Raw genomic sequence first — 57,671 nt, forward strand, 5'->3', positions numbered from 1 at the left:
AAGCAAAGATGACGCGGACGAGGAAGGCAGCCGCGATGATACGGATGAAAAAGGAAAGCAAAGATGACGCGGACGAGAAGAGAGTAGAAAGGATACACATGCTTTTAGATCTGCATGTCAAAAATCTGGCCCTGATCGAGGAGGAGGAAATTCACTTCGGAAGGGGACTGAATATCCTGACCGGGGAGACCGGGGCCGGGAAATCCATCATCCTGGGAGCCCTGGGGATCGCTCTGGGTAAGAAGGCATCCAGGGAGATCCTTCGCAGACCCGAAGAGGACGGGCTTGCAGAGGCTGTCTTTGCCGTGACCAGTCCGGCGCAGAGGCAGGTCCTTGCTGAACTTGAGATTCCTGTCTACGACGACCAGGTCATCTTTTCAAGACGCATTTCATCGGGCAGAACCATCTCTAAGATCAATGGGGAGACCCTGCCCGCCCAGACCTTAAAGAGGGCCGGAGAGGCCTTCCTGGATGTCTATGGTCAGAATGAGCAGCAGACGCTCCTGAAGAAGAGCAGACACCTGGCTCTTTTGGACGCCTTTGCCGGAGAGGAGATCGACGGCCTGAAAGGGGATCTGTCTCTGGCTTACCGGGCCTATGTCGATCTGAAGAAGGAGGCAGATTCGGCCTCCCTGGATTTGTCCGCCCGCCTGCGTGAGATCTCCTTTTTAGAGCATGAGGTGGAGGAAATCAAGGAAGCCGAGCTTGCGATTGGAGAGGACCTGAATCTGGAGGCGGAGTATCGAAAGATGAAATACGCCTCTAAGATCACAGAGGAATTGGATCGGGTCCGCCATCTCTTGTCGGATGAGTCCGCATGCGGGGATCTGATCGCTAAGGCGATTCATTCCCTGCGCCAGGCGGAGGATTATGACAGCAAGATCGGGGACTATCTGTCAGCCCTGATGGATATCGAGTCTCTGATTTCGGACGTCTCAGGAGAAATCGATTCCCATCTGGAGGATGCGGCGTTCGATGAGGAGAGATTCTATGCGCTTGAGCAGAGGCTTGATCTGATTAATGACCTCAAGGCCAAGTACGGAAGAAGCATCGAGGAGATTCTGGCCGCTTTAGAAGACAAGCAAAAAGAGCTTTTTAAGCTGCAGGATTATGACCGCTATCAGGAGGAACTGAAGAAGAGGCTAACGAGGGCAGAGGAGGCCTATCTGGATCTGGCCAGACAGGTTTCGGCCCGGAGGAAGCAGGCGGCAAAAAAACTCTGCGCCAGAGTATCAGAAGCTCTTTTGTCCCTCAATTTTCTCTCCGCCAATTTTCAGATGCGCTTTACAGAGACATCCTCCTATACGGCGGGAGGAATTGACGAGGCGGAGTTCTATATCTCCACCAACCCGGGAGAGGAGGCACGTCCACTGAGCCAGGTGGCCTCGGGCGGAGAATTAAGCCGTATTATGCTTGTTATCAAGACGGAACTGGCAGCCAGAGAAGACCTGGTGGACAGCCTGATTTTTGATGAGGTGGACGCCGGTATCTCAGGGAAAACGGCCCAGGCGGTCGCCCGTAAGCTGCGCCGCCTGGGAAGAGAGGTGCAGGTGATCTGTATCACACACCTGCCGCTGATAGCCGCCGAGGCGGACCGGCATTTTCTGATTGAAAAGTCCCTGCAGGCCGGGCGGACAGTATCCGGAATCCGCCAGCTGGATGAGGAAGAGACGGTAAGGGAGCTTGCCCGCATGATTTCCGGGGATGTGATCAGCGAAAGCGTTCTGGAAAATGCCCGTCAGATGCGGGACGCAGCCGCAAAAGAGAAGAGGGATCAATAGCATGGGCAAGTCACTTTTTATCGCGGAGAAGCCCTCTGTCGCCCGGGAGTTCGCCAGCGCGCTGGGGGAGAATACCAGCCGAAGAGACGGATATCTGGAGGGGGAACATCTGATTGTAACCTGGTGCCTGGGACATCTGATCACCATGTCCTACCCGGAGGCCTATGACCCTGGCCTGAAAAAATGGTGCATGGATACCCTGCCCTTTATCCCCGAGACCTTCCGGTATGAGGTCCTGCCCAATTCCGCCAGGCAGTATCAGATCGTAGCTTCCCTGCTCAACCGGTCAGATATCGATACCATCTATGTCTGCACAGACTCGGGGCGGGAGGGGGAGTATATTTACCGCCTGGTGGCCCAGGAGGCCGGCGTCCAGGACAAGGTGCAGAAGCGGGTCTGGATCGACTCTCAGACCCGAGAGGAGATCCTGCGGGGAATCAAAGAGGCCAGGGACGAGTCCGACTACGATCATCTGGCCGCTTCCGCCTATCTGCGGGCTAAAGAGGATTATCTGATGGGAATCAACTTCTCAAGGATCCTCTCCTTAAAGTACGGGAGCGCTGTCGCCAATATGCTCAAGGAAGGATACAGCTCGATTTCTGTGGGACGGGTAATGAGCTGCGTGCTGGGAATGGTGGTTCGAAGAGAGAGGGAGATCCGCGACTTTGTGAAGACCCCCTTCTATCGGGTCCTGGGCGATGTAAATCTTTTGCCGGAATCCCCGGGACAGAGCTCCATCAGCCTTGGGGCAGATCAAATGGGACAGGGATCTGACGGCCTTGGGGCAGATCAGACGGGACAGGAGCTTGGAAGCCCTGGTGTAGATCAGACGGGACAGGGCAGAGGGAACTTGAGGCAGGCCATTCTCAAGGGCCTGGAGTGGCGGGCTGTTCCAGGAAGCCGCTATGAGAATTCTCCCCTCCTCTATAAGGAGAACGGGTTCAAGGAGAGGACGGACGCCCTGGGCCTGATCGAGGAGCTGAATCAGCTGCCGAAGAAGTCGCTCTCTCCGGAGAAAGAGGAGGATTATCCCTGCAGCCTCAAGGGAAAGATACAAAAGATCGGCAGGAAGAAGGAGAAGAAGAATCCTCCTCTGCTCTATAATCTGGCTGAGATCCAGAACGACTGCTCCAGACTCTTCAAGATTTCGCCCGATGAGACGCTGGCCATCATACAGGAGCTCTATGAGAAGAAGCTTGTGACCTATCCCAGGACAGACGCGCGCGTTCTGTCAACAGCGGTCGCCAAGGAGATAGACAAAAATATCCGGGGCCTTGCGGGAATTCCGGGAGTGCGGACCTTTGTCAAGGAGATCCTGGATCAGGGACTCTATAAGGGAATTGCCAAAACCCGCTATACAGACGACAAGAAGATTACAGATCACTACGCTCTGATTCCGACAGGACAGGGACTGGGAGCCCTGGGACGGATGCCGAGAAGAGCGGCCATGGTCTATGAGGTCATTGTGAGGCGTTTCCTGGCGATTTTCTATGATCCGGCAGTCTATGAGAAGCTCAACCTGACGGTTTGCGCTTCGGGGGAGTCCTTCTTTGCTTCGGATAAGTACCTGGTGGAAGAGGGCTATCTGAAGGTGATGCATTACTCCTTTCAAAAAAAGGAGGGGGGATCCGGTCGAAAAGAGGAGAAAGAGCAGGAGGGGAGTGCCATAGGCCAGGATGAGACGAAAAAAGGCGACGCGGAGGAGGACAGCAAGGAGAATCAGGCGCTTCTCGCAAGGCTTCTGCCAAAGCTGAAAAAGGGCGATCCGGTCTGCTTTCTTGCTTTTTGCGTAAAGGAAGGGGAGACCTCCCCTCCGAAGCGCTATAACTCAGGCTCTCTGATCCTGGCCATGGAGAATGCGGGTCAGCTGATTGAGGATGAGGAGCTGCGCGCGCAGATCAGGAGTCAGGGAATCGGTACTTCCGCGACCCGAGCGGAAATCTTAAATAAACTGATCCGCATTTCCTACCTGTCGCTCAACAAGAAGACGCAGATCATCAGCCCCACCCTGCGCGGGGAGCTAGTCTTTGATGTGATTGCCGCGTCTATGCCGCAGATGCTAAACGCGGAGCTGACGGCCAGCTGGGAGAAGGGACTAACCTATGTGGCGGAGGGGACCATTTCAGAGGACGAGTACATGAAGAAGCTGGACGCTTTTATCCGATTGCGCGTCGACCGGGTGAAAGCCATGAGAAATCAAAGCTTGCTTGGAAGTCAGTTTGCCGCGGTCGCCGCCAGTTATCCAAAACCGGGAGGAAACGTAAAGACCAGGGCTGTCAAAAAGAAGACCGTCAGAAAGTCAGGAAAGGAAGGATGAGAAGATGCAGGCTTGCAAAATCAGTCAGATGTACGACTTAAAAGAGACGATTGCCGGAGAGATTTTTGCCGGCAGGGAGTATCCGTGGGAGATTCTGGATGATATCGGAGACTTCATCATGAAGCTGGGCGCGACTTTGGATCCTGACCGCTACGAAAAGCGTGGGGAGAATATCTGGATCGCCAGATCCGCCTCAGTAGATCCAAGTGCCCACATCACCGGGCCCTGTATCATTGATGAGAGGACGGAGGTGCGACCCGGCGCCTTCATTCGAGGCAAGGCCATTGTCGGGAAAAACTGCGTGGTAGGGAACTCGACCGAGCTGAAAAATGTCATCCTCTTCAATGTGGTTCAGGTGCCCCACTACAACTATGTGGGAGATTCTGTCCTTGGCTTTCACTCCCATATGGGAGCCGGGTCTATTACATCCAATGTCAAATCGGATAAGAGTCTGGTTCTGGTGAAAGACGGGATGGAGACGATTGAGACGGGCCGAAAGAAGCTCGGAGCCATGCTGGGGGACTATGTCGAGGTCGGCTGTAATTCTGTCCTCAATCCGGGAACCGTCATCTGTCCCCACTCCAATATCTATCCCCTCTCCAGCGTCAGGGGAGTCGTACCGGCCCGGTCCATTTTCAAGTCCGGCAAGGGGACACAGATCGTCGCCAAGGATTGATCTTTTGGAAACTTTTTAGCAATTTAAAAGTCAAATTGATTTCGAAATCAATTTCGAATCAAAAAAATGCACAAAGAATCCGTGAGACAGAGACAAATATTCGTCTCAGAAAAACAAATTTAGACTTGCCATCGGAGATATCCACTAGGATAATGAAAGGCGTTACAGGAAACAGACGCAGGAAAAGAAAGAAATCATAAAAGGAAATACGGAAAAGGCCGGCGGCGGATCCCGTGAGTTAGGAGATTAGAGTGAAGTCATATCTTGAAATGTCAAAAGAGGAGCTGGAGCAACTGCGGGCAGAATTAAAAGCCGCTTACCGAAAGTATCAGGACATGGAACTCTCCCTGAACATGAGCCGTGGGAAGCCCTGCAAGGAACAGCTTGATTTGTCCATGGAACTCATGGACATCTTAAATTCCGATTCCGACCTGACCTGTGAGGATGGGACCGATTGCCGCAACTACGGTGTTCTGGACGGGCTGCCGGAGGCCAAGGAACTGATCGGGGCCATGATGGAGAACAAGCCGGATAATATCATTATCTACGGAAACAGCTCTCTCAATGTCATGTACGACTGCATCAGCCGCTCTTATACGCACGGGGTCATGGGAAATACCCCCTGGTGCAAGCTGGACAAGATCAAATGGCTCTGCCCGGTTCCCGGATATGACCGCCACTTTGGGATTACAGAATACTTTGGCATAGAGATGATCAATATTCCCATGACGGAGCAGGGACCGGACATGGATCTGGTTGAGAAACTCGTATCGGAGGATGAGGCGATCAAGGGGATCTGGTGTGTCCCCAAGTATTCCAATCCCCAGGGATATTCCTATTCCGATGAGACGGTGCGGCGTTTCGCAAGGCTTGCGCCTGCGGCCAAGGATTTCAGGATCTACTGGGACAATGCCTACGGAGTGCACCATCTCTATGACGACAGGCAGGATCAGCTGATTGAAATCCTGCACGAGTGCAAGAAGGCGGGCAACCCGGATATGGTCTACAAATTCGCCTCCACATCCAAGATCACCTTCCCGGGGTCAGGGGTGGCGGCTCTGGCAACCTCTCTGAATAATCTGGAGGATATCAAGAACCAGATGAAGAATCAGACCATCGGTCACGACAAGGTCAATCAGCTGCGCCATGTCCGCTATTTCAAGGATTTAGACGGGATCAGGGCCCATATGAGAAGGCACGCGGATGTCATCCGTCCCAAGTTCGAAATAGTGGAAAGGACCTTCGATGAGCAGCTGGAGGGCCTGGGAATCGGCTCCTGGACTGTACCAAACGGCGGCTATTTCATCAGCTTCGAGACCCTGGAGGGCTGTGCCAAAAAGGTGGTCAGCCGCTGCAAGAAGGCGGGAGTGACACTGACCGGTGCCGGTGCGACCTATCCCTACCACAGGGATCCCGCTGACAGCAATATCCGCATTGCGCCCACCTATCCCTCTGTGGAGGATTTGGCTAAGGCAGCAGATCTCTTTGCCCTCTGTGTCAAGCTGGTCTCTGTTGAGAAACTGCTTGAGGATTCAGAAAAAAAATGAAAGCAGGGGTTTGTACCCGGATCAAAATCCCGTGAGCAGTCTTTTTCCCTTTCTATTGGGAGATGAGATGAAAGAGAACAGCAGTGGCCTGGGTTTGGAAAGATCATGTATCTGAGATGATTTCATGGTTATAGACCCTATAATAGATTGGAATATCGCGATCGCCGGTATTTCGTTGACAGGGTAGGGCGAAGTGCTATGATTTCAATAACGTGTTGAGGCGAAAGGCTGACCCTTATGAGAAAACAGGTATTATCCATTTTAGTAGAGAACACCTCAGGTGTCTTGAGTCACATCTCCGGCCTCTTCTCCAGAAGAGGATTCAACATCGACAGTTTCTCAGCCGGCGTCACCGCGGATGAGCGCTTCACACGACTTACCATTGTTGCACATGGGGATCGCCTGATCCTGGATCAGATCCGAAAACAACTGGCTAAGCTGGAGGATGTGATCAGCATCAAAAAGTTGGAGACCGGTGCGTCCGTTCAGAGAGAACTGATGCTGGTCAAGATCAGTGCCAAGGATTCCGATCGCCAGAATGTGCTCAGTATCACGGAAATCTTCAAGGGAAGAGTTGTGGATGTGACTCACGATTCCATGGTGATCGAAATTACCGGAGGGCAGGATAAGCTGGCAGCTTTTTTGGATATGCTTGACGGATACGAGATACTTGAACTGGCCAGAACCGGTCTGACGGGCCTGTCCCGCGGGTCGGATGATGTTACGATCATCGAGTAATCGAGGTTTGGCAATAAATACTAATTTTAATCAGGAGGAATGACAAATGGCAGAAGCAAGAATGTTCTACAATGAGGATTGTAATATCGATCTCTTAAAGGGCAAGCACATTGCGGTCATCGGCTATGGCTCTCAGGGACATGCGCATGCTCTGAATCTGAGAGATTCCGGCTGTGATGTTGTTGTAGGTCTCTACGAGGGATCCAAGAGCAAGGCCAAGGCAGAGGCGCAGGGACTCAAGGTGCTTCCCACGGCCCAGGCAGCCAGGTGGGCCGACATTATTATGATCCTCATCAATGATGAGCTTCAGGCCGATATGTATAAGAAGGATATTGAGCCCAATCTCGAGGCCGGCAACATGCTGATGTTCGCTCATGGCTTCAACATCAATTACAAGTGCATTGTTCCTCCCGCCGATGTCGATGTGACCATGATCGCTCCCAAGGCCCCCGGTCATACCGTTCGGTCTGAGTACCTTGAGGGCAAGGGAACTCCCTGTCTGGTAGCGGTAGAGCAGGACGCAACCGGTCATGCTCTTGAACTGGCGCTGGCATACGGGGCCGGTATCGGCGGTGCCCGCGCGGGTCTTCTTGAGACTACCTACAGAACGGAGACCGAGACAGACCTCTTCGGTGAGCAGGCTGTCCTCTGCGGTGGTGTCTGCGCCCTGATGCAGAACGGTTTCGAGGTTCTCTGCGAGGCCGGTTACGATCCCCGCAACGCGTACTTCGAGTGCATCCACGAGATGAAGCTGATTGTAGACCTGATCTATCAGTCAGGCTTCGCCGGTATGAGATACTCCATCTCTAATACGGCTGAGTTCGGAGATTATAAGGCAGGCCCCCGGATCATTACGCCTGACGTCAAGGAGAATATGAAGGCTGTTCTGGCTGACATCCAGTCCGGTAAATTCGCCTCTGAGTTCATGCAGGATATGTCCGCCGGCCGTCAGATCAACTTCCAGGCCATGCGGCGCAAGGCTGCTGAGCATCCCTGCGAGGAAGTCGGCAAGGAGATTCGCAAGCTCTACAGCTGGAACGACGAGAGCGATAAGCTCATTAACAACTGATCTCTATCAGACCATATGTCTTGAATGCCGGGGCGGGTTCCTTTGGGAACCCGCTCTTTTTGAGCGCCGCCATGTGCATAAAGAAAGACTGACATGCGCAGTTTTTTATGAAAAGCATCGTAAGATCAGTTTAATCCTTTTTGTCCTGTGGATGTGTGCGATGGCGGCTTATATCATCTACCATTTTCTTCATTACTAATGAATGGAGAAGAATAAATGGATCAAATGAATGAACTTCTGATTTGACTCTTGCAGGCGGAATCACTGCAGTTCCTTCTTCAGTGCAAGGAACTTAACAAGAGCAGGGTTCTGCAGGTGATTTTTCTTATAGGCAAAGCCGATCTCTCTGGAGGGGATGGTCCTGCCTCCGGGCAGGGGAAGCTCCACAAGAATATGATTTGCCAGGTCCTCTTCGACGAAGTTGCGGATGACGGCGGCGACGCCAATGCCAAGCTTCGCGAAGGAGATGAGCAGATCCATATCTGAGATATCCAGGGTCTCCCTGATCCGGATCTGTCTGCGGCGGAGAAAGTCGTCGATGTAGAGACGGGTCATGTTTTCTTCGTTTAACATCATGACAGTGGCCCGGGAGAGAATCTGATCCTTCCCGATCCTGTCCTGATCCAGGCGCTTTAAGTAGTCCGGCGCTGCCACGAAGCAGTCCTGAATGCAAGTCTCCGGCTCAAAGGTAATGTCATCCATGCGCTCGGGCTTGCCGACAAGACCCACATCTACCTTGTCTTCCTCGATCAGGGATAAGGTCTCTCTGGATGAGCCGGTTGTGATGGAGAGACTGACGTTGGGTTCCCTGCGTGTAAATTCCGTCAGATAGGGGAGGAGGGTATGCTTGCAGAGGGTAGAGGAGACGCCGATACGAAGAGAACCCATGCCCATGGATACTCGCTGGCGCAGGCGCTCAATCCCGGAATCCAGGGATGAGAAGGCTTCCTGAACAGTCTCATAGAGCATTTGTCCCTCGGGGGTCAGGAGGACTCCCTTGGAGGAGCGGATAAAGAGCTTGGCTCCCAGCTGCTCCTCCAGTTTTTGTATGGACTTGGAGATGGCGGGCTGGCTGATATAGAGCTGAGACGCCGCCCTTGAAATGTTTTTGCAATTGGCAACTTCATAGAAGATGCGATATCCGGATAAAGACTCAGCCATGACGACACTTTCCTCCCAGCGCAATGAATCAATCCTGTATCATCCCTGTCAGAGGCTATTGTCACACAGCTTTTCCATAACTTCAAGTTATAAAATACAGGCAAAGCTGCTATTTTTCTTCTTTCCCCTCTGATGTTAACATGAGAAAAGCAATATGATTTATAGCAGTGTTTTTATGGGAAACAAGGAGATGGACGCATGGGAATGACAATGACGCAGAAGATCCTGGCCGCGCATGCCGGTCTGGATCATGTCGAGGCGGGACAGCTGATTATGGCTCAGTTGGACCTGGTATTGGGCAATGATATCACCTCTCCGGTTGCGATCGATGTCATGAAGGACATGGATACGAAGGGGGTCTTTGACAGGGAGAGGATCGCTCTGGTCATGGACCATTTTGTCCCCAACAAGGACATCAAGTCCGCCGAGCACTGCAAGTGTGTCCGTGAATTTGCCTGTCAGCACAAGATCAGTCATTTCTATGATGTGGGGCAGATGGGGATTGAGCACGCCCTCCTTCCCGAGAAGGGGCTTGTTGTGGCCGGAGATGTCGTGATTGGAGCGGATTCCCATACCTGTACCTATGGCGCTCTGGGGGCTTTCTCCACAGGGGTCGGATCCACCGATATGGCGGCTGGAATGGCGACCGGTCAGGCCTGGTTCAAGGTTCCTGAGGCCATCCGGTTCAAGCTGGTCGGCAAGCCTGGCCCCTATATCTCCGGCAAGGATATTATCCTCAATATCATTGGACTGATCGGAGTCGACGGCGCCAGATACCAGTCCATGGAATTTGACGGAGAGGGGATACAGTATTTGTCCATGGATGATCGCTTCACCATCGCCAATATGGCGATTGAGGGCGGAGCCAAGAACGGTATTTTCCCGGTCGATGACCAGACCCTCGCCTATATCAAAGAGCACGCGGACCGCAAGCCCCTGGTCTATGAGGCTGACGCGGACGCTGACTACGCCGCTGAATACACCATTGATCTGTCTTCGCTCAAGCCGACGGTCTCCTTTCCCCATCTGCCGGAGAATACCCGCACCATTGATCAGATAGAAGACATAGCGATTGATCAGGTGGTCATCGGTTCCTGCACCAACGGCCGCCTCTCGGATCTGAAGGCGGCGGCGGAAATCCTAAAGGGGCGCAAGGTGGCGGATCGGGTTCGCGCCATTATCATTCCGGCCACGCAGCAGATTTATCTGGACGCCATGCGGGCGGGTTATTTAAAGACCTTTATTGAAGCCGGAGCCGTCGTGTCCACTCCGACCTGCGGCCCCTGCCTGGGCGGCTATATGGGAATCTTAGCTGCCGGTGAGCGATGCGTATCCACGACCAATCGCAATTTTGTCGGCCGCATGGGCGATGTCACATCCGAGGTGTATCTTGCCAGTCCCGCAGTTGCCGCGGCGAGTGCGGTTACCGGCAGGATTTCAGGACCCGCGGATCTGATCTGAGACAGGAGAAGAAGATGAAAGCAGCACACGGTAAGGTATTTAAGTATGGGGATAATGTCGATACAGATGTCATTATCCCGGCAAGGTATTTGAACTCATCTGATCCGGCAGATCTGGCCAGGCATTGCATGGAAGATATCGACAGGGACTTTGTCTCCCGGGTCGATACCGGAGACATTATTGTCGCGGAAAAGAATTTTGGCTGCGGCTCCTCCAGAGAGCACGCCCCGATCGCAATTAAGGCGGCAGGCGTCTCCTGTGTCATCGCGGAGACCTTCGCCCGGATTTTCTATCGAAATGCCATCAACATCGGTCTGCCCATTGTGGAGTGCAAAGAGGCGGCCGCTGATATTGAGGCGGGAGACGAGGTTGAGGTTGACTTCGATTCCGGTCTCATCACCAATCACACAAGAAAAAAGACCTATCAGGGACAGGCCTTTCCGCCCTTCATGCAGAAGATCATCGACGCGGAGGGACTGGTCAACTATATCAATACCAATCGATAGGTTGACTTTCGATTCCCCTGATAGAAGCTCTTTTTGATTTTATCCGTGTCTTGCTTTCAGCCCGCCTTCGGTTCCGTTTTTGATCGCCTTGATCCTGCCCGGCCGTTGACGTATGCGGCCTGTCACCCCTATAATTCTTTGTAAAACGGATATTGTACGAGTATAGATGAGGTACAGCATGGATCTGCATTACGTGAGCACCAGAGATCATTTGAATCGGGTAACGGCCTCCCAGGCCATCTTACAGGGCCTGGCTTCTGACGGCGGACTCTATGTCCCGGATCAATTGCCCCAATTTGACTTCAGTCCAGAGGATCTGATCGGAAAGACCTATCAGGAGATCGCCTATGAGGTGATGCGTCATTTTCTGACGGACTTTACGGAGGAAGAATTAAAATCCTGCATTACCCTGGCTTATGACAGCAAGTTTGACACAGAGGAGATCGCCCCCATGACTTATGCCCAGGGGGCATACTACCTGGAACTCTTTCACGGCAAAACCATCGCTTTTAAGGATATGGCCCTGTCCATCCTTCCTCATTTGATGCTTACTTCGGCCAGAAAGAATGGCGTTGACAGGGAGATTGTCATCTTAACCGCCACATCCGGCGATACCGGAAAAGCCGCCATGGCTGGATTTGAGGACGTCAAGGGGACCAGGATCATTGTCTTTTATCCCAAGGATGGGGTCTCTGCCATTCAGGAGCGGCAGATGCTGACCCAGACGGGAGATAATACGCATGTGGTCGGTATTCACGGCAACTTCGATCAGGCTCAGTCCGGGGTCAAGCGCATGTTCAATGATCCCGTCTTAAATGAGAAGATCCGGGAGAGGGGCTTTCAGTTCTCCTCTGCCAATTCCATCAACATCGGCCGTCTGGTTCCCCAGATCGTCTATTATGTCTACGCCTATGTGAAGCTTTTGGAGAATGGGAAGATCGGGGCGAAGGAGAAGATCAATGTCGTTGTCCCAACCGGCAATTTCGGCAATATTCTGGCGGCATATTACGCCAAGAGGGCGGGACTTCCCATCGCGAAGCTGATCTGCGCCTCCAATGAGAACCGGGTTCTCTATGATTTCTTCTCGACGGGTACCTACAATAAGAACCGTCCCTTTCAGGTGACGAACTCGCCCTCTATGGATATTCTGATCTCCTCCAACCTGGAGCGTCTGATCTATGAGATCGCGGGAGAATCCGACATCGTCAATGCCGGGCTCATGGACTCACTCGCAAGGAAGGGGATTTATGAGATCACGGATCAAATGAGACAGAAGCTCGGGGATTTCTACGGCAATTACGCCGATGAGGACCAGACAGAAGAGGCCATCCGTGAAATTTACCAGACCTGCGGTTATGTCATCGATACACATACTGCCGTCGCTGCTTCTGTCTACGGCAAGTACAAGGTGGATACAGCGGATGAGACAAAGACAGTGATTGCCTCTACCGCGTCACCCTACAAGTTCCTTCACGCCGTCATGACGGCGATCGATCCCAAGTACGCGAATGTGGAGGACTTTGATCTGATCGGCCCCCTGTCTGAGATTTCAGGCTGCCCCGTTCCAAGGGCTGTCTCTGATATTTTGGCGGCTCCCATCCGCCATGACACCGTCTGTGAGCCCGAACAGATGGACCAGGTGGTATGCAGCTTTCTGGGACTCTAGGTTCCGGCCTGTGCATCGCATGAACAGGCACCAAAAGAAGACAAGCCCTCTTATGTGTTTTTCGACTTTATGAGGGTATGGCACAGAAATCCCGCTCCCCGTGAGCGGGATTTTTTACAGATGTGAATCTGTGTACTTTTATAAAAAGCGAATCCGAGCATTTTTTATGTAACATGCAAAATGAATCTATACATTTTTTTATGATAAAGTAATCCGTGCTTGACAAAATAAATTGAGCACAATATAATTAAGTCATCGTAAACGAAAGATTGAAATCAGGAGAGGAGTTCCTATGGCCAGCATTTATGATTATGAACTTGAGAGAGCGGACGGAAGCAGGTTTTCCCTGGCTGAGAACAAGGGAAAGGTCATGATTATCGTCAACACGGCCACCGGCTGCGGATTCACCCCACACTATGAGCCCCTGGAGGCTCTCTATGAGAAGTACCATGAGCAGGGCCTTGAGATCATTGATATTCCCTGCAATCAGTTCGCCGGTCAGGCGCCTGAGTCGGATCAGGAGATTCACGAATTCTGCCAGTTAAAGTACCACACGCAGTTTGAGCAGTTTAAGAAGTCTGAGGTCAATGGGGATCATCAGCTGGATCTCTATCGCTATCTGAAGAGTCAGAAGGGCTTTGAGGGCTTTGGGAAGGGGCCGAAGGCTCTGGCAATGAGCGCCCTGCTTTTAAAGATGGACAGGAATTATAAGAAGAATCCGGATATCAAGTGGAACTTCACCAAGTTTCTTGTTGACCGCGATGGCAATGTCATCGGCAGATATGAGCCGACCTATGATATGGGTAAGTTCGCCGAGGAAGTCGGCAGACTTTTTTCATAGACCGGAAGAATCGAAACTTGGAAAATGAAAGTGATGGCAGGGGGCGGGGGACCATTGGTCCTTTCGCCCTTTATTCATGATCATAGGATGTGCGCCACTATGGATAAGCCACCTGTCAGACTAACTGCAACACAGAGATCTTCCAGAGTAAATGTAACAAGCTGTTGCGTTTACATTGAAAAGTTTTGGTGCGTGCATTTCCCCTGTGTAATTCGCCGTGCATTTCAGCGTGGACTCTACTGTTAATCAGCGTGGATTCTGCCGTTAATTCGTTGTCAGTCAGCTGGGAATTACGCTATAATAGGGCGCAGTGTGGTCTAAAGGGGCAAAAGCGTTTGAAATCAAATCAGAATGTTGTTACTGCAACAGTGATGATGACCCTTCTGCCATATAATTTTAGCCGTAAATCAGAGAGACAGCAGAGAGAGAGAATATGGCTCTGCTTTAAGGAGGTTATCATGGCAAACAATATTCTCGAGATTCAGGATTTGCATGCCCGCATTGAGGACAAGGAGCTTTTGCATGGTCTGAACCTTCAAATCGGCGCCGGACAGACCCATGTCATCATGGGACCCAACGGGGCAGGCAAGTCGACCCTGGGGTCAACCATTATGGGAGATCCCCGATTCGAGATTACATCCGGTTCCATCCGATTTGATGGAGAGGAGATTGCCGGGGAGCCCGCGGACAAGATAGCCAGAAAAGGGCTTTTTATCAGCTTCCAAAATCCCATTGAGGTTCCCGGAATCACCTTGTCCAACTTCATTCGCACGGCGATGGAGAATCGCACAGGCAAGCATATCCGTCTCTGGGACTTCAAGAAAGATCTGACCAAGACCATGGAAATCCTGGAGATGGATCCCTCTTACGCGGACAGAGATCTCAATGTCGGGTTCTCGGGCGGTGAGAAGAAGAAGGCTGAGATCCTGCAGCTTCTCATGCTAAAGCCCTCTCTGGCGATCCTTGACGAGACCGATTCCGGCCTGGATGTGGACGCGGTTCGTATTGTCTCCAAGGGGATTGAGGAATACAAGAATTCTGTCGGCGGAGCCCTGATGATTATCACGCACGCTACCCGTATTTTAGAGGCTCTTGAGGTGGATGCGACGCATGTTTTGGTCAACGGGCAGATTGTCGCCAATGGAGACGCCTCTATGGTAGATGAGATCAATGCGAACGGCTTTGAGAAGTATCTTCCCAAGGAGGCCTGATTTGAGTAAAGAGAAAACATACGTAGACGATATTGATCGCAGTTTGTATGACTTCCGCTATGACGAGAAGGATGCCTATAAGGTCGAGGAGGGTCTGACCCCCGCCATTGTCGAGCAGATCTCTGAGGAGAAGAAGGATCCGGACTGGATGCGCGAATTTCGCCTGTCCTGTCTGAAGATATACGAGGAGACGGCTTTTCCGCAGTGGGGTCCATCAATCGACGGGCTTGACATGAACAATATTGTCACCTACATCCGTCCCAGGGACAACCATATGGTCAAGGACTGGAAGCAGGTTCCAAAGGATATCAAGGACACCTTCGAGAAGCTGGGGATTCCCCAGGCGGAGCGGCAGTCTCTGGCCGGAGTGGGCGCCCAGTATGATTCCGAGCTGGTCTATCACAATGTCCGCGAGGAGGTTGCCGCCCAGGGCGTAATCTACACGGATCTGGAGTCTGCCCTGCACGGCCCCTATGCCCAGATGATCCGGGATCACTTTATGAAACTGGTTCCGGCCACCGATCACAAATTCGCGGCTCTGCACGGGGCGGTCTGGTCCGGGGGTTCTTTCGTCTATGTCCCGCCCGGCGTCTCCGTGGAGATCCCCCTCCAGTCCTATTTCCGCCTAAACGCAGCCGGAGCCGGTCAGTTCGAGCACACCCTGATCATTGTGGATGAGGGGGCTTATCTGCACTTTATTGAGGGCTGTTCCGCGCCCAAGTACAATGTGGCCAATCTCCACGCGGGCTGCGTCGAGCTCTATGTCGGCAAGAACGCGACCCTGCGCTACTCCACCATTGAGAACTGGTCCAAGAACATGTATAACCTCAATACCAAGCGGGCCAGGGTGGAAGAGGGGGGCAAGATCGAGTGGATCTCAGGATCCTTTGGATCTCACGTCTCTTACCTTTATCCCTCCAGTTATCTGGTGGGAGAGGGGGCTAGAAGCGAGTTCACCTCCGTCACCTTTGCCGGAAAGGGGCAGAATCTGGACACGGGCTGCAAGGTAGTGCATAACGCGCCCAACACCTCTTCCTATGTGAATACCCGGTCGATTTCCAAGAGCGGCGGCATCTCCACCTTCCGGTCTTCGGTCAATGTGACTCCCAGAGCTAAGGGAGCCAAGGCTTCTGTCTCCTGCGCTTCTCTGATGCTGGATGACATCTCCAGATCAGATACCATTCCGGCTATGGATATTCGCACGGCAGACGCGGATATCGGACATGAGGCCAAGATCGGCCGTATCTCCGATGAGACGGTCTTCTACCTGATGAGCCGGGGCATGTCGGAGGAGGACGCAAGAGCTCTGATCGTATCCGGCTTCGCTGACAATGTAGGTAAGGAGCTTCCTCTCGAGTACGCGGTTGAGATGAATAACCTCATCCGGCTTGAGATGAAGGGGGCCATCGGATAAGGAGGAATGACAAATGACTGAGAAGATGAACTTAATTGTCAACCGTATTCCCTCCCCCACCTGGAACTGGCTGAAGATGAACGAGATCAGGGCGGAAGAAGTGGCTGTCTCATCGGACGCGGCCTTTTCCCTCCTTCTCCCCGAGGGAATGGGAGGCTACGTCGCGTCTGCTTCCAGGCTGCCGCAGGTCCGGACAGGTCTGGGATATGATCTTGACAGGGCATTTGAGACAGTCCGCCAGACAAGCCGACTGATCACGATCCCTGAGGGAGACCACTTTGTGCAGCCGGCCCGCGTAGAGATGGATCTGAGCGCAAGAAAGGCCACGGGCAACCAGCTGGAGATCCACGCGGCCCACGATTCTGAGGCGACTGTGATCGTCAACCTGCACGCGCTAAAGGATCAGAAGGGCGATGCCCTTGTCCAGATCAAGTATGATATTCAGAAGCATGCCGTTCTGAAGCTGGTTACGGTTCAATCCGCGGGACAGGGCTTGCGGGTCTTCTTCGACCTGGGCGGTCAGCTCGCTGATTCTGCCCGCTTTGAGCTGACCCAGGTGATTCTGGGTGGACAGTCCTGCTATGGCAATTACTCCGCTCTGGAGGGAGAGTCCTCGAGTGTCAGTACAGAGATTGCCTATTTGATCGGCCAGGACGAGAGTCTCGATATGAATTACGTTGCGATTCACACCGGAAGGAAGACAGACACGGTCATGAAGGTGTCCGGTGTCCTGGAGGACAATGCCCGGAAGAATTTCCGCGGAACTATTGACTTTCGCCGGGGCGCCAAGGGCGCAACCGGAAATGAGCTGGAGGAAGTCCTCCTCATGAGCGATGATGTCGTCAACCAGACCATCCCTGTCATCCTCTGTCAGGAGGAAGATGTGGAGGGCAACCACGGCGCTTCGATCGGAAAGCTGGATGAGAGCCTGCTCTTTTATCTGCAGTCCCGCGGGCTCAGCCTGGATGAGATCTATCAGATGATGTCAAGGGCTAAGATCGAGGCGGTGTCCTCCAAGATAGAAGATCAGAAAACCAGGGAGGATATCCTGGCGGTTTTGGATCAGAGAGAAGGTTAGTTTATGACCGATGAGGAGAAGAGGATTCGCGCGGACTTTCCGCTTTTGGCGAATCGAGATATCGTCTATCTGGATAACAGCGCGACGACCCAGAAGCCCCAGTCTGTATTAGAGGCGGACCTGGGCTTCTATCAAAAGCGCAATGCCAACCCTCTGCGGGGATTATATCAACTGTCCATCGACGCAACGGACGCCTACGAGGGGGCCAGAGCCAAGGTGGCTGACTTCATCGGAGCCGGTCGCCCCGAGGAGATTGTCTTTACCAGAAACGCCACCGAAGCCCTGAATCTGGTCGCCTATTCCTACGGGAGAAGCTTCCTGAAAGAGGGAGATGAGATCGTTCTCTCTGTGGCGGAGCACCACTCAAATATTCTTCCCTGGCAGGGAGTCGCCCAGGCGACCGGGGCCAGGCTGGTCTGGTTTGAGTGCGATGACACGGGAAAACTGGATCCAGAGAGGCTGCGAGAGCTGGTCAATGAGCACACGAAGATCGTGGCGATCAGTCAGGTCTCCAATGTCTTTGGGAGAAGCAACGATGCCGGGGAATATGCAAGGATTGCCCATGAGGCAGGGGCGGTCTATGTCTGCGATGGGGCTCAGTCGGTCCCTCATATGCCGGTTGATGTCAGGGAGATGGACTGCGACTTTCTTGCCTTCTCCGGACACAAGATGCTGTCAGCCATGGGAATCGGAGTCCTCTATGCCAGGTATGAACTCCTGGAGAAGATGCCCCCCTTTATGACCGGGGGAGAGATGATCGAGTATGTGACCCGCGAGGGCGCCACTTACGCGGAGATCCCCCATAAGTTTGAGGCCGGGACGGTCAATGCCGGCGGCGCCGTCAGCCTGGCGGCCGCCATCGACTACTACCATAAGATCGGCTTTGAGACCATTCAGCGCAGGGAAGAAGACCTGTCCGTCTACATGATGGAGGGGATGAAGAAGATTCCCCATGTCCACATTCTGGGGTCTGAAGATCCGACAGATCATCACGGCATCGTGACTTTCACCATTGACGGCGTTCATCCCCATGATGTGGCGGCGATCTTCGACGCCTCCGGCATCTGTGTCAGGGCCGGTCACCACTGCGCCCAGCCCCTGCACAGGCATTTGACGAAAATCTCTGAGAAGGTTGCCTTTATGTCTACCACGAGGGCGTCGCTGGCCTTCTACAATACAAGAGAGGACGTCGACCGCTTTTTGACCTGCCTTGCGGATATCAGGAGGGAAATGGGTTATGGCAATGAATAATACCTTCTACAATGAGATTCTGACTGACCACAATATGAACCCCATCCATAAGCACGCCCTGCCGGACGCCAATATGAGTCTGGAGGGAGTGAATCCCTCCTGCGGCGACGACATCGTTCTAAGCCTCAAGGTCGAGGACGGCAAGATCTTAGACGGGGCCTATGAGGGGAGCGGCTGCGCTATCTCCCAGGCCTCCGCGGATATGATGCTGGATCTGATTATCGGAAAGTCCGTGGAAGAGGCGAAACGCCTGTCTGAGATTTTTCTGCGGATGATCAAGGGCAAGGTGACCGACGCGGAGAGAGAAGAGCTGGAGGAGGCAGGTATCCTGCAGGATGTCAGCCATATGCCGGCCAGGGTCAAATGCGCTGTTTTAGGCTGGCATACCATGGATCAGATGCTGGAGGATAAGTAAATGTCCGCGGGGATCCGCCAGGGGCAGCTGGCCCTGATTATCTGGATACTGGCCCTGGTCCTGGTCGGCCTGGGCATCTATCTGTTTGCTCTGGCCGGGCGGATGAGAGAAGAGAAGAAGGTCTCTGAGTTTTTGATTCCAGCCACAGAGCTATACAAGATTCAGGATATGGAGGGGCTGGCCGATTATCTGTCCGACAGGGTTCGAATCTTATCAATCGCCTGCATGGTCTTTGGCCTGGTTCTGATTCTCTATCAGCTGATTCATTTTCCGGCTTATATTGCCGTCGCTTTCGCGCTCGCTCTACTGATCGTCTATCTCTGGTTTAGCAGGGGACTGAGAGAGGGAGTAAAAAAATTTTAGAAAATTCAGGATAAGATCCAGGGGCGCTCGCCCCTGGATTTTAAAATGTAATCCATAAGATACAGATAAAAAAATGAAATCACAAAAAATATAGGAAAATAATTGCGATATATTAAAAATAATACAATCTATATCTTCTGCACAAAAAATGAGTCTGATTTTCATGATCTTTTATGAATAGTAAAAGCCTGTGATACATGCTATAAGTAAATCAGGTTAAAAAATTAACAGAAACAGCCAAAAAGAGGAGTCATCGTTTGATCCTTCATTCTGAAGGGGAGAGGAGAAATGGATCAAATGAGAAGTAGAGTCAAAAGAAGGATGCGGGGTGTTTTGAAAACACCCCACATCCGTAGATGCCAAATCATAGGAATGCTTCTCTTGCTTTCTCTGCTTTTTGGAGCGTGTGGCAGTGAGAATACCAAAATAGATCGAGATAAGGCGGCAATCGGTCTTGTTGTAACGACAGCGCAGGCATATGATTCTAAAATATTATGGTTTGACGCCGACTTGGGAAACAATCAAATTCAAAAATTGCACTATGCAGCGCTAGGGTCTCATTTTGCTCAGCAAATTGTAAAAAACGGTAAAATCTATATGATTCCGCAAGGCCTGGATAATCGCAAGGATACACGAAAGGTGATCAGTATTGACAAGAATGACCTGTCTATACAGGAGTACCCTTTTTCGAATATCGCCTTAAATTTCACTGAGTGCATCGGCGAAAATGTATATGCGATCAACACAAGGAACGGGGTGAGTACACTTGAAAGGTATCATACATTAAGCCAACAGAGTCAGAAGTTTGAAAGAGAAGGAGAAGTTTTTAACCAAATTACGGCAGCTTCCGATAAACTGTATTGCTTTTCCATGAGATATGATCCTGATAATCCGGATCGTTTTTTAACGACGCTTCGTATCTTTACCCCCGACCTTCAAATGGAAAAGGAGATTGATCTGTCGGAGTATGGAATGACATCCGGAAAAGCTCTGGATGATCAAGAGTATTTGTATGTGACAGTGAGTCATGATTCTTATGATAACAGCATAGGAAGGATTCTCAAGATTAACAAGTCAACATACGAAATTCAAAAATTTGACTCTGAAGAGGGCAATGTCTTTGATATATTCAGGGCAGGAGATCGATTTATTTTTACACATTATGACCCGGTGGTTAATGAAGGAGGACGTATTTCCATCTGGGACGGGAAGGACAGCGAAAAAATAGTTGACCTGGGAACACCGCTCACATTAACAGGCATCAGCGGAAAGCGCTTTGTTGTTGCAAATGAAAATGGCATACGGTTATATTCCATGGACAATTTTCAGTTGCTGAAGGAAAAGAAAATAGAGCTTGATTCAAGAAAATATAAGTTCTATACGTCAAGTTTACTTTTTGTAGATGAGTAGTTTTTGGGATCAACAGTGATAGAAAGGTGGGGATTATGAGAAGTCTCAAGGGGTGGATGATTCCGATTACTTACCTCATTGTTTGGAGTGCTTCATTGATTCTCTATTGGATATTTTTTCACTATGAGGGGATCGTGGCATTTAATTTCGGGTTCATTTGGATTATTTTACCAGCAGTGACACTGGTACTTTCTTTCCTGGTCGGGCTCAAGAATATCATCTGGAAATGGATCTGGCCTTTTGTCTTTTGCCTGATGTATTTGCTGTTGATGAGCCTGACTGTTTTCCTGGGGCAGTACTTGGTGACGGGTAACTGGAATATGCCGGATTTGACAACAACAATATTTATTCTGGTCATTTCTCTCACTGGGTTTGCGATAGGACAGCTGATCTGTCGGATCAGGGGATGGCGAATTAGAAAGACGGAAGTTTGACCGGAAAATAGACTCGGGGAAATAAACTGGGGAAATGAAAAGTTTTATGTCGAATGTTGGAGCGGGATCCGATCGGAGCCCGCTCCATTGTTAGGGGTGCTACAGGCGAAATGTGTTTCTAATGAGTGCGAGTTTCAAGTCTGTCTAATAGGGAATGGATATCGTCGAAAGCAAGAGGATTGCTGTAAGAGAATCGCTTGTGATTGTGATTTGCAATACTCATCATATCAAATCCAGATGTGATAAAATAAATCATCATATTTATCGACAGGGGGATTTTTCAATGGACGAGAAAATCGCGGGGAAGTATCGGGGAACCAGCGTCAGAGCGGGGCTGGTCTATGGAATGGCTGAGTTCTTCGGGGGCGGCGCGTTTGTCATCATCAACACTTTTTTTCTGATCTTTCTGACCAAGGCGCTGGGAATCCCGGCGGCCCTGGCGGGTGCCATTCCCATGATCGGCAAGGTCTGGGACGCGGTGACAGACCCCATGATGGGAAATATCACGGACCGGACCAGGTCGAGCATAGGGCCGAAGAGGCTCTATATTTTAGTCGGCGGAATCCTGTCCGGGATTACCTTCATTCTGCTCTGGACGACCATACCGACGCAGAATACGACGGCCTTATTTCTCTACTATGTGCTGATCTACTGCCTCTTTTCAACCGCCTTTACTGTGATCATGGTTCCCTACAACGGGCTTCTGCCCGACATGATCGACAGCTACGAGGTCCGGTCCAAGTTCTCCAGCCTGCGGATGATCTGGTCAACCCTGGGCGCCATCGCGTCGGGTCTGGTTCCGACCCTTGTCATTAAGGATACGCTGAATACCGGACTTTATCTGAAGGTGGGGATTCTGTTTGGATTTCTCTTTGGCCTGTCATGCGTAATTACCTTTCTCGGCAGCTGGGAGAAGCTAAAGCCGCCGGTGAAAACCAGACTCTCCGACAGTTTCTCTGAGGCGGCGTCTGTCTTTAAGAGCAGGTCCTTTCGCATATTTATCGGAATTTATCTGTCCGGCCAATGCGCCATGGATTTTGTGTCGGGCATGGCTCTTTACTATGTGGATGATGTGATCAATGGCTATGCCAAGGGCTATATGACCATGCTGATGGGGGTTCTTCTCTTGTCTCAGCTGGTCGGTATGCTGGCTTTTTCTCCGGTCATGTCCAGGATCTCCAAGCGAACCGCCCTTCTCATCGGCGCTCCGATTCGCCTGGTATGTACCTTGGGACTGGTTTTCTTCTCCTATGAAAATGCCCCCATTGTCCCGATTTTACTTCTGGCTGCCGGAATTGGAATCGGCAACGCGGCAACCTTGACCAGTATCTTTGCCATTCTGGCGGATATGGCGGATGTCGATGAACTGATCACCTCGACCAGCAGGTCGGGTATTGTCTCGGGGATGGCGACCTTCGCCAGGAAGATCTCCGCGGGCCTGTCTGTCTGGCTGATTGGAATTCTGATTTCTCTGGCGGGCTATGACGGAAAGATTGCCCAGTCCGGGATGCGCCAGGCCCTGTCCACCCAGAGGGGAATTGCCGCAATTTTCGTTGCCCTTCCCGCGATTCTGATCACCCTGCTCTTGATCTTTGCCTGGATCTTCCCGATCGGAAAGAAAGAGTTTGCCATAGTAAAGAGGGAGATTGCCAGAAGACAGAAGGAGGATGGCCAGGCAAGTGAAGGGGACAGTGATGCATCCGGGGCAGATCGTCGCGCAAATGGGTCAGGTCGCGATTCGGCTGAGAGAGACGATCAGATGAGCGAGAAAGACGATCAAGCGGCCGAAGAGGACGGTCAGACGACCGAGGAGGAGAAGGCCGTCTTGGAGAGGGTGACAGGATTTCACTACGAGGACCTCTGGAAGAAGACCAACGCGCATAAGGAGAAGGACAATGTCTAATCAAAATCATCCGTCGGATACGGATATGAGAAGCAAGAAAGAACCTCTGGTCTGGGCACACCGGGGAGCCAGCGGCTACTGTCCCGAGAATACCCTGCCGGCTTTCGCAAAGGCGGCTGAGCTGGGGGCGGACGGGATTGAGTTGGACATACAGTTGACCAGGGACGGTGAGCTGGTTGTCTGTCATGATGAGAGGGTGGACCGAACCTCAAGCGGGAGCGGCTGGATTAAGGATATGACGCTGGAGGAATTAAAGGCACTGGATTTCTCCTGTGGAAATGGGGCCTTCGCCGGGGAGACCATCCCGACCATGCGCCAGGTCTTCGACCTGCTTGCGCCCACGAACCTGTCGATTAATATTGAGCTTAAGACCGGCATCGTCTTCTATCCGGGAATTGAGGAGAAGATTCTTGGCCTGACAGAGGAGTGCGGTTTTGGAGACCGGGTGATCTATTCCTCCTTCAATCACTACACCATCCGCCGGATGAGGGAACTGGCTCCTCATGCCAGACTCGGCTTCCTCTACGCGGACGGCATCATCGATATGCCGGCTTACGGGGAGAAATACGGCGTAAACGCCCTTCATCCGGCCCTTTACAATATTCAGTTTCCGGGCTTCATGGAAGACTGCAAAAAGAGAGCTCTGGCGGTTCACGTCTGGACCGTCAATGAGGAAGAGTACATGAGAATGTGCTGCCGGGCGGGAGTAGACGCGATTATCAGCAACTACCCGGACAGGGTGCGCAATGTGATTGAGGAAATGAGATAAAGAGACCTTATGAAGAAAAATAAGACAGAAGCCAGCCCCCTGCTCGCCAGCCCCGGGGACGGCTCGGCGGGGAAGCTGCCAGCCGGAGTCAGTCTGCTTTGCGAGAGCGACTACGAGGCCTATATGGCTGATGAAAATCTGCGCTGGAGAAGAGATTATGTCAGGCAGGGAGAGTTCAAGACATACGATGGACTGTCCTTGCGCTATTACACTGCGAGACAGGAAAAATCGCGGCAGGCGAGGGCCTGCGTTGTCATGATTCACGGTTACTGCGGTTTCTGGTGCAAATTTCATGAAATGGCAGAGTATTACTGGAGAGCCGGTTATGAGGTCTTCTTTCTGGAACAGAGGGGGCACGGATACTCTGGCAGGCAGGTAGAGGCAGAGGATCTGGTGCATGTGGACGATTACGGCGATTATGTGAGGGACCTTCACAGCTTCATGGAAGGGATTGTAGAGCCTCAGACCGGGGGCCTGGCGCATATTCTCTTTGCCCACTCGATGGGCGGCGCGGTCGGGGCTCTCTGTCTGGAAGAATATGCCGGGGATTTCGACGCCGCTATTCTCAGCTCTCCCATGCTTGCCGTGAAAACGAATGGCCTGCCTCGCTTTGTCATTCCCCTTCTGCGGGCCAAAATCAAGATCCTAAGACAGGAGAAAGAACCCTTTCGCGGATCGAAGCCCTGGACGGGAGAGCCTTCCTTTGAGAGCAGCAGCGCCATGTCTTTGAAGCGCTACAACTATATCTTTGAAAAGCGCCTGAAGGACGATCACTATCACACCAATCGGATGTCAGGCGGATGGGCTGCCGCCAGCTTTCGGGCGACAAAAAAAGCGCTGAAGATGGCGGACCGGATTCATATTCCGATCCTTCTCTTCAGCGCCGGAAATGACGCGCTCGTCGATATTGCCGGGCATTTTGAATTTGCGGGCAAGACAGAAAACACGCAGTGGATTCTCTATGAGAATGCCAAGCATGAGCTCTTTAACGCTGACGACGCGATCCGAAAAGACTACTATGCCCGAATCTTTTCTTTTCTTGCGCGTTTTGACCGCTCGGATCAGTCCTCTTGAAGAGACGTTTCCTCGCGGTCTTCCATGGGTACAAAATCTCTGTGAGGCTGAACGGTCATGTAGGCCGGACGCATGATCTTGGAATCGGATGAGATCTCCTCCATCCGGTGGGCGGACCAGCCGGCGATGCGGGCGATGGCAAAGATAGGAGTGTAGAGCTCAACAGGCAGACCCAGCATCTGGTAGGCGAAGCCGGAGTAGAAGTCGACGTTGGGAGAGACGCCCTTGTAGATCTTGCGCCTGTCCGCAATGACTTCCGGCGCCAGACGCGCGACCAGCTGATAGAGGGCATACTCCTTCTCGTAACCCTTTTCTCTGGAGAGCTTCTCGACAAAGCCCTTGAAGGTGATGGCGCGGGGGTCGGAGATCGAATAGACGGCATGACCGAGGCCATAGATCAGACCGGCTTTGTCAAAGACCTTTCCGTCCAGAAGGTCACTCAAATATTGCTTTACCTCTCCCTCATCTGTCCAGTCCCTGACCTGTTTCTTCATGTCCGCAAACATCTGGATGACCTTGATATTGGCGCCGCCGTGACGGGGCCCCTTGAGGGAGCCCAGAGCCGCCGCGATGGCGGAGTAGGTGTCTGTACCGGAGGAAGAGACCAGGTGGGTGGTAAAGGTGGAGTTATTACCGCCGCCGTGCTCTGCGTGAAGAATCAGGCAGACGTCCAGAAGCTTGGCTTCCAGAGGGGAGAAGCTGGAGTCGGCCCGCAGGCAGTGGAGAATATTTTCGGCTGTCGAGAGGGCCGGATTGGGATTGTGCAGGATCAGAGACCCGTTTTCGTAGTAATGCTTATAGACCTGGTAGCCGTAGACAGACAGGAGAGGGAAGTTGGCGATCAGCTGCAGGCACTGGCGCAGAACATTGACCGGAGAGGTCTGGTCCGGGTTGGCGTCGTAGGCGTATAGGGTTAAGACGGACCTGGCCAGGGTATTCATCATGTCCTGGCTGGGTTTTTTCATGATGACGTCTCTTGTGAAATTGGGGGGAAGACTGCGGTAATCAGACAGGAGCTTCTTGAAATCGGTAAATTGCTTCTCTGTGGGAAGCTGACCGAAAAGGAGGAGATAGATGACCTCCTCAAAGCCGAAGTGATTATCGGCGGATTGATTCCTGACGATGTCCTGGACATTGTAGCCGCGGTAGTAGAGTTCGCCGTCACAGGGAATGATGGCATCGCCCACGCGCTTGGTGGCGTTGACCTCGGAGATATCGGTAATGCCGACCAGAACGCCGCGTCCGTTGATGTCGCGCAGACCTCGCTTGACATTGTAGGTGCTGTAGAGCTCCGGGTTGATATAAGAGGCTTTCTGTGACTTCTTGGCCAGACCTTCAATGATGGGGGTGATTTGGGAATAATTAGTCTCTGACATGGCGAACCTCCTTGAAAATATATCTAGGATTTTATCATTTCCGGATAGGTCAGACAAATGAAGCAAGAGTGAATATGCCGATTGAGGCAAGGATTGAAGCAGGGGTATAAATATGCCGGATGGAGTTGAATCGAAGGTAAATGCGGCAAGAGGAAATATGTCAAATGCGGCAAGAAGGAATATGTCAAGCCCCTTGAAGACAAGGGGGAGATAGAGTAGTATGAAGTTGACCTGAGTGTCCCAGACTCGTATATTTTGAACCTACATTTACTTTAAAAGGGACTCCTATATCAGCTGTCCGGCTGCCAGGCCACCGATTGTCGTGGAAGGCAAAAAGCAGAGTGCGGTAACCCACCTAGCTGTGCGCTAGGAGTCAAAATTGCGAGCGGATGCCGGGTCTTTTTTTGCCCTTTTTGGCAGGGATATCCGCGAATGCATTGAGAGAACAGGAACAAGCCGAATGAATTGAGCGGGCAGGGCTATCCGCAGGTCGATGGAATCAAATGGTGATGGAAGCGATGAAAGAAGAGGCTCTTGCGACAATCGAATCAGGCCAACCGCGCGAGCGGATTCTTCTGTCTGTCCGTGAACTTGTGGAATTTCTGGGGAGAAATGGCGATATCGATGACCGCAGCCAGGGGAGAGATTCTCTTGCCGCCATGCAGGCCGGAAGCCGTCTTCACCGCAGACTGCAAAAGCAGGGTACAAGCGCCTATCATCCCGAGGTCCCCTTGCGGATCTCAATCGATATGGGCGAATATGATCTGGAGATTTCCGGCCGGGCCGACGGGATCATCTATGAGCAGGATGAGAGGGGCGAGATCAGTGAAGAGTCTTTGCCCGTGATTGACGAGATCAAGGGAATGTATCAGGATGTCCTCGTCTTCGAAGGTCCCCTGTCGGTTCATCTGGCGCAGGCGAAGGTCTATGCCTGGATCTTTGCGAAGGAGCATGGCCTTTCTGCTATTCGCGTTCAAATGACCTATGCCAATCTGGATACGGAGCAGATCAGGCGTTTTCAGGAGGATTTTGGCCTGGAGGATCTGGGCCGTTGGTTTGATGAGCAGATCAAGGCCTATCGCCCATGGGCAGACTTTCGCTTTCATTGGAAACAGCTTCGCAATGAGAGCATTCGCGCCTTAGACTTTCCCTACGCCTACCGGCCGGGACAAAAGAAGCTGGTCTCGGACGTCTATCGCAGTATTCATCGGGGAAAAACCCTCTTCATCCAGGCGCCTACCGGCGCGGGCAAGACCCTGTCCGTTCTCTTTCCGGCCATCAAGGCTATGGGGGAAAAAGAAGCGGATCGCATCTTTTATCTGACAGCCAAGAGCGTCACAAGAAGCGTGGCCAAGGACAGCATTCACCTTTTGACGGATGGAGGATATCGGGGCAAGACCACAGAGATTGTGGCCAGGGACAAAATGTGTCTGCTCCAGGAGCGCTCCTGTAATCCGGAAGATTGTCCCTATGCCAGAGGGCATTTTGACCGTATCAATGCCGCCCTCTACGACTGCCTGACCTCGCGGGACCTGTTCGATCGAAATTTCATCATGGAATACGCAAAACAGAGTCAGGTCTGTCCCTTTGAGCTCTGTCTGGATCTGGCCTCCTTCAGTGACAATATTTTCTGCGACTATAACTATGTCTTTGATCCCAACGCGTCGCTGACCCGTTTCTTCGGGGAGGGCAGGAGGGAGGAGAATCTCCTCCTGGTGGATGAGGCCCACAACCTTGTGGATCGCGCCAGGCAGATGTACTCAGAGACCCTCTTTTGGGAGGATTTTCATACTCTGCGCCGCTTTTTTAAGGGAAAGAATCCCAAGCTAATGAGGGCGGCAGGCAAATGCAGCCGCTTCTTTTCGGACCGGACCAGGGACTTGGAGGATTACCGGATCTTAGACAATATTGATTCCTTTGTCCTTGCCCTGATGAACGTCGTCTCCTGCATCAGCGTCTATCTGGAGGAGGGACCTCGGCTGGATGAACATGAGCAGATTCTTGAGATCTATTTTCGAATCCGATATTTTCTGACGGTCGCGGACTGGCTGGATCAGCGCTATCGGATCGTCCTGGAGGAGCTTGGGAAAAATGCTGCTCTTCATCTCGACTGTATGGATCCGTCCCAACTTTTGGGGCGACGGATCGAATTGGCAAGATCCTGCATTTTCTTCTCGGCAACCCTGCTTCCCATCCGCTACTACAAGGATCTTTTGTCCGCTGACCGACAGCCCTACGCGGTTTACGCCGACTCTGTTTTTAAAGAAGAACAGCATGGACTTGTGATTGCTTCAGATGTCTCAAGCCGCTATCAGCTGCGCAATCCTGCCACCTACCGGCGCTATGCGGACTATATCAGAAGGATCAGCCATGCGAGACAGGGCAATTACATGGTCTTCTTTCCCTCCTATCGTTTCATGGAGGAGGTCTATGGAGAATTTTTGCTGCCTGGTCAGGAGGACTGTGAGGTTTTAGTCCAGGAGAGGGAGATGTCTGAGGAAGATCGGGAGTCTTTCCTGGGTCAGCTCCAAAAGAAGCGCAGGTCAACTCTTTTGGCCTTTTGCGTGATCGGCGGGATCTTCTCGGAGGGGATTGACCTGCCGGGAGACAGCCTGATCGGCGCGGTGATTGTCGGCATGCCCCTGCCTCAGGTGAACCGGCAGACAAGGATCTTAAAGGACTATTTTGACAGTCGATCCTCTTTCGATGAAGATACAGAGGGGCTGCCCAAGGGGATTCGATTGCGGGAGAGGAAAGAGGGCTTCGCCTACGCTTATCTCTATCCGGGTATGAACAAGGTTTTGCAGGCGGCCGGCCGTGTGATTCGAACAGAGTGGGACCGGGGGATTATCGCCCTTTTGGATGACCGTTTTTTAAGAGGGGACTACCAGGATTGTTTTCCCAGAGAGTGGAAGCATTATCAGAGGGTCAGCATCGGGACGGTAGAAAGCCAGGTGGGGAAATTTTGGGATCAGACGGATGTTTCGGATCAGAGGAAGAGACCCCGGGAAGAGGGAGAGCAGAAAGAGAAGGATTAGAAAGAGAGATTAGAAAGATCAGGAGCGGTCTATATTGTCTATCGGCCGCTTTTCGCGGAGCTAGGGATGAGCCTGGCAGACTTTCGGGCGGAAAATCTGGGCTATCTTGCCCAGTCTCAGGAGATTGCCGGGGCAGTTTCAGGATTGAACTTTGGGGAACAAAGTGGCATAGTCATAATAGAGAATGTTCCCCAAAGGAGTGAAGATCATGGCTATAAAATATAATGAAATACAAGAATTACTTAGAAGTCGTGCTGACCTTCATGCCAGATTAAATTTGATGCCTTATGATGGCACACCTGAAATAAAAGAACGCGGTGATGGAAAGTATCTGTATATAAGAAAGCGTGTAGCAGGTAAACTGACGTCAACTTATGTAGGAGTGTATACCGAAGAACTTTATAATTTACTTCTTCGTAATGCCAGAGAAATACGTGAAATAAGAAAACAACTTAGAAATATAGAAAAGCAGCTGGCTGCCGCTGGATATTCAGAAGATGAATTGTCTGTTGATGTTGTAAATAATATTGTATTTGCAAGAGTGAATATGAAGATGAATATCTACGATCAGGCTGTGTTGGAGGGCGTAGCTACATCTTTTCCACAAACAGAAGAGATTATAGATAATGGAAAAGTTAGTGGTATGACAGCAACTGATGTACAGAAAATCTTAAATTTAAAACATGCATGGGAGTTTATTTTAGATAAAGATGTAATAGCGAGTAAATCTGACTATTATATGCTTAGCTATATTGCAAGGCTTGTTAATGAAGGATTCTTTGCAGAGGGAGGTCGGATTCGAGGTGTCCCTGTGACAATAGGCGGCTCATCCTATGTACCGCCATTACCTGATGAAATAGATATTAAAGACAAAATAACAGAAATCACTGGAGATGATGCAGATACAATTGATATTGCGATTAGGTTATGTCTTTATTGTATGAAGGCGCAAATATTCCTTGATGGGAATAAGAGAGCATCTGTTATTTTTGCTAATCACTATTTGATATCTCATGGAGGAGGATTTTTAGTTATTCCTGAAAAAGAAGTTCCGGAATTTAAGAATCTACTTGTAAAGTATTACGAAGGAGATGATATATCTATTATTTCTGATTTTATGAAAAAACATTGTTGGAAAACGATGTAGTTATAAAAAACATTGGGCCAGGACGAGTTTTGTGCAAAGTATGAAAAAGAAATACAGGCAAAGATGACCGAGCGGTTGATTGGATCAGCTGCATTCAAAGATAGGCGTGAATTGATATAAAGTGTTGAGGCTGATGGAAGGACCGCAGCTCATGGCCATGCTTTATGAGGATAGATTTGGCAGTAGTTCAATGAAGGCCCGGGCAGCGGGCGTGAGCGGAAGAGAGGGCATGGTGGCGACAATCAGCTGGCGCTGAGGGATCTGATCTTTTAGGTCGACGATGACAAGGTCTCTGCTCTCTTTTTTGATGCAGAAATCGGGGACGAAGGCGATGCCGAGACCGATCCGGGCCAGGTCGATCAGGAGGTCATTGGAGGCCAGACGGATGGTGGGCAGAAGCTCCATCTGCTGCTGCAGGAAGAGCTTGTGCAAAAATTCTGAGGTGGTAGAGTGCTTCTCCAGGGTCATGAGGGGGAAGCGGTTGATCTCCTTTATGGTCATAGGACAAGACAGGTCAAAGCAATTGGGATTGCCGCAGAAGATGTCGCTGAATCTGGCCACCGTGTGATAAATACTGGAGGGAGACAGGCGCATATTGGGATAGTTGCAGACGATCAGATCCACCTTTCCCTGCTCTAAGAGGTCGGCGCAGGCCAAAGAGGTGGCATTGGTGACACGAATGGTGATATCGGGGAATTTTTGATGGAATTTCTTGAGATAGGGGACCAGGAAATAGCGGCAGATCGTGTCGGAGGCCGCGATGTGCAGCTGACCGGACGCGACAATGGCGTCGTCCAGGAGCTGGTCCTCAGCCCGCATAATCAGATTGATGGCCGGCTCTACATGTTTGAAGAGGATTTCCCCGGCTGGCGTCAGGGAGACCTTCTTGGTGGAGCGGAGGAAGAGCTGCTGATCCAGCTTCTTCTCCAGAGTCTTGATGGACTGTGAGACAGCGGACTGGGAGATAAAGAGCTGCTTGGAAGCCTCAGAGAAGGAGAGGGTTCTGGCAACATAGTAGAATACACGGTATAGCTCGTAATTGATATCCATATGCAGACTCCAGGTGTTTTTCATGCTTCGTACAGTTTCATGTCGTCAGCGCGACTTCGCGTCATCAGTTCAGGTCGCGTGTCGACGGCACAGCTTCGTATCATCAGCTTAAATTGCGTGTTGACAGCACAGCTTCATGCCGTCAGCGCGATTTACGTCAAATTTATATCATAAGTAAAAATTAAAATCACTTCCAAATCTATTATACAGCCTAATGATTCGAATTAGAAAGTATAATATTCGGCCAAAGAAGCCCTATGCTATACTTTCTTTAGCATTTTGCGGCCGAAAAAGGGGCGCGGAGCAATCGGATCGGAGGGATTATCCATGGGTGCTGTCAGAAGATTATATGTGGAGAAGAAGCGCAGCTATGCTGTTGCCGCCAGGGAGCTGGAAGCGGAGATCAAGAGCTATCTCGGGATTCGGACTGTGGACAAGGTTCGCATTCTGATCCGCTATGACCTTGAGAACGTCTCTGACGCAGTCTATCAGCAGGCCGTCAAGACTGTCTTTGCTGAGCCGCCCGTCGACGATGTCTACGAGGAGACCTTTGACAAGACCGGCGTCTCGTTCTCCGTCGAGTATCTTCCGGGACAGTTTGACCAGAGAGCCGATTCCGCCGAGCAGTGTCTGAAGCTTTTAAATGAGGATGAAGAGCCCATCATACGCACAGCCACGACCTACATCATAGAGGGAAAGATCCGCCCGGAAGAACTGGAAGAGATCAAAAACCACTGTATCAACCCGGTGGATTCCAGAGAGTGCGCAGACGACAAGCCCCAGTCTCTCGATATCAAGTATAAAGAGCCGGACGATGTCATTGTTTTTCATGGGTTTTCAAATATGGGGGAGGAGCCCCTCAGGGAACTCTATGAGTCACTGAATCTGGCCATGACCTTCAGGGACTTCTTCTGGATTCAGACCTACTTCGCCGAGGAGGAGAAGAGGGATCCCTCCATGACCGAGATCCGTGTCCTGGACACCTACTGGTCCGACCACTGCCGCCACACCACCTTCTCCACGGAGCTGACGCATGTAAAGATTCCCGATGGCTTCTATGCGGAGCCCATCCGAAAGACCTTCGACGAGTATAAGGATAACTACAGGATTCTCTATCAGGACAGAGATGACAAATTCGTCTGTCTGATGGACATTGCTTTGGCCGGGGCCAAAATCCTCAAGAAAAAGGGGCTTCTGACCGACCAGGAGGAGTCTGATGAGATCAACGCCTGCTCCATCGTCGTTCCCATTGAGGTGGACGGACAGACGGAGGAGTGGCTGGTCAACTTCAAAAACGAGACCCACAACCACCCCACGGAGATTGAACCCTTCGGCGGCGCGGCCACCTGTCTGGGCGGAGCCATTAGAGATCCGCTGTCGGGCCGCACTTATGTCTACCAGGCCATGCGGGTGACCGGCGCCGCCGATCCCACGGTCTCGGTCAAAGAGACGTTAAAGGGCAAGCTGCCCCAGAAGAAGATCGTCCGGGAGGCGGCTCAGGGCTACTCCTCCTATGGCAATCAGATCGGACTTGCCACCGGCTATGTCAAGGAAATCTACCATCCGGACTATGTGGCCAAGCGCATGGAGATCGGAGCCGTCATGGGGGCTGCCCCCCGCCGGGCTGTCCAGCGGCTGAACTCGGATCCGGGAGACAGGATCATCCTCCTGGGAGGCCGGACCGGGCGCGATGGAATCGGCGGCGCAACCGGATCCTCCAAGGCCCACAATACAGAGTCCACCCAGGAGTGCGGAGCCGAGGTTCAGAAGGGAAATGCTCCCACCGAGCGCAAGCTGCAGCGTCTCTTCCGCAGGGAGGAGGTCTCTTACATCATCAAGAAATGCAATGACTTCGGAGCCGGCGGCGTATCTGTTGCTATCGGGGAACTGGCGGACGGCCTTGACATCAATCTGGATCTTGTCCCCAAGAAGTACGCTGGCCTGGACGGAACCGAGCTGGCCATCTCCGAGTCCCAGGAGCGGATGGCGGTCGTTGTCGCTCCCGAGAATGTCGATCGCTTTTTGGCCTACGCCGCTGAGGAGAATCTGGAGGCTGTCGAGGTCGCTGTGGTCACTTCCTCTCCCCGCCTGGTCCTCCGGTGGAGAGGGAAGAAGGTTGTCGATTTGTCCAGGGCCTTTTTGAACACCAATGGGGCTCATCAGGAGACCTCAGTCGAGGTGGTTTTACCTGAGGAAAAGGATAATTACACGGAGAAGATCGCCGTCTCCGCGGTTCGTGAGGCCCTGGAGGCAAATGACGTCAGGGCCGCATGGCTGGCCCTTTTGTCTGATCTCAACGTGGCTTCCCAGAAGGGGCTGGTAGAGCGCTTTGACGGCTCAATCGGGACAGGATCCGTATTCATGCCCTTCGGGGGCAGGTACCAGCTGACCGAGACCCAGTCCATGGTCGCCAAGCTTCCTGTCTCAGGAAAGAGATCTTCCGCGGTGTCGATGATGGCCTATGGCTATGATCCCTACCTGTCAAAGTGGTCTCCTTACCATGGGGCCAACTTCGCCGTTTTGGATTCTCTGGCTCGGATTGTGGCCTCCGGCGGTGACTATCATAAGATCCACTTTACCTTCCAGGAGTACTTCGGAAGGATGTCTGAGGACCCCAGGCGTTGGAGTCAGCCCTTTACCGCTCTCCTCGGCGCTTATCATGCCCAGCTTCGTCTCGGCCTGGCCTCGATCGGGGGCAAGGATTCCATGTCGGGCAGCTTCAATGAGATAGACGTTCCGCCGACTTTGGTGTCCTTCGCTGTCGATGTCGCAGACCTCTCGGACATTATTTCGCCTGAGTTCAAGCGGGCGGGAGATGATATTGTCCTTTTTCAGGCCAAAAGGGATCCGTATGATCTGCCCGATTATGAGCAGATCATGAGACTCTATGACGCCTTTGCCCGGCTGATCAAAGACGGGGTTGTCAGGTCCGCCTATGCCCTGGACGCGTACGGGGCGGCTTGTGCCATGTCTAAGATGGCCTTCGGTAACAGGATGGGCTTTATCCTGGATCAAAAGCTGAGGAGAGAAGACCTGTTTGCCTTTGCGACCGGCAGCCTTCTGGCTGAGATCGATCCCGCCAAAAAAGAGCGGATGGAGGAGATTCTAATCGCCCATGGCCTGACGGATGCCTGCAGCAGACTGGGGCAGCTGACAGATGACGGACGCTTTGTCTTCGGCGACATGGACCTGTCTGTGGATGAGGCCATAGGGGCCTGGACCAGACCACTTGAGAAGGTCTTCCCCACCAGATCCGGCCAGGAGACAGATAGGATCGAGAGTCCCGTCTACCGGGCCAAGAGGATCTATGTTAACCAGAACAAGGTCGCCAGGCCGACGGTCTTCATTCCTGTCTTCCCTGGCACCAACTGCGAATATGACTCCGCGGACGCCTTTGAGAAGGCCGGAGCGAAGACCCTTGTCAAGGTCTTTCGCAATCGCAATGCCCAGGATATCCGGGAGTCCGTTGACGCCTTTGTCAGGGCGATTGAAAAGGCGCAGATTGTCATGTTCCCAGGCGGCTTCTCCGCTGGCGATGAGCCGGAGGGATCCGCGAAGTTCTTTGCCACGGCCTTCCGTAACGAGAAGATGAAGGAGGCGGTCAATAAGCTCCTGTCCGAAAGAGACGGTCTGGTGCTTGGAATCTGTAACGGCTTCCAGGCCCTGATCAAGCTGGGCCTGGTTCCCTGCGGACAGATTCAGGCCCAGACAGAGGAATCGCCCACTCTGACCTACAACACCATCGGACGCCATATCTCCAAGGAAGCCTATATCAAGGTTGTCTCCAATAAGAGCCCATGGCTGCAGGAGGCTGACCTCGGAGGAGTCTATACCAATCCGGCCTCTCATGGAGAGGGACGCTTCGTCGCATCCAAAGACTGGCTTGACAGGCTCTTTGCCAACGGACAGGTGGCGACTCAGTACGCTGACATGGAGGGCAATATTTCCATGGATGAGGAGTACAACATCAACGGGTCTTATATGGCCGTTGAGGGAATCACCTCTCCCGACGGAAGAGTTTTCGGCAAGATGTGCCATTCTGAGCGCCAGGGCCGGGGAGTTGCTGTCAATATCTACGGTCAGCAGGATATGCGCATCTTCGAGAGCGGAATTAAGTATTTTCATTAAATATCCAGTGTGATACGATACGTTAAGTTTAGGCTTTATCGGGAGTGGCAGGCATTTTTCCCGATGAAGCCTATTGGTGAATTATGGAAAGGACTGGGCGGATGAAAGCATTTCTGATCCTTGAAGACGGGACCGTATTTGAGGGCGTGAGTATCGGCTCGAGACGGGAGGCCGTTTCCGAGATTGTCTTTAACACCTCCATGACGGGCTATCTTGAAGTTCTGACAGATCCCTCTTATGCGGGGCAGGCGGTCTGTATGACCTATCCTCTCATCGGGAACTACGGAATCACACCCGATATGGAGTCCTCCCGTCCCTGGGTGGACGGATATATCGTCAGAGAGCTGTCCAGACTTCCCAGTAATTTCCGCAGTCAGGGGAGGATCCAGGATTTTCTGGAGAAGTATGACATTCCGGGCATCTGCGGTATCGATACCCGTCAGCTGACCCGTATTCTCCGCGACCGCGGAACCATGAACGGAATGATCACGACCAACGAAAACTATCGGCTAAAGGAAGTTCTGCCCAGGCTTAAGGCCTATGTGGTCGGGGACGTTGTCAGCAAGGTGACCTGCCAGGAGAAGTATGTTCTGCCCGGCGCCGGCAAGAAGGTCGCTCTTATGGATTTCGGAGCCAAGAAGAATATCGCCCGCTCCTTAAATGAGCGCGGTTGTCAGGTGACCGTCTATCCGGCTCACAGCTCAGCTGAGGAGATCTTAGCCAGCCATCCCGACGGAATCATGCTGACCAACGGGCCCGGAGATCCCGAGACCAATGTCAAGATCATCGAGGAGATCAAGAAAATTTACGCGTCGGACATCCCTGTTTTCTGCATTTGTCTGGGTCACCAGCTGATGGCTCTGGCTGCGGGAGGCAAGACCTTCAAGCTCAAGTACGGACACAGGGGGGGCAACCACCCCGTCCGTGACCTGGAGACCGGAAGAGTTTATATCTCTTCACAGAACCATGGCTACGCGGTCGATCCCGACTCGCTGGATCCATCTGTCGCCCGGCCCGCCTTCGTCAATGTCAACGACCTGACCAACGAGGGCATGAAGTACAGGAACAAGAATATCTTTACCGTCCAGTTCCACCCCGAGGCCTGTCCCGGTCCCCAGGACAGCGGATTTTTGTTTGACCGCTTTATCAAGATGATGGGAGGAGAAGACTAATGCCAAGAGATACCAGTATTAAGAAAGTTCTTGTGATTGGTTCCGGCCCCATCGTCATCGGCCAGGCGGCTGAGTTTGACTATGCCGGAACCCAGGCCTGCCGGTCTCTTCGCGAGGAGGGAGTTGAGGTTGTTTTAGTCAACTCCAACCCGGCTACCATCATGACGGATCAGGAGATCGCCGACCAGGTCTATATCGAGCCTCTGACTGCGGAGGTCGTGGAGCAGATCATCCTGAAAGAGAAGCCTGACTCTGTTCTTCCCACCCTGGGAGGTCAGGCGGGGTTAAACCTTGGAATGGAGCTGGCTGAGTCCGGCTTTCTGGAGAAGAACGGGGTCCGTCTGATCGGAACGACACCCCAGACGATTTTCAAGGCGGAAGACCGCCAGGGCTTTAAGGACACCATGGAGAAGATCGGCGAGCCCATTGCCTCCTCCAAGGTCGTTCACAATGTCGAGGACGGAATCGCCTTCACCAAGACCATCGGCTATCCGGTTGTTCTGCGCCCCGCTTATACCCTGGGGGGCTCCGGCGGCGGCATCGCCAGAAACGAGAACGAATTGATCGAGATCCTGACCAACGGCCTGCGCCTGTCCCGGGTTCACGAGGTCCTTGTCGAGCGCTATATCGGCGGCTGGAAGGAAATCGAGTACGAGGTCATGCGCGATGCGGCCGGTAATGTGATTACGGTCTGCAACATGGAGAACATTGATCCTGTCGGCGTCCACACCGGAGACTCCATTGTTGTGGCTCCCTCGCAGACCCTCTCCGACAAGGAGTATCAGATGCTCAGGACCTCGGCCCTTCGCATTATCGACGAGATTGGCATCACCGGAGGCTGCAATGTCCAGTATGCCTTGAACCCAGACTCCTTTGAGTACTGCGTGATCGAGGTCAATCCCCGCGTGTCCCGGTCTTCCGCCCTGGCCTCCAAGGCGACCGGTTATCCCATTGCCAAGGTGACGGCCAAGATCGCCTTAGGTTATCGCTTAGACGAGATTAAGAACTCCATTACCGGCAAGACGATGGCCTCCTTCGAGCCCATGCTGGATTACTGCGTCGTCAAGATTCCCCGCCTGCCCTTTGACAAGTTCATAACAGCCCAGCGCAAGCTGACGACACAGATGAAGGCGACCGGGGAAGTTATGTCCATCTGCGACAGTTTCGAGGGAGCTCTCATGAAGGCCATCCGCTCCATGGAGCAGCATGTGGACTCCCTGCTGAGCTATGATTTCTCCAACCGGACGGACGAGGAACTGAAGGCGGAGCTGGCTCTGGTTGACGACCGCAGGATCTGGCGGATTGCCGCGGCCCTGCGCCAGGGGATTCGCCCGGACACCATTCATCAGATCACAAAGGTGGATCTCTGGTTCATAGACAAGATTGCCATTTTAACGGAGATGGAGAAGCGCTTAAAGAGCGAGTCTCTGACCACAGAGCTCCTTCGCGAGGCCAAGCGTCTGGAATTTCCCGACGAGCTGATTGCGAAGCTCTGCGGAATGGAGACAGAGGAAGTAAAGCGCTTGCGCTACGAGAAAGGGATCAGGGCAATCTATAAGATCGTGGACACCTGTGCCGCCGAGTTCGACGCGGAGACTCCCTATTATTACTCGGTCTACTCCAGGGGTGAAAATGAGGCCAGCCAGACCCGTGACAGAAAGAAGGTTCTGGTCCTGGGGTCCGGTCCCATCCGTATCGGACAGGGGATCGAGTTTGACTTCTGCTCGGTTCATGCCACCTGGGCTTTTTCCAGGGCCGGCTATGAGACCATTATCGTAAACAACAACCCGGAGACGGTATCTACCGATTTTGATGTGGCGGATAAGCTCTACTTCGAGCCCCTGACCGCGGAGGATGTCCGCAATATCGTCGATATCGAGAAGCCTGACGGGGCCGTAGTTCAGTTCGGCGGGCAGACGGCCATCAAGCTGACCCAGGATCTCATTCAGATGGGAGTTCCCATCTGGGGAACCAGGGCAGAGGATGTCGACGCGGCGGAGGACCGGGAGCTCTTTGATGAAATCCTGCAGAAGACCGGGATTCCACGGGCCTCCGGCGGCACTGTCTACACGGCGAAGGAGGCCAAAGAGGTGGCCAACCGGATCGGTTATCCCGTCCTGGTCCGTCCCTCCTATGTCCTCGGAGGTCAGGGCATGCAGATTGCCTTTAACGATGAGGAAATTGAGGATTTCATCGGTATCATTAACCGCATTGCCCAGGATCACCCCATCCTGGTCGACAAGTATCTGCAGGGCAAGGAAATCGAGGTCGACGCCATCTGTGACGGAGACAACATCCTGATCCCCGGAATCATGGAGCATATTGAGCGCACCGGCATTCACTCCGGGGATTCGATTTCCGTATATCCCGCGCACACGATCAGCGATTCCGTCAAGAAGAAGCTGGAGGATTACACCGAACGCCTGGCTATGGCTCTGCACGTCAAGGGCATGATCAATATCCAGTTCATTAACATTGACGAGGACGTCTATGTCATCGAGGTTAACCCCAGATCCTCAAGGACGGTTCCTTATATTTCCAAGGTGACCGGGATCCCTATTGTGGATCTAGCGACGAGGGCCATCTGCGGAGAGAAGATCGTCGACATGGGATATGAACCCGGCCTGCAGCCTGAGGCGGACTATGTTGCGATTAAAATGCCCGTCTTCTCCTTTGAGAAGCTGCGCGGCGCTGAGATCTCCCTGGGGCCGGAGATGAAGTCGACCGGGGAGTGCCTGGGAATCGCCAGAACCTTCCACGAGGCCCTCTATAAGGCCTTCTCCGGCGCGGGAGTTTGCCTGCCTAAATACCGGCAGATGATCATGACGGTCGCGGACCAGTTCAAGGAGGAGTCAGTCCAGGTAGCCAGGCGTTTCGCGGCTTTGGGCTACAAGATCTACTCCACCAGGGGCACAGCCAGGTACCTGCAGGAGAGAGGAATTGACGCCCTCTGGGTCAACAAGATTTCACAGGAGTCGCCCAATGTCATGGATCTGATTCTGGGCCACAAGATCGACCTGGTCATTGACATTCCGACCGAAGGGCACGGGGATAAGAACCGCGACGGCTTTTTGATCCGCAGAAATGCCATTGAGACCGGAGTCTACTGTATCACAGCCATTGACACGGCCAATGCCCTGGCCTCGGCCATGGAGAATAAGTACACTGAATTCACCCTGATTGACATTGCCAAGGTAAAGAAGCAGGGAGCGTAAAGCATGCCAAACCGTCGCGGAATTGGCGCCGGATAGAAAGCATAAAAAACTGTTGACGGGCGACAGGGACTTTGCTATATTAGTCCTTGTCGCGAGGCGACGGAACAAATGGGATCTTAGCTCAGCTGGGAGAGCATCTGCCTTACAAGCAGAGGGTCATAGGTTCGAGCCCTATAGGTCCCATTTATATTTATGGCGAGATAGCTCAGCTGGCTAGAGCACGCGGTTCATACCCGCGGTGTCGAGGGTTCAAGTCCCCCTCTCGCTACTGGAAATACCCCCGGAGTCACCGAGCAGTCGGTTGCCTTCGGGTTTTTGTTTTCTCCAGGCAAGAGGGTGCCTCCCGCAGGCTTGGCAGCTGTGTTTTTCCAGGCAAAAGAGAGCCCGCGTTTGATATAGGATGTGAGGTGAATGATGCGAATCGGAACCGGATACGATGTACATCAATTGGCAGAGGGAGTAGATCTGATCATCGGCGGGGTTAAGATCCCCTATGACAGGGGACTTGTGGGCCACTCCGACGCGGACGTCCTTCTTCACGCCATTATGGATGCCCTCCTGGGAGCGGCGGCCCTCGGCGATATCGGAAGGCACTTTCCGGATACGGACGAGCGCTACCGGGGGGCGGACTCCCTGAAGCTTCTGGAGGAAGTGGGAAATATGCTGGCGGACAAGGGCTATCTGGTCAATAATATTGACGCCACGGTGATTGCGCAGGAGCCCAAGCTGAGTCCCTATATGGATCAGATGATCCGCAATGTGGCGTTCGTTTTGGGGATTGCCGAGGACCAGGTCAATATCAAGGCGACCAGTGAAGAGCATCTGGGCTTTACCGGCAGGAAAGAAGGAATCAGCGCCCAGGCGGTCTGCACGATCCTCGACTATATGGACGGGAGCATCAGCGCCGCGGATTCTGAGGGAGGATGCGCCTCCTGCAGCCGGGACCGGGAGGACAAAGGAACTGTAAAGAGCCTGCATGAGGCCTTTTGCCCTAAGGAAGATTGATTTTTCCTGTCCCATTGATGTTGATGTCGTCAATCCGGCAGATTTTAGATCTTTTACCCTAAGGAAGAACGATTTCCTTTCCGCCACCGGATGAGAACGCAATCCCGCATTCTACTGTTGCCGGGGAAATTGACATCCCACTGGAATCTGCGAAAATATAGGGCGAATCGATAAGGAGAGAAACATGAGGATTTTTAATACCCTGACCAGACGCAAGGAGGAATTCGTTCCGATTGAGCCGGGAAAGGTAAAGATGTATGTCTGCGGTCCGACCGTCTATAACTACATTCATATCGGAAATGCCAGGCCTATGATCGTATTCGACACCTTTCGCCGCTACATGGAGTACCGGGGCTACCAGGTGACCTATGTCTCCAATTTCACGGATGTGGACGACAAGATCATTAAAAAGGCCAAAGAGGAGGGAAAGGACGCGTCCGAGATCTCTGAGCGCTATATCGCCGAGTGCCAGAAAGACATGGAGGCTTTGAATGTCATGCCGGCCAGCGTCCACCCCAGGGCGACCAGGGAAATCGGCGAGATGGTCCATATGGTATCCGATCTCATCGATAAGGGCTATGCCTACCCGGTCGAGGACGGGACGGTCTATTACAAGACCAGGGCCTTTCACTCCTATGGCAAGCTGTCTCATAAGAATATTGAGGATCTGGAGGGCGGTCACAGGGATATCAAGGTGACCGGCGAGCTCAAGAGGGACCCGCTGGATTTTGTCCTCTGGAAGCCCAAGAAGGAGGGCGAGCCTTACTGGGATTCTCCCTGGTGTCAGGGGCGTCCCGGCTGGCACATCGAGTGCTCCTGCATGTCCAAGCGCTATCTGGGCGACACGATTGATATTCACGCCGGCGGAGAGGATTTGATCTTCCCCCATCATGAGAATGAAATCGCCCAGTCCGAGGCGGCCAACGGAGTGGAGTTCGCGCGTTACTGGATGCACAACGGCTTTCTCAATATTGATCATCGCAAGATGTCCAAGTCCCTGGGCAATTTCTTTACGGTTCGGGAGGTATGCCAGAAGTATTCCGGTCAGGTTCTCCGCTTCTTTATGCTCTCTGCCCACTACAGGAGCCCGCTGAATTTCTCCGCGGACCTGATGGAGGCGGCAAAGGCGTCTTTAGAGAGGATCCTGACGGCGGGAGAGAATCTTCGCTTCCTGGCTGAGAACGCGAGGATTGACCGGATGAGCGAGGAGGAGAGAAAGATCCTGGCAGATTCTGATCAATATATGGACAAGTTCAACGAGGCGATGGATGACGACTGCAATACGGCAGATGCCCTGGCTGCCATCTTTGAGCTGGTCAAATTCATCAACTCCAGGGCGGCCGGTCAGATTTCCCGGGAGCTGGCGGATCAGTTCTACCAGCGGCTGGATACCCTGACGCAGGTTTGCGGGCTGATTCTGGACCAAAGGGAAGACAATCTGGATGCGGAGATTGACAGCCTGATTGAGGAGAGACAGGAGGCCCGCCGCCAGAAGGACTTTGCCAGGGCTGACCGGATCCGTGATGATCTTTTGGCCAGGGGGATTGTGCTGGAGGATACCAGAGAGGGTGTGAAATGGCACAGAGCCTGAAGGACAGTATTTTTACAGCTTTTCATGTCGAGGAGAAGGATTTGAGGACCTATTCCCCCTTGACTCTGGCCTATATCGGAGACGGGATCTTCGACCTGATCATTCGAAGTCTGGTGGTCGGAAGCGCCAATATGCCGCCCAATCGCCTGCACAGTCACACAAGCCATATTGTCAGGGCCGCCTCTCAGGCCAGGATGATGGAGGCAATTGAAGCCGACCTGACGGAAGAAGAGGCGGATATTTACCGGAGGGGGCGCAACGCCAAGTCCTACACCCATGCGAAGAATGCCACGCTGATCGATTACCGGATTGCGACCGGCTTTGAGGCGCTTATGGGCTGGCACTACCTGCAGGGGAACACAGAGCGGATCATCGAGCTGACCAGGCGAGGCCTTGCCGGAAGCCATCTGAAGATATAGGAGAGAATATGAGAGACGCATCGACGGTGATTGAGGGGAGAAACGCTGTCTTAGAGGCCCTTCGTTCAGGGAAGCCTGTGGATCGGGTTTTCATCCTGGCTAAATCCTACGACGGCCCCATTCGAACCATTGTCCGAGAGGCCAAAAAGAGGGACTGTATCCTTAGCTTTGTGGATAAAAAGCGACTGGATGAGATTTCGGAGACAGGCAAGCATCAGGGGGTAATTGCCTATATTGCGGCTTATCGCTATTCGACGGTCGAAGACATTCTGGCACTGGCCAGAAAGAGGGGAGAGGACCCCTTCCTCTTCCTCCTGGATAATATTGAAGACCCCCACAACTTGGGGGCGATTATCCGAACCGCCAATCTGGCCGGAGCACATGGAGTGATTATCCCCAAGAACCGGGCGGCGGGACTGACAGCGACGGTGGCCAAGGCCTCCGCCGGAGCCATAAACTACACGCCTGTCGCCAAGGTCACGAACCTGTCCAGGACCATGGAGGAGCTCAAAAAGGAGGGGCTCTGGTTCGTCTGCGCGGACATGGGAGGACAGGTCATGTATGATCTGAACCTGACCGGGCCGATCGGCCTTGTGATCGGCAATGAGGGCAGTGGAGTGGGAGATCTGGTCAGGAAGCACTGCGACCTCTTCGCCGCCATCCCGATGGCAGGAGAGATCGACTCACTGAACGCCTCGGTTGCGGCCGGTGTGCTGGCCTATGAGCTGGTGCGTCAGAGAAGAGGATAGGTCAATGACAGAGCGTTTGGACGAGGAACTCCTGCGGGCTTATCGCGGGGGACATGCCGCCAGCGGAGAGGAACTTTTAAGCAGATACAAGGGACTTGTGCTCAGAAATGCCAAGTCCCTCTTTCTTGTCGGAGGGGATCAGGATGATCTGATCCAGGAGGGGATGATGGGGGTCTTCTCCGCCATGTTGACCTACAGGGAAGACAGGGGAGCCTCTTTTCGAACCTTCGCAAATCTCTGTATCCGCAGGCAGATGTTAAAGGCGATTGAGTCCTCCGGAACCAAGAAGCATATGCCGCTGAACACGGCTCTCTCCCTGAATCTGACCGGGGAGGGAGAGGGGGTGAGGGAGGCGGATCTGCCGGAGGCCTTAAATCCTTCGCCGGAGGATCCCCTGCAGATTCTCCTGGACGACGAGGCGGTTGAGCGCTTGCTAATGAAGATTCGAAAGAGCCTCTCGCCTATGGAGGAGCAGGTCCTCTCCCTTCATCTGGACGGACTTGATTACCTCCAGATTGCCGATTGTATGGGCAGAGAACCCAAGTCCATCGACAATGCCCTGCAGAGAATCCGCGGCAAGGTGCGAAGAGAGCTTGAGGATAATCAGCCATGAAGCGGGCCGCCCTCGAATGTGAGGTAATTTGTAGGATCCGGTTGAGGAAAAGCGATTGATTTATTTAGACAATGCCGCCACAACAAAAATGCGGAGGGAGGTTCTGGAGGCCATGCTCCCCTATCTGACGGAACATTATGGTAATCCCTCCGCGACATATGGTCTGGCTTCGGAGGCGGCCAATGCCATCGCCATTGCAAGAGAGCAGGTCGCAGACCTGATCGGGGCGAAGCCGCATGAGATTTTCTTTACATCCGGCGGCACAGAGGCGGATAACTGGGCCCTGAGAGGAGCTCTCCTTTTGGGGGAAACGTCCATGCGGACGGCAGAGGGGAAAAGCAAAAGGCATATCATCAGCAGCCGCATCGAACATCAGGCAATTCTGCGCTGCCTTAAAAGGCTCGAGGAGGAAGGGCTGGCCGAGGTCACCCTGCTGCCGGTCGATCGCGAGGGCCTTGTCAGCCCCGCGAACTTAAAAGACGCTCTTCGCCCCGACACAATCCTGGTCTCGATTATGGCTGCGAACAATGAGATCGGAAGCATGGAGCCTCTCGCGAAATTGGCCGATTTGACGCATGAGGCCGGAGCCCTCTTTCACACGGATGCGGTGCAGGCCTTTGGCCAGATTCCTCTGGATGTAAAGAAGCTGGGGGTGGATCTTTTGTCCGCCTCCGCGCACAAGATCTATGGTCCCAAGGGGACAGGAATGCTCTATGTAAGAGAGACGATTCCCTTTCGATCCATGATTCAGGGAGGAGCTCAGGAGAAGAACCGTCGGGCCGGGACGGAAAATGTCCCGGGAATCGTCGGTTTCGGAGCTGCCTGTGTCTGCGCGAAGAAGACCCTGCCGGATCGGATGAGAAGAGAAGGCGCCCTGAGAAATCTTTTAATCAAAAGAGCAGAAGAGATTTATCCGGCCGCAAGGCTCAACGGCCCCAGACCAAAAGGAGTCGACCTGGCGTATAGGAGCTCCCTTTTAGAGCAGGGGACAAGAGATGAGGAAGGCCCGGGAAGGATGCCTGATTGGCGTCTGCCCGGCAATGTAAACATCTGTTTCCCGGGGAAGTCAGCAGAGCTTCTTTTGATCATGTTAGAGGCCGAGGGAATTTTGGCTTCCGCCGGAAGCGCCTGCGCTTCAGGGAGCTTAGACCCCTCCCATGTTCTCGCTGCCATCGGCCTGTCTGAGGATGATAACCGGGCCAGCCTGCGCTTTAGCCTGGGAGAAGAGACGAGCAGGGAGGAGATCGAGAAGACGGCGGACGCCCTGGGAAGAATTTTGAAGTAAGACCGGATAGGAGATGCCATGTCGGAAGTCAAGACGGTTGTTGTCGGTATGTCCGGAGGCGTGGATTCCTCCGTCGCCGCTTACCTCCTGAAGGAGGAGGGATATCGGGTGATCGGTGTCACCATGCAGATTTGGCAGGATGAGTCGGCCTGCAGTCTGGAAGAGCACGGGGGCTGCTGCGGCCTGTCCGCGGTTGAAGACGCCAGGAGAGTGGCTGCGATGATCGGAATCCCCCACTATGTCATGAATTTCAAGGCGGAATTTCAGGACAGAGTGATCGATTATTTTACCGATGAGTATCTGCGGGGGCGGACGCCGAATCCCTGCATTGCCTGCAACCGCTATGTCAAGTGGGAGTCTCTTCTTGAGAGAAGCCTGGCAATTGGGGCGGATTATATTGCGACGGGCCATTACGCCAGGGTGGAGCATTTGGCAAACGGCCGCTATGCTGTCAGGAATTCGGTCACAGCGGCCAAGGATCAGACCTATGCGCTCCATAATCTGACCCAGGAGCAGCTGGCACATACCCTGATGCCGGTTGGAGACTATGACAAGCCAAGGATACGGGAAATCGCCCTTGCGGCCGGACTTCCGGTGGCCCACAAGGCGGACTCGGAGGATATCTGTTTTATTCCGGATCACGATTATGCCTCCTTTTTAGAGAGGGAGGCCCCGGACCGTATTCCGGAGCCGGGGAATTTCGTTCTGGAGGACGGAAGGGTCATCGGAAGACATCAGGGAATCAGCCACTATACCATCGGACAGCGCAAGGGCCTGGGAATTTCCTGGGACAGCCCCCTCTTCGTAAAGGAGATTCGCCCCGGCAGCAATGAAGTTGTTCTGACATCGAAGGAGGGGGTCTTTACGGACCATTTGACCTTTGAGAATGTCAACCATATGGCTGTTGAAGCTTTTCAGCCTGGAGAGGAGTATCTCGCCAAGATCCGCTATTCGGATCCCGGCTGTATGTGCCGTATTGAGGCAGTTGAACAGGAGCGGATCCGCCTGGCCTTTTCCCGAAAGGTCAGGGCCGTCACTCCCGGGCAGGCGCTTGTTTTGTACCAGGGAGAATTTGTCGCCGGCGGAGGAACGATTCTCACCTGAGGAAAAAGAGGAGAACAGCCCGGTCTTCAAAAGGCCTCGTGCGGTTCGATCCTCGCCTGAGGAAAAAGAGACTAAAAAGCCGGGAGAGCTGAATACAGGGAGGATTGCGACAAATTTCGGACTTTGTATAGAGACATCATCGGCCTGACTCAATATAATCAACAGCAAAGTAAGAGAAGAAGACCCTATTTTAGGAGGTATCCATGGCGTCCATTATGAACAACCTCTCCCATGCGGCAGAGCGGCAGGCTTTCTCTGTCATGCTTGATGCATTCTGGAAAAATTTGAGCAAGAAGGAAGATCGCACCGAGACCTATCTGAAGCTGGTAGACATGGCGGAGAAATTCTGGAAGGACTCCAACCCCGAGACCATGAACCGGATTCGAAAATACCTGAGCAATCCGGAAAACCGCTGGGTCAAGTTCTTAAACCGGGTGATCGATGAGACCAATCCGAACTATGCCAAGAAGATGCTCTTAAATCTGGGCTATGAGGCCTTCTTCCGCGGGACCAAGACCATTCGTGCCAACCGTGAGAAATACCACTGCAACATCCCCTGGCTCATCCTCTTCGATCCTACGGACGCCTGCAATATGCACTGCGTCGGCTGCTGGTCCGGCACCTACGGACACAAGCATAACCTGTCCTTCGAGGATATGGATAAGATTGTCAGTCAGGGGAAGGAGCTGGGCACCTACCTCTATATGATGACGGGCGGTGAGCCCATGGTTCGCAAGAACGATATTTTAAAGCTGGCAGAAAAGCACAATGACTGCTTTTTCGGCATTTATTCCAACTCCACCCTGATCGACGAGGAGGTCTGCAAGAAGGTGCAGGAGCTGGGCAATATCACCTTTATGCTCTCCATTGAGGGGACGCCCGATACCAATGATTCCCGGAGAGGCCTGGGACACTATGACGCCGTCATGAAGGCCATGAACCTGCTCAAGGAGTACGGGATCGTCTACGGGACGTCCATTTGCTACACCAGGCAGAATATTGAGGCGGTTACCGATGACAAATTCATCGACTTTATTGCCGACAAGGGGGCCAGGTTCGGCTTCTACTTCCACTATATGCCGGTGGGACAGAATGCCGTCACCTCCCTGCTGCCAACGGTTGAACAGAGAAAGGCCATGATCACAAAGATCCGGTCCATTCGCGGACCTGAGTCTGATGCCCAGTTCTTCCCCATGGACTTCCAGAACGACGGGGAATATGTGGGCGGATGCATTGCGGGCGGCCGCAATTACTTCCACATCAATGCCAATGGTGACGCGGAGCCCTGTGTTTTCATCCATTTCTCCGACAGCAATATCCATGACAACAGCATCCTGGAAATGCTTCAGGGCAAGCTCTTTACCGCATATCATGAGGGACAGCCATTCAACCGCAACCATCTGCGTCCCTGCCCCATGCTGGAGAATCCGCAGCAATTAAGAGCCATGGTCGCTACGACCGGCGCTCATCAGACCAATGCGGAGGCTCCGGAGTCCGCCGAGGAGCTCTGCGCCAAGTGCGATCCCTATGCCAGGGAGTGGAAGGCTGCCGCGGACCAGGTATGGGCCAGCCAAAAGCATAAGAAGCCCTCCTATGAGAACTACACGAAGGAGAAGCGCGAGCACCCTGAGCTGGCAGGGTTTGAGCACGCGGACGGGTCCACGAAGGTGACGTTGGATACACAGTAAGCAAGGCTTGTATCCGGTATTAACAAAAGAAAGAAGAGAGCCCTCGACGCTCAGAGAAATTGATCGTCGAGGGCTCTCTTTTTGAGAACTTTGAGGGTGGACAAAGATCCTTGGAAAAAGATCCGGGTGAAAATGCCGTAAGACACTGCGATTGAAGGTGAAGCTCTGCGATTGAAGACAAGGCTTTGCGCCTGAAGACAAGGACCTACGTTTGGCGGGCAAGACCCTGCGCCTGGAGGCTTTGATGGGATTTACTTTCCTTCAGACCGAGCTTTTTTGAGGGGGATTTTCCGGGGCCTTCTCCCGTCAAAAATAAGATAGGAGTCAAAGCCCGTCTCTTTTAACAGAGACAGGGCCGAGGAAAAGTGCTCTTTCTGATTCAGGGGATATCCGGCGGGGATCTCGGTAAAGCCGAGAGCGATATGCTCCGGGGTGTGGGCATCAGCCCCCAGGGTGATCTTCCTGCCGCCGAGTTCATAGTAGCGCTTTAGAACCATACGCTCGGGATTGGGATCCAGCCGGCCCTTGCGGTAGGAACCCGTATTGAGCTCCAGGGCAATTCCTCTTGAGATCAGTTCAAGTAATATGGCGTCGATTTCTGCCATGAAATCTGCATTTCCGTAAGGGGAGCCGTCAGGCTTATATGTCAGCTCTTCGGGGAGCGGGGAAAGATAGCGAAGGATGTAATCCAAGTGTCCCAGGGAGTCGAAGAGGGGAAAGGCACGGATGTTCTCAAGGATCATCCGGTAATAGCGCCTTAAGCCCTCTTGAACACCGAACTTCTCAAAATAAAGGGGATAGTAGGGATCATATCCATCGACCACGTGGGTGGAACCAATTACATAGTCGAACGGGTACCGGGCCAGCAGACGGGCATGACGCTCTGCCAGGTGGGGCTGCAGGCCCAGTTCAATTCCGTAGTAGATATGGAAGCCATCGTCATTGTATTTGGTCTGCATGGCTCGAACGGACTCTGTGTAGGATTTCAGATCCAGGTCGAAGAGGCCGGGATTCTCGCGGTAATCTAAGTCCAGGTGATCGGTAAATGTAATGCCGGCCAGTTCCTTTTTTCTGGCGGTACGGACCATTTCTTCCATGGGGGCCTCAGAATCACCGGAGAAGTTTGTGTGCATATGGCAGTCGTAGAGAATCTTTGCATTCATCTTTTAAATCCTCCCTGCAGCAATGAAATGTATCTTTCGCGGGCATTCCATTGCCCTGAATCAGAATGGTAACTGCCCTTATCATATCGTATGGGAAGAGAGATTGATAACCATACGGAAAAATCTGTTTTGACCGGGATCATATTTATCCTGTGAGTGAGACCAGCTGAAATCTTGTTAAGAAATTAACAAAGTCGGCCGACAGGCTTGCAATGCTCCCTTGCTTTCGCTACAATAAAAATCGGTTACAAACCATGTTTGTACGACATAAGTTTCTACATTAGGAGGAGACAAAATGGCAGTAAGAGTAGCAATTAATGGATTCGGCCGTATCGGTCGTCTTGCGTTCAGACAGATGTTCCAGGCTGAGGGTTTTGATATCGTCGCAATCAACGATCTGACCTCTCCCGAGATGCTCGCATATCTTCTGAAGTACGATTCTTCACAGGGTCGTTACGCCAAGGCAGATACCGTTAGCAGCTCTGACCATTCCATCACGGTGGACGGTCATGAGATCGAGATTTACAAGGAAGCTGACGCTCACAATCTTCCCTGGGGAAAGCTCGATGTCGATGTTGTTCTTGAGTGCACCGGATTCTACACCTCTAAGGATAAAGCGCAGGCTCATATCGATGCGGGCGCCAAGAAGGTTGTTATCTCCGCTCCGGCAGGCAACGACTTAAAGACCATTGTTTATAATACCAATCACGAGACCCTGACTGCGGATGACCATATCATCTCCGCGGCATCCTGCACCACCAACTGCCTGGCTCCCATGGCAAAGGCCCTGAATGACCTGGCTGCCATCCAGTCCGGTATCATGGTTACCATTCACGCTTACACCGGCGATCAGATGATCCTCGACGGTCCTCAGCGCAAGGGCAACTTCCGTCGTTCCCGTGCTGCCGCTGTCAATATTGTCCCCAACTCCACCGGCGCCGCCAAGGCAATCGGCCTGGTTGTTCCCGAGCTCAACGGCAAGCTGATCGGATCCGCTCAGCGTGTGCCCGTCCCCACCGGTTCAACCACCATTCTTACTGCTGTTGTCAAGGGCAAGGTTACCGTCGATCAGATCAACGCCGCAATGAAGGCCGCTTCTGACGAGTCCTTCGGTTACAATGAGGATCAGATCGTCTCCAGCGATATTGTGGGCATGACCTATGGATCTCTCTTTGACGCGACACAGACTTCTGTTGTAGAGATGGAAGATGGCAACTCTGAGGTACAGGTTGTCTCCTGGTATGATAACGAGAATTCCTTCACCTCTAACATGTGCAGAACGATCAAGTACTTCGCTAAGTTCCTGAACAAGTAACGCATTAACTTAGGCCTTACGGGGGTCCGGCTTTGGGCCGGATCCCCTTTTCTTTAGAGCCGATAGATGCTTGTGCGCTGTAATCATCATATTTTGGAGGAAAGAAGCATGGGTTTAAATAAGAAGACCGTTGACGATATTTCGGTCAAGGGGAAGAGAGTTCTGGTTCGCTGTGATTTCAACGTTCCCATGAAGGGGATGGAGATCACGGATATCAACCGCCTAGTTGCGGCTCTCCCCACCATTAAGAAGCTGGTTGCCGATGGAGGAAAGGTAATCCTCTGCTCTCATCTGGGCAAGGTGAAGACGGAAGAGGACAAGAAGACCAAGAGCCTTGCGCCTGTCGCCAAAAAGCTGTCTGAGCTGCTCGGTCAGCCTGTCACATTCGCCCCGGATCCCGAGGTCGTCGGAGAAAATGCCCGCAAGGCGGTTGCGTCGATGGCGGACGGAGATGTAGTCCTTCTGGAGAACACCAGATTCCGCCCGGAGGAGACCAAGAACGGGGATGCTTTCTCTGAGGACCTGGCGTCTCTGGCGGATGTTTTTGTCAATGACGCTTTTGGGACCGCTCACAGGGCTCACTGCTCCAATGTCGGCGTCACAAAGTATATCAAGGGCGATTGCGTTGTCGGCTATCTGATGGAGAAGGAGATCAATTTCCTTGGCAATGCCGTAGAGAATCCGGTGCGCCCCTTTGTCGCCATCTTAGGCGGAGCCAAGGTTGCGGACAAGCTCAATGTCATCAGCAATCTCCTTGACAAGTGCGACACGCTTATTATCGGCGGCGGAATGGCCTATACCTTCCTCAAGGCTCAGGGCAAGGAGATCGGGATCTCCATGCTGGATGAGTCCAAGATCGACTACTGTAAGGAGATGATGGAGAAGGCGAAGAAGATGGGCAAGAAGCTGCTTCTTCCCCTGGATGCCAACACCATTAAGGCGTTCCCGGATCCCATCGACGCTCCCATCGAGACGATACTTGTGGATACGGATCACATGCCCGCGGATCGCGAGGGGGCAGATATCGGGCCCAAGACCCAGGAACTCTATGCCAGGACTGTCAGTGAGGCCAAGACGGTAGTCTGGAATGGCCCCATGGGTATTTTCGAGAACCCGACTCTGGCAGCCGGTACCTTAGCCGTTGCCAAGGCCATGGCGGAATCTGACGCGACCACAATCATTGGCGGCGGAGACTCCGCGGCAGCGGTCAATCAGATGGGACTGGGAGACAAGATGAGTCATATCTCGACCGGCGGCGGCGCGTCCCTTGAGTTCCTTGAGGGCAAGGAGCTCCCCGGCGTTGCGGCAGCGGATGACAAGGAATAATAGAAAAGGGTGATTCAAATGAGCAGACGTAAGATTATCGCAGGCAACTGGAAGATGAACCAGACCCCCAGCCAGGCGCTGGAGCTGGTTGAGACCTTAAAGCCCCTCGTCGCCGGTGCGGACGCGGATGTGGTCTATTGTGTTCCGGCGGTGGATATCGTCCCGGTCGTCGAGGCGGTCAAGGGGACCAATGTCAAGGTCGGCGCTGAGAACATGTACATCGAGGAGAAGGGGGCCTACACCGGAGAGATTGCTCCCGCCATGCTTGTGGACGCCGGTGTGAGCTATGTCATCATCGGCCACTCCGAGAGAAGAGACTACTTCAAGGAGGACGACGCCTTCCTCAACAAGAAGGTTCTGAAGGCATTTGAGCATGGCCTGACTCCCATTCTCTGCTGCGGCGAGAGCCTGGAGCAAAGAGAGTCCGGAGTGACGCTTGACTGGATCCGGCTGCAGATCAAATCTGACCTGCAGGGGGTGAGCGCTGATCAGGCTGCCTCCATGGTCATTGCCTATGAGCCCATCTGGGCCATCGGTACCGGAAGGACAGCGACCAGCGACCAGGCGGAAGAGGTCTGCGCAGCGATCCGTCAGACCATCGCTGAGATCTATGACCAGGACACCGCAGACAAGATCCGGATTCAGTATGGCGGCTCCATGAAGGCTGCCAACTGCAAGGAGCTTCTGGCCAAGCCCAACATCGACGGCGGCTTGATCGGCGGCGCTTCTCTGACCGAGGAGTTTGCCAGCATCGTCAACTACAATAAGTAATCTGTCCAGGGAATCAAACTGCCGGTAGATTTCACAGGAAGCAAAGGGTCGTACAGATAAGATGGGGCATGGGCTTGTGAGCCGTCCTTCATCTGATCTCTGTGCGGCTCTTTCTGATGGCAAAAACGCAGCCCGGTGAAAAATTATGCTATAATGTGCCGGGTTATTTCTTTGGACTCTGCAGCAGAAAGAGGTTTGAAATGGCAAAGAAACCAATTGTTTTATTAATCATGGATGGCTTCGGTATTACAGATAAGACCGAGGGGAATGCGGTAAAGATGGCGAATACGCCTGTTCTGGATGATTTGATGGCCAATTGCCCCTATCAGCTGGGCTATGCTTCCGGGCTGGCCGTGGGTCTTCCGGACGGTCAGATGGGCAATTCGGAGGTCGGCCACATGAATATGGGGGCCGGCCGGATCGTCTACCAGGAGCTGACCAGGATTTCCAAGGCGATCGAGGACGGCGACTTTTTCAGGAATGAAGAGCTGCTCAAGGCTTTTGACAGTGCAAAGGCAAATGACGGATCGGTTCATCTCTTTGGGCTCGTCTCTACGGGAGGAGTGCACTCCTATCTTGGACATCTGACCGGGCTTCTTGAGATGGCAAAAAAAGAGGGCGTTTTCAAGGTTTACGTCCATGCCTTTCTGGATGGAAGAGATACGCCTCCCACCTCTGCTCTTGGCTTTATCAAGGATTTGGAGGCGGATATGGCAAAGATCGGCGTCGGCCGCATTGCCTCTTTGTCCGGCCGTTATTACGCCATGGATCGGGACAATCGCTGGGATCGCGTCGAGAAGGCCTATAAGGTGCTGACCGCGGCTGACGGCAATGTCGCCAAGTCCGCGTCCGAAGCCCTGGAGGCTTCCTATGCCGCGGATGTCAATGATGAGTTTGTCATTCCGACCGCAATCATTCCGGAGGGGCAGGAGGCGGCTACGGTTAAAAATGGTGACTCTGTCATTTATTTCAACTTCCGCCCCGATCGCGCCCGCGAGATGACCAGGGCTTTCTGTGCGGATACTTTTGACGGCTTTGACCGTGGCGAGAGAATCAAGACGACCTTTGTTGTCTTCACGGACTATGACGAGACCATCCCCAACAAGCTGGTTGCTTTTAAGAAAGAGTCGATTGCCAATACCTTCGGTCAGTATCTGGCGGATCACAAGATGACCCAGGCCAGGATCGCCGAGACGGAGAAGTACGCCCACGTCACCTTCTTCTTCAACGGGGGTGTCGAGGAGCCGAATGAGGGGGAGGACCGTATCCTGGTCAAGAGTCCCAAGGTTGCCACCTATGACCTGCAGCCGGAGATGTCCGCTCCCGAGGTCTGTGACAAACTCTGCAATGCCATCAGGTCTGGCAAGTATGACGTCATTGTCATCAATTTCGCCAATCCGGATATGGTTGGTCATACCGGTGTGATTCCGGCTGCGGTCAAGGCGGTTGAGACAGTGGACACCTGTGTCGGCAGGGCGGTTGAGGCCCTGAAATCTGTTGACGGCACCATGTTTATCTGCGCCGATCACGGCAACTGTGAGAAGATGATCGATTATGACACCAAGCAGCCCCATACAGCGCATACGACCAATCCGGTTCCCTTTATTCTGGTCAATGCGGACCCGGCTTATGGTCTCAAAGAGGGCGGGAAGCTTTGCGATATTATCCCAACCCTGATTGAGCTGATGGGGATGGAAAAGCCGGCTGAGATGACAGGTCAGTCTCTTCTGGTGCGCAAGTAAATTGCAGATTGATGAAAAAAATACAGAAAGAGTCTGAGGGTCAAGGCAGGGCAATTCTATCGGATGTATGCTCTGTATAGATTTTACTGTTACGGATGAAGAGCGAGACAGCTGGATGCAACCGTCTCGCTCTTTTCGCTATACATGATAGTGTGCTCGCAAAGTGTGTTTGTCTGTTTATTGAGTACGAATCGTTCTGTGTGTTGATTATTTCATTTTATATCTGACCTGTATCTTGAAAAATAGCCAATTTGTGATTGCGATTTTTGTAAAGATCAACAATTTACAGGCCAAAGTGATGAGAATATCATTTTTTTAGACGGGGAACTTTTTGTGTCGTTATGGAGTGTGAAAGATGGGCGGTAAAATGATGAAAAAAAGCAGGATATGTACTTTGATCATCGTTTGTTTCCTACTCTTGCTCACAGCACTCAATTGCCTCAGAAATATAGATGTTGATCATAGTGTAAGAGAAAACTGGAAAGTATCCGTGTTTCCGGTTTTTGACTCTGTCATCATTAAAAAAATTCATGACAGAGGTCCCAGGGGAGGAGGGATAGAGTTTTATACGGTAAAGTCACTTTTTTCACCCAAAAGGAATTTGGATCAGATTGAGTTTGTTTCTTTCAATCATCGCTTTGGTGATCGCTTTATCAAAACAACATATTCGTCCATTTACCAGCTTGACGGCTGCCAGCTGGATCGGCTGAGGAAATCTGTCGGAGAGAAAAATTATAACTTGATCTGTCATTGCCATGATATTCTAAAAATTGAGAGGATCAAAGACCATGAGGAAGATGTGTCAGATCTGCTGGAGGGAGATGGCTTATCGGAAGAACAGATCCAGTCAATTAAAGACTTCGAAGAGACCCAAAACAGAATGGAGTTTATGCTGGTGTTTCAGTTAAATGACCGGGAGAGAGTCGTCTTTGAGTCACTTGATTGATCCAAGATTAAAGCTTTGGCCTTTGCCTTATCACACCTATTACGATTTCTAATATAGGGACATTGACTGATAAATACTCGCGCAAGACTGCTATAATATCCGCGTAATCGGTTGACATAAAGAGCGCGGATCTGCGCGAGGAGGAAGCAATGAGCGAGTTAAAGCCTATGATGGAGGGCAAGGTTCGTGAGGTATACGACAACGGCGACAGCATAATTATGTACGCTACCGACCGCATCTCAGCCTTCGACGTGATCTTAAAGAATAAGATCACAGGCAAAGGGGCCGTCTTAACCCAGATGTCCAAGTTCTGGTTTGATTACAGCTCTGACATTGTAAAAAATCATATGCTCTCCACCGATACGGCGGATATGCCTGCTTTTTTCCATAAACCCGAATTCGCCGGCCGTGTCATGAAGTGCAAGAAGCTGACCATGCTCCCCATTGAGTGCATCGTCCGCGGCTATATCACCGGTTCCGGCTGGGCCTCCTACAAGGAGAATGGCATGGTCTGCGGGATCAGGCTTCCCGAGGGCTTAAAGGAGTCCGATAAGCTCCCTGAGCCTATTTATACCCCTTCCACTAAGGCTCAGTACGGTCTTCACGACGAGAATATTCCCTATGAGAAGTCTGTCGAGATCCTGGAGAAACTCTACCCGGGCAAGGGGGAAGCTTATGCCGCAAAGATCAGGGACTACACTCTGGCTCTCTACAAAAAGTGTGCGGATTACGCTCTGACCAGGGGGATCATCATTGCCGATACCAAGTTTGAGTTCGGCCTTGACGAGAATGGCGAGCTTGTCCTTGCCGACGAGATGTTAACCCCTGACTCCTCCCGCTTCTGGCCCTTAGAGGGGTATCAGCCGGGGCAGAGTCAGCCCTCCTTTGACAAGCAGTATGTCAGAGACTGGCTCAAGGCCAATCCCAAGAGCGATTACTTGCTTCCCGATGATGTTATCTCCAAGACCATTGACAAGTATCTTGAGGCCTATGAACTCTTGACGGGGGCTCCTCTTAACGTATAATTCTATTGTGATGCACAGATGGGGTTTCGGCTGGGATCCCATCTTTTCTTTTTGAGGATAAATGCTTGAAGAAATGTAAATTAGACCTGACCTTAGAAGCCAAGCCCATCCACGACGAGTGCGGCGTCTTCGGCATGTATGACTTTGACCACGGAGATGTAGCCAGCTCTATTTATTACGGCCTGTTTGCCCTGCAGCACAGGGGACAGGAGTCCTGCGGCATCGCCGTCTCTGATACCAGAGGACCCAAGGGGAATATGCTCTCCTATAAGGGAATGGGCCTGGTCAATGAGGTGTTTGACAATGACAAGCTGAGTGACCTGCACGGAGATATCGGCGTGGGGCATGCCAGATATTCCACTGCAGGGGAATCTATATATGCCAATTCCCAGCCTCTGGTTTTAAATTATGTCAAGGGCACATTGGCCCTGGCACACAATGGCAATTTGGTCAACGCCAATGAGCTTCGCGCCAGATTATCTGAGACCGGCGCTATTTTTCAGACGACCATCGACACAGAGACCATTGCCTATCTGATCGCCAGATACCGGATCCATTCCGCCTCTGTCGAAGAGGCCGTCTCCAGGACCATCGACGACATCAAGGGGGCCTATTCGATTGTGATCGCCAGTCCCAGAAAGCTGATCGCCGCCAGAGATCCCTTTGGATTCAAGCCCCTTTGCATCGGAAGAAGAGACAATACCTATGTGGTCTCCTC

At 52.6% G+C, this 57,671-nt stretch carries 45 protein-coding genes and 2 tRNA genes (1 of these 47 running past the window's edge); 43 read left to right on the forward strand and 4 right to left on the reverse strand.

Features of this window, described 5'->3' with window-relative positions:
- The 6 genes from recN to ilvC all read left to right on the forward strand — a co-directional run.
- Window positions 1–1,781 (forward strand): DNA repair protein RecN (gene recN / locus HMPREF1508_RS07080; protein ID WP_330365305.1); only part of this gene is annotated, 1,781 nt, incomplete at its 5' end.
- A gap of 1 nt (window position 1,782) precedes the next feature.
- Window positions 1,783–4,098, forward strand: a complete 2,316-nt coding sequence (locus HMPREF1508_RS07085) for a DNA topoisomerase (RefSeq protein ID WP_044960776.1) — start codon at window positions 1,783–1,785, stop codon at window positions 4,096–4,098.
- Between the two features lie 4 nt (window positions 4,099–4,102).
- Window positions 4,103–4,774: a UDP-N-acetylglucosamine pyrophosphorylase gene (locus HMPREF1508_RS07090; RefSeq protein WP_044960778.1), complete on the forward strand. Its 672-nt coding sequence runs from the start codon at window positions 4,103–4,105 to the stop codon at window positions 4,772–4,774.
- Window positions 4,775–5,025: 251 nt separating this feature from the next.
- Complete coding sequence (locus HMPREF1508_RS07095; RefSeq protein WP_044960780.1) at window positions 5,026–6,321, forward strand: aminotransferase; 1,296 nt, start codon at window positions 5,026–5,028, stop codon at window positions 6,319–6,321.
- 237 nt (window positions 6,322–6,558) lie between these two features.
- Complete coding sequence (ilvN, locus tag HMPREF1508_RS07100) at window positions 6,559–7,059, forward strand: acetolactate synthase small subunit (protein WP_006905955.1); 501 nt, start codon at window positions 6,559–6,561, stop codon at window positions 7,057–7,059.
- A 46-nt stretch (window positions 7,060–7,105) separates the two neighbouring features.
- A complete protein-coding gene (gene ilvC, locus HMPREF1508_RS07105; RefSeq protein ID WP_044960781.1) occupies window positions 7,106–8,128 on the forward strand; it encodes a ketol-acid reductoisomerase in 1,023 nt (340 codons plus the stop codon).
- A gap of 261 nt (window positions 8,129–8,389) precedes the next feature.
- Here the strand turns inward: ilvC and HMPREF1508_RS07110 are convergent, their stop codons facing one another.
- Window positions 8,390–9,289, reverse strand: coding sequence for a LysR family transcriptional regulator (locus HMPREF1508_RS07110; RefSeq protein ID WP_044960784.1), 900 nt, complete (start codon window positions 9,287–9,289; stop codon window positions 8,390–8,392).
- 198 nt (window positions 9,290–9,487) lie between these two features.
- On the opposite strand from HMPREF1508_RS07110, the gene leuC reads away from it, so the two are divergent.
- The 15 genes from leuC (at window position 9,488) to HMPREF1508_RS07185 (ending at window position 25,085) form a co-directional block, all read left to right on the forward strand.
- On the forward strand, window positions 9,488–10,750 hold the full coding sequence (gene leuC / locus HMPREF1508_RS07115) for a 3-isopropylmalate dehydratase large subunit (protein WP_044960787.1): 1,263 nt from the start codon (window positions 9,488–9,490) through the stop codon (window positions 10,748–10,750).
- A gap of 14 nt (window positions 10,751–10,764) precedes the next feature.
- Window positions 10,765–11,256 (forward strand): 3-isopropylmalate dehydratase small subunit, encoded by a 492-nt coding sequence (gene leuD, locus HMPREF1508_RS07120; protein WP_006905948.1) that lies wholly within the window; start codon window positions 10,765–10,767, stop codon window positions 11,254–11,256.
- Between the two features lie 178 nt (window positions 11,257–11,434).
- The gene (gene thrC / locus HMPREF1508_RS07125) at window positions 11,435–12,922 is read left to right on the forward strand and encodes a threonine synthase (RefSeq protein WP_044960790.1); all 1,488 of its coding nucleotides are present in this window, start codon (window positions 11,435–11,437) and stop codon (window positions 12,920–12,922) included.
- A gap of 292 nt (window positions 12,923–13,214) precedes the next feature.
- Window positions 13,215–13,763 (forward strand): glutathione peroxidase, encoded by a 549-nt coding sequence (locus tag HMPREF1508_RS07130; RefSeq protein ID WP_044960793.1) that lies wholly within the window; start codon window positions 13,215–13,217, stop codon window positions 13,761–13,763.
- Window positions 13,764–14,221: 458 nt separating this feature from the next.
- Window positions 14,222–14,974, forward strand: coding sequence for a Fe-S cluster assembly ATPase SufC (sufC, locus tag HMPREF1508_RS07135; protein ID WP_044960795.1), 753 nt, complete (start codon window positions 14,222–14,224; stop codon window positions 14,972–14,974).
- A complete protein-coding gene (gene sufB / locus HMPREF1508_RS07140; RefSeq protein ID WP_044960798.1) occupies window positions 14,934–16,388 on the forward strand; it encodes a Fe-S cluster assembly protein SufB in 1,455 nt (484 codons plus the stop codon). Before sufC ends, sufB begins: the two co-directional genes overlap by 41 nt.
- 13 nt (window positions 16,389–16,401) lie before the next feature.
- Window positions 16,402–17,466: a SufB/SufD family protein gene (locus tag HMPREF1508_RS07145; RefSeq protein WP_044960799.1), complete on the forward strand. Its 1,065-nt coding sequence runs from the start codon at window positions 16,402–16,404 to the stop codon at window positions 17,464–17,466.
- A gap of 3 nt (window positions 17,467–17,469) precedes the next feature.
- The gene (locus HMPREF1508_RS07150) at window positions 17,470–18,717 is read left to right on the forward strand and encodes an aminotransferase class V-fold PLP-dependent enzyme (RefSeq protein WP_044960800.1); all 1,248 of its coding nucleotides are present in this window, start codon (window positions 17,470–17,472) and stop codon (window positions 18,715–18,717) included.
- Window positions 18,704–19,132, forward strand: a complete 429-nt coding sequence (gene sufU / locus HMPREF1508_RS07155) for a Fe-S cluster assembly sulfur transfer protein SufU (RefSeq protein WP_006905940.1) — start codon at window positions 18,704–18,706, stop codon at window positions 19,130–19,132. The genes HMPREF1508_RS07150 and sufU overlap by 14 nt, the downstream gene beginning before the upstream one ends.
- Entirely contained in the window at window positions 19,133–19,495 is a 363-nt protein-coding gene (locus HMPREF1508_RS07160) for a hypothetical protein (protein WP_044960802.1), read from the forward strand.
- A gap of 288 nt (window positions 19,496–19,783) precedes the next feature.
- Window positions 19,784–20,905, forward strand: a complete 1,122-nt coding sequence (locus HMPREF1508_RS07165; RefSeq protein ID WP_044960803.1) for a hypothetical protein — start codon at window positions 19,784–19,786, stop codon at window positions 20,903–20,905.
- A 35-nt stretch (window positions 20,906–20,940) separates the two neighbouring features.
- The gene (locus HMPREF1508_RS07170) at window positions 20,941–21,339 is read left to right on the forward strand and encodes a hypothetical protein (protein WP_156923202.1); all 399 of its coding nucleotides are present in this window, start codon (window positions 20,941–20,943) and stop codon (window positions 21,337–21,339) included.
- A gap of 283 nt (window positions 21,340–21,622) precedes the next feature.
- A complete protein-coding gene (locus tag HMPREF1508_RS07175; RefSeq protein WP_044960870.1) occupies window positions 21,623–23,242 on the forward strand; it encodes an MFS transporter in 1,620 nt (539 codons plus the stop codon).
- On the forward strand, window positions 23,235–24,011 hold the full coding sequence (locus tag HMPREF1508_RS07180) for a glycerophosphodiester phosphodiesterase (RefSeq protein ID WP_084640291.1): 777 nt from the start codon (window positions 23,235–23,237) through the stop codon (window positions 24,009–24,011). The genes HMPREF1508_RS07175 and HMPREF1508_RS07180 overlap by 8 nt, the downstream gene beginning before the upstream one ends.
- A 9-nt stretch (window positions 24,012–24,020) precedes the next feature.
- The gene (locus tag HMPREF1508_RS07185) at window positions 24,021–25,085 is read left to right on the forward strand and encodes an alpha/beta fold hydrolase (RefSeq protein WP_049906932.1); all 1,065 of its coding nucleotides are present in this window, start codon (window positions 24,021–24,023) and stop codon (window positions 25,083–25,085) included.
- Here the strand turns inward: HMPREF1508_RS07185 and HMPREF1508_RS07190 are convergent.
- Complete coding sequence (locus HMPREF1508_RS07190; RefSeq protein ID WP_044960807.1) at window positions 25,073–26,461, reverse strand: citrate/2-methylcitrate synthase; 1,389 nt, start codon at window positions 26,459–26,461, stop codon at window positions 25,073–25,075. The genes HMPREF1508_RS07185 and HMPREF1508_RS07190 overlap by 13 nt on opposite strands.
- A gap of 509 nt (window positions 26,462–26,970) precedes the next feature.
- Between HMPREF1508_RS07190 and HMPREF1508_RS07195 the strand changes: the two genes are divergently transcribed.
- Together HMPREF1508_RS07195 and HMPREF1508_RS07200 are read left to right on the forward strand one after the other, a co-directional pair.
- Complete coding sequence (locus HMPREF1508_RS07195; RefSeq protein ID WP_242834529.1) at window positions 26,971–29,499, forward strand: ATP-dependent DNA helicase; 2,529 nt, start codon at window positions 26,971–26,973, stop codon at window positions 29,497–29,499.
- Between the two features lie 208 nt (window positions 29,500–29,707).
- Window positions 29,708–30,646, forward strand: a complete 939-nt coding sequence (locus HMPREF1508_RS07200) for a Fic family protein (protein ID WP_044960809.1) — start codon at window positions 29,708–29,710, stop codon at window positions 30,644–30,646.
- Between the two features lie 162 nt (window positions 30,647–30,808).
- Here HMPREF1508_RS07200 and HMPREF1508_RS07205 read toward each other — a convergent pair whose 3' ends face one another.
- Window positions 30,809–31,696, reverse strand: coding sequence for a LysR family transcriptional regulator (locus tag HMPREF1508_RS07205; protein ID WP_044960880.1), 888 nt, complete (start codon window positions 31,694–31,696; stop codon window positions 30,809–30,811).
- Window positions 31,697–32,023: 327 nt separating this feature from the next.
- Between HMPREF1508_RS07205 and HMPREF1508_RS07210 the strand changes: the two genes are divergently transcribed.
- From HMPREF1508_RS07210 to HMPREF1508_RS07270, 13 genes are all read left to right on the forward strand, one after another.
- Entirely contained in the window at window positions 32,024–35,824 is a 3,801-nt protein-coding gene (locus HMPREF1508_RS07210) for a phosphoribosylformylglycinamidine synthase (protein ID WP_044960812.1), read from the forward strand.
- A gap of 101 nt (window positions 35,825–35,925) precedes the next feature.
- Window positions 35,926–36,996 carry a carbamoyl phosphate synthase small subunit gene (locus tag HMPREF1508_RS07215; RefSeq protein WP_044960814.1) on the forward strand — a complete coding sequence of 357 codons (1,071 nt, stop codon included), beginning with the start codon at window positions 35,926–35,928 and terminating at the stop codon, window positions 36,994–36,996.
- Window positions 36,996–40,211, forward strand: coding sequence for a carbamoyl-phosphate synthase large subunit (carB, locus tag HMPREF1508_RS07220; protein ID WP_044960816.1), 3,216 nt, complete (start codon window positions 36,996–36,998; stop codon window positions 40,209–40,211). The genes HMPREF1508_RS07215 and carB overlap by 1 nt, the downstream gene beginning before the upstream one ends.
- A gap of 110 nt (window positions 40,212–40,321) precedes the next feature.
- Window positions 40,322–40,394: transfer RNA gene (locus tag HMPREF1508_RS07225), tRNA-Val, on the forward strand.
- Between the two features lie 11 nt (window positions 40,395–40,405).
- Window positions 40,406–40,479 (forward strand) — tRNA-Met (locus tag HMPREF1508_RS07230).
- Between the two features lie 146 nt (window positions 40,480–40,625).
- Window positions 40,626–41,216, forward strand: a complete 591-nt coding sequence (ispF, locus tag HMPREF1508_RS07235) for a 2-C-methyl-D-erythritol 2,4-cyclodiphosphate synthase (RefSeq protein ID WP_044960817.1) — start codon at window positions 40,626–40,628, stop codon at window positions 41,214–41,216.
- A 184-nt stretch (window positions 41,217–41,400) separates the two neighbouring features.
- Entirely contained in the window at window positions 41,401–42,807 is a 1,407-nt protein-coding gene (cysS, locus tag HMPREF1508_RS07240; RefSeq protein ID WP_044960823.1) for a cysteine--tRNA ligase, read from the forward strand.
- Window positions 42,792–43,226 (forward strand): Mini-ribonuclease 3, encoded by a 435-nt coding sequence (locus HMPREF1508_RS07245; RefSeq protein WP_006905922.1) that lies wholly within the window; start codon window positions 42,792–42,794, stop codon window positions 43,224–43,226. Before cysS ends, HMPREF1508_RS07245 begins: the two co-directional genes overlap by 16 nt.
- 8 nt (window positions 43,227–43,234) lie before the next feature.
- The gene (gene rlmB / locus HMPREF1508_RS07250) at window positions 43,235–43,975 is read left to right on the forward strand and encodes a 23S rRNA (guanosine(2251)-2'-O)-methyltransferase RlmB (RefSeq protein ID WP_044960827.1); all 741 of its coding nucleotides are present in this window, start codon (window positions 43,235–43,237) and stop codon (window positions 43,973–43,975) included.
- 4 nt (window positions 43,976–43,979) lie between these two features.
- The gene (locus HMPREF1508_RS07255) at window positions 43,980–44,588 is read left to right on the forward strand and encodes a sigma-70 family RNA polymerase sigma factor (protein WP_049906934.1); all 609 of its coding nucleotides are present in this window, start codon (window positions 43,980–43,982) and stop codon (window positions 44,586–44,588) included.
- Between the two features lie 55 nt (window positions 44,589–44,643).
- Window positions 44,644–45,873, forward strand: coding sequence for a cysteine desulfurase family protein (locus HMPREF1508_RS07260; RefSeq protein WP_242834530.1), 1,230 nt, complete (start codon window positions 44,644–44,646; stop codon window positions 45,871–45,873).
- A gap of 18 nt (window positions 45,874–45,891) precedes the next feature.
- Entirely contained in the window at window positions 45,892–46,977 is a 1,086-nt protein-coding gene (mnmA, locus tag HMPREF1508_RS07265) for a tRNA 2-thiouridine(34) synthase MnmA (RefSeq protein WP_044960830.1), read from the forward strand.
- Window positions 46,978–47,180: 203 nt separating this feature from the next.
- Window positions 47,181–48,665, forward strand: a complete 1,485-nt coding sequence (locus HMPREF1508_RS07270; protein ID WP_006905916.1) for a radical SAM protein — start codon at window positions 47,181–47,183, stop codon at window positions 48,663–48,665.
- Between the two features lie 251 nt (window positions 48,666–48,916).
- On the opposite strand, the gene HMPREF1508_RS07275 is transcribed toward HMPREF1508_RS07270, so the two are convergent.
- Window positions 48,917–49,828 (reverse strand): histidinol-phosphatase HisJ family protein, encoded by a 912-nt coding sequence (locus tag HMPREF1508_RS07275; RefSeq protein WP_044960832.1) that lies wholly within the window; start codon window positions 49,826–49,828, stop codon window positions 48,917–48,919.
- 295 nt (window positions 49,829–50,123) lie between these two features.
- Between HMPREF1508_RS07275 and gap the strand changes: the two genes are divergently transcribed.
- The 7 genes from gap to purF all read left to right on the forward strand — a co-directional run.
- Window positions 50,124–51,143: a type I glyceraldehyde-3-phosphate dehydrogenase gene (gene gap, locus HMPREF1508_RS07280; protein ID WP_006905913.1), complete on the forward strand. Its 1,020-nt coding sequence runs from the start codon at window positions 50,124–50,126 to the stop codon at window positions 51,141–51,143.
- 108 nt (window positions 51,144–51,251) lie between these two features.
- The gene (locus HMPREF1508_RS07285) at window positions 51,252–52,469 is read left to right on the forward strand and encodes a phosphoglycerate kinase (RefSeq protein WP_044960834.1); all 1,218 of its coding nucleotides are present in this window, start codon (window positions 51,252–51,254) and stop codon (window positions 52,467–52,469) included.
- 18 nt (window positions 52,470–52,487) lie between these two features.
- On the forward strand, window positions 52,488–53,240 hold the full coding sequence (gene tpiA / locus HMPREF1508_RS07290; protein WP_044960837.1) for a triose-phosphate isomerase: 753 nt from the start codon (window positions 52,488–52,490) through the stop codon (window positions 53,238–53,240).
- A 200-nt stretch (window positions 53,241–53,440) separates the two neighbouring features.
- Window positions 53,441–54,982 carry a 2,3-bisphosphoglycerate-independent phosphoglycerate mutase gene (gene gpmI / locus HMPREF1508_RS07295; protein WP_044960839.1) on the forward strand — a complete coding sequence of 514 codons (1,542 nt, stop codon included), beginning with the start codon at window positions 53,441–53,443 and terminating at the stop codon, window positions 54,980–54,982.
- 355 nt (window positions 54,983–55,337) lie between these two features.
- Window positions 55,338–55,928 (forward strand): hypothetical protein, encoded by a 591-nt coding sequence (locus HMPREF1508_RS07300; protein ID WP_156923203.1) that lies wholly within the window; start codon window positions 55,338–55,340, stop codon window positions 55,926–55,928.
- A 149-nt stretch (window positions 55,929–56,077) separates the two neighbouring features.
- Window positions 56,078–56,953 carry a phosphoribosylaminoimidazolesuccinocarboxamide synthase gene (locus tag HMPREF1508_RS07305; protein WP_044960846.1) on the forward strand — a complete coding sequence of 292 codons (876 nt, stop codon included), beginning with the start codon at window positions 56,078–56,080 and terminating at the stop codon, window positions 56,951–56,953.
- A gap of 65 nt (window positions 56,954–57,018) precedes the next feature.
- Window positions 57,019–57,671 carry the 5' end (the start) of an amidophosphoribosyltransferase gene (gene purF, locus HMPREF1508_RS07310; protein WP_044960848.1) on the forward strand. It continues 796 nt past the right edge of the window, so 653 of the gene's 1,449 nt are visible here — the first part of the coding sequence; the start codon lies at window positions 57,019–57,021; its stop codon lies off the right edge, out of view.

It is taken from the genome of Shuttleworthella sp. MSX8B, from assembly GCF_000524295.1.
Taxonomy (GTDB): Bacteria; Bacillota; Clostridia; order Lachnospirales; family Lachnospiraceae; genus Shuttleworthia; species Shuttleworthia satelles.

Coding starts and splice junctions, on each gene's coding strand:
- HMPREF1508_RS07085 (WP_044960776.1), top strand. CDS start 1,783: ATGGGCAAGTCACTTTTTATCGCGGAGAAGCCCTCTGTCGCCCGGGAG.
- HMPREF1508_RS07090 (WP_044960778.1), top strand. CDS start 4,103: ATGCAGGCTTGCAAAATCAGTCAGATGTACGACTTAAAAGAGACGATT.
- ilvN (WP_006905955.1), top strand. CDS start 6,559: ATGAGAAAACAGGTATTATCCATTTTAGTAGAGAACACCTCAGGTGTC.
- ilvC (WP_044960781.1), top strand. CDS start 7,106: ATGGCAGAAGCAAGAATGTTCTACAATGAGGATTGTAATATCGATCTC.
- HMPREF1508_RS07110 (WP_044960784.1), bottom strand. CDS start 9,289: ATGGCTGAGTCTTTATCCGGATATCGCATCTTCTATGAAGTTGCCAAT.
- leuC (WP_044960787.1), top strand. CDS start 9,488: ATGGGAATGACAATGACGCAGAAGATCCTGGCCGCGCATGCCGGTCTG.
- leuD (WP_006905948.1), top strand. CDS start 10,765: ATGAAAGCAGCACACGGTAAGGTATTTAAGTATGGGGATAATGTCGAT.
- thrC (WP_044960790.1), top strand. CDS start 11,435: ATGGATCTGCATTACGTGAGCACCAGAGATCATTTGAATCGGGTAACG.
- HMPREF1508_RS07130 (WP_044960793.1), top strand. CDS start 13,215: ATGGCCAGCATTTATGATTATGAACTTGAGAGAGCGGACGGAAGCAGG.
- sufC (WP_044960795.1), top strand. CDS start 14,222: ATGGCAAACAATATTCTCGAGATTCAGGATTTGCATGCCCGCATTGAG.
- sufB (WP_044960798.1), top strand. CDS start 14,934: ATGCGAACGGCTTTGAGAAGTATCTTCCCAAGGAGGCCTGATTTGAGT.
- HMPREF1508_RS07145 (WP_044960799.1), top strand. CDS start 16,402: ATGACTGAGAAGATGAACTTAATTGTCAACCGTATTCCCTCCCCCACC.
- HMPREF1508_RS07150 (WP_044960800.1), top strand. CDS start 17,470: ATGACCGATGAGGAGAAGAGGATTCGCGCGGACTTTCCGCTTTTGGCG.
- sufU (WP_006905940.1), top strand. CDS start 18,704: ATGGCAATGAATAATACCTTCTACAATGAGATTCTGACTGACCACAAT.
- HMPREF1508_RS07160 (WP_044960802.1), top strand. CDS start 19,133: ATGTCCGCGGGGATCCGCCAGGGGCAGCTGGCCCTGATTATCTGGATA.
- HMPREF1508_RS07165 (WP_044960803.1), top strand. CDS start 19,784: ATGGATCAAATGAGAAGTAGAGTCAAAAGAAGGATGCGGGGTGTTTTG.
- HMPREF1508_RS07170 (WP_156923202.1), top strand. CDS start 20,941: ATGAGAAGTCTCAAGGGGTGGATGATTCCGATTACTTACCTCATTGTT.
- HMPREF1508_RS07175 (WP_044960870.1), top strand. CDS start 21,623: ATGGACGAGAAAATCGCGGGGAAGTATCGGGGAACCAGCGTCAGAGCG.
- HMPREF1508_RS07180 (WP_084640291.1), top strand. CDS start 23,235: ATGTCTAATCAAAATCATCCGTCGGATACGGATATGAGAAGCAAGAAA.
- HMPREF1508_RS07185 (WP_049906932.1), top strand. CDS start 24,021: ATGAAGAAAAATAAGACAGAAGCCAGCCCCCTGCTCGCCAGCCCCGGG.
- HMPREF1508_RS07190 (WP_044960807.1), bottom strand. CDS start 26,461: ATGTCAGAGACTAATTATTCCCAAATCACCCCCATCATTGAAGGTCTG.
- HMPREF1508_RS07195 (WP_242834529.1), top strand. CDS start 26,971: ATGGAAGCGATGAAAGAAGAGGCTCTTGCGACAATCGAATCAGGCCAA.
- HMPREF1508_RS07200 (WP_044960809.1), top strand. CDS start 29,708: ATGGCTATAAAATATAATGAAATACAAGAATTACTTAGAAGTCGTGCT.
- HMPREF1508_RS07205 (WP_044960880.1), bottom strand. CDS start 31,696: ATGGATATCAATTACGAGCTATACCGTGTATTCTACTATGTTGCCAGA.
- HMPREF1508_RS07210 (WP_044960812.1), top strand. CDS start 32,024: ATGGGTGCTGTCAGAAGATTATATGTGGAGAAGAAGCGCAGCTATGCT.
- HMPREF1508_RS07215 (WP_044960814.1), top strand. CDS start 35,926: ATGAAAGCATTTCTGATCCTTGAAGACGGGACCGTATTTGAGGGCGTG.
- carB (WP_044960816.1), top strand. CDS start 36,996: ATGCCAAGAGATACCAGTATTAAGAAAGTTCTTGTGATTGGTTCCGGC.
- ispF (WP_044960817.1), top strand. CDS start 40,626: ATGCGAATCGGAACCGGATACGATGTACATCAATTGGCAGAGGGAGTA.
- cysS (WP_044960823.1), top strand. CDS start 41,401: ATGAGGATTTTTAATACCCTGACCAGACGCAAGGAGGAATTCGTTCCG.
- HMPREF1508_RS07245 (WP_006905922.1), top strand. CDS start 42,792: ATGGCACAGAGCCTGAAGGACAGTATTTTTACAGCTTTTCATGTCGAG.
- rlmB (WP_044960827.1), top strand. CDS start 43,235: ATGAGAGACGCATCGACGGTGATTGAGGGGAGAAACGCTGTCTTAGAG.
- HMPREF1508_RS07255 (WP_049906934.1), top strand. CDS start 43,980: ATGACAGAGCGTTTGGACGAGGAACTCCTGCGGGCTTATCGCGGGGGA.
- mnmA (WP_044960830.1), top strand. CDS start 45,892: ATGTCGGAAGTCAAGACGGTTGTTGTCGGTATGTCCGGAGGCGTGGAT.
- HMPREF1508_RS07270 (WP_006905916.1), top strand. CDS start 47,181: ATGGCGTCCATTATGAACAACCTCTCCCATGCGGCAGAGCGGCAGGCT.
- HMPREF1508_RS07275 (WP_044960832.1), bottom strand. CDS start 49,828: ATGAATGCAAAGATTCTCTACGACTGCCATATGCACACAAACTTCTCC.
- gap (WP_006905913.1), top strand. CDS start 50,124: ATGGCAGTAAGAGTAGCAATTAATGGATTCGGCCGTATCGGTCGTCTT.
- HMPREF1508_RS07285 (WP_044960834.1), top strand. CDS start 51,252: ATGGGTTTAAATAAGAAGACCGTTGACGATATTTCGGTCAAGGGGAAG.
- tpiA (WP_044960837.1), top strand. CDS start 52,488: ATGAGCAGACGTAAGATTATCGCAGGCAACTGGAAGATGAACCAGACC.
- gpmI (WP_044960839.1), top strand. CDS start 53,441: ATGGCAAAGAAACCAATTGTTTTATTAATCATGGATGGCTTCGGTATT.
- HMPREF1508_RS07300 (WP_156923203.1), top strand. CDS start 55,338: ATGGGCGGTAAAATGATGAAAAAAAGCAGGATATGTACTTTGATCATC.
- HMPREF1508_RS07305 (WP_044960846.1), top strand. CDS start 56,078: ATGAGCGAGTTAAAGCCTATGATGGAGGGCAAGGTTCGTGAGGTATAC.